This is a genomic window from Faecalibacterium prausnitzii (genome assembly GCF_003287495.1).
In the GTDB taxonomy this organism is placed as follows: domain Bacteria; phylum Bacillota; class Clostridia; order Oscillospirales; family Ruminococcaceae; genus Faecalibacterium; species Faecalibacterium prausnitzii_I.
Window position 1 is genome coordinate 169802 of sequence record NZ_PRLE01000001.1, and the last position, 56457, is coordinate 226258.

Below are 56457 nucleotides of genomic sequence, written 5' to 3' on the forward strand. Positions count from 1 at the left end.
ACGGTAAAGGTCTCAGCAACGCCGCCGTGCTTCTTTGCGATCACAGTGCCCTCAAAGGCCTGGATGCGCTCACGGTCGCCTTCCTTGATACGAACATCAACGCGGACGGTATCGCCAACGTTGAACTGGGGCTTCTCAGCCTTGATGCTGCCTTCAGAGATAATCTTCAGTGCGTCCATTTTTGAATCCTCCATTTGTTTTTAGACGTTCATACACGGCAAACCCGCCGTCAGAGGACCGCCCGTTTAATGATAACGTGTCATTAACCCCGCTGTGGTTTCTCAGCGGACACTAACGCCTAAATAGGATATCACAAAACGCGTGTAAAAGCAAGCGATTTGAACAAAAAATCCAAGAAAATTTTTACGCAAACGCTTTCTTGTCCGCTGTCAGGAATTTCGTGCGCAGGATGTTGGCGTTTGCCGCGGGCAGGCCGAATTTTTCTTCCAGGAACGCCACCAGCAGCGAGGGGTTGAGCGTCAGGTCCTGAGAAGCCGGCAGGCAGATGGGGAAATGCACCCACTCTCCTGCTTCGTGCAGCTCCAATGCCGGGACGTATTCTTTCAGCTCCACGGTCTTTGTCTTGCGCTTGCTCTTTTTCTCCACCGGCACGCTCTCCAGTGCATTGTACTGAGCCAGTACCGGAGCAGCATCCGCCGGGTAGCTGATCTCATAGCAGGCATAGGCAATGAGGTCCGCTTTCATCTGCATCGGCTCTACGTTGTAGACCTCGATGCCCGCAGGCATGATCGCGTTGAGTGCTTCTTTCCACTGGGCAAAATCCGGAGCCTCAGCCTCGGTCTTGACATCCACACACTCGCACTCACTCTCCTGCCCCAGCGACAGCGGGCAGGCAAAGGTCATGTAGATATGGGGGTTGAAGCCCAGCGTGTGCCACACGGGCAGGCCGCTCCGCTTGAGCACCCGCTGCATGACCCGCTGCATGTCCAGCAGCGAGATATAGGAGGCCTCATTCTTCTTTTTAAACGAGATTCTGACTGTAATCAAAGCAGGGACCTCCTAACAGATGATTGGCACCGCAGCCGCTGCAGGCACGGTTGCAGGGTTTGGTGGTCTGGGCAGCAAGAGCCTTGTTGTACTCCCGCACCAGGAAATCATGGGTAATGCCGTAGTCCATATGAGACCAGGGCGTCACCTCATCCAGCCCGATGGGACGCTGGCAGTAGAAGCGCGGGTCAACGCCCAGGTCTTCAAACACCTGCATCCAGGTATCGTACTTGAAGCACTCCTCCCAGCCGTCGAAGTAGCAGCCCCGCTTGTAAGCTTCCAGAATGACCGGAGCCAGACGGCGGTCACCCTTGGCAAACACGCCCTCGAGGAAGCTGGTGGTACTGTCGTGGTAGTTGACCTTGATCTTCCGGCTGTGCACGCTCTCCAGCAGATGCTTCTGCTTGGCTTGCAGGGTCTCAGCCGTGTCCATGGGCACAAACTGGAACGGCGTGTGGGGCTTGGGCACAAAACAGGCGCAGCTGATGGTCACCTGAACGCCGCGGCCCTTGGCATGGTCCATACTATAATAAAGGTCTACGACTTTCTGGGCCGTCTCGGCAATGCCCTCGATATCCTCCAGCGTCTCGGTAGGCAGGCCCATCATAAAGTAGAGCTTGACCGAAGAATAGCCGCCCTTGAATGCAATGCGGCAGGTCTTCTCGATCTCGTCCCAGGTAACATTTTTGTTGATGACATTGCGCAGGCGCTGGGTACCGGCCTCCGCCGCAAACGTCAGGCCGCTCTTGCGCACCTTGGTGGTCTTTTCAATAAGGCTCTCGGAGAAGTTGTCCACACGCAGAGACGGCAGCGAAAGACTGACATGCTCTTTGGGTGCCCACTCGTTCAAATCATCCAACAGCTCTTCCAGCTGGCCGTGGTCGGAAGTGGACAAGCTGGACAGACTGAGCTCTTCGTAGCCCGTGTTGGAGCAGAGCTCCTGGGCGGCCTTGTTCAGCAAATTGGCATCCCGCTGGCGCATGGGGCGGTACAAAAAGCCCGCCTGGCAGAAACGGCAGCCACGGACACAGCCGCGCAGCACCTCAATGCTGGCGCGGTCCTGGATGGCACCCACCATTGGGACGACGAAATTTGTCGGCGGCGTAAACTCGTTCAGATCCTTGATGATGGCCTTGGTGATTTTGGCCGGAATGCCCGACTCATTGGGCGTGATGGCTTCGATCCGACCGTCTTCCTGATAGGTAACATCGTAGAACGCCGGGATATACACGCCCGGAATTTTAGCAATTCGGAGCAGCAGCTCTTTTTTGGAGACGCCGCCCTCCTTTTTGGCTTTCTCAATTTCGGCGCAGATGCCGGGCAGCTGATTCTCACCCTCGCCCAGCTGAATAACGTCAAAGAAATCCGCAATGGGCTCCGCATTGCAGGCACAGGGGCCGCCTGCCACGATCAGCGGCCAGGATCCATCACGGTCTTTGGAATAAAACGGGATACCTGCCAGGTCCAGCATGGCCAGGATGTTGGTATAGGAAAGCTCGTATTGGAGGGTAAAGCCCACCGCGTCAAAATCCGTGAGCGGATCCTTGCTCTCCATGGTATACAGAGGCAGCTGCAGCCGCTCCATTTCCGCTTTCATATCCAGCCAGGGCATAAAAGCACGCTCGCACCACCAGTTTTCGTGGGAGTTGAGCAGCTCATACAGGATTTTCTCCCCCAGGAATGACATACCCACTTCATAGGTATCCGGGAAGCAGAACGCAAACCGCACATCCACGTTGTTTTTATCTTTATATACGCTGCCCGGCTCGCCACCGGTGTAACGGCCCGGCTTCTGCACCCGGCCCAGCGCTTCTTTCAGTTTTGGGTCAAACATCCATTTCCTCCATGACAGAATGATTTTCTATTGTTGTATTGTACCTTATTTGACCAAGGATTGCAAGAAAAGAAAGACACACAAACAAAAATCCCCGAAAACTGGCTTCACAAACCAACTTTCAGGGATTTCTTTTTGGAGCTACTGATCCGATTCGAACGGACGACCTGCTCATTACGAGCGTGCATCAATTCTGTGAATTATATCGCATTATCATCATTTATACAAATTCTTTGCGCCACCTTGTCGCCACCCGTTTCATTTCAGCGCCACCTCTTATTTCCGCTCTTCTTTCCCTTTCTTCCGCAGCACGTCCACCGCCTGAGTGATCGTCTCCGGAATGGGCACCCCCATCAGCCCGGCGTTCTCAATGATCGAGATTGCCTCGTTCGCCATAAAGCCGATGATGGCAGCATTCCGGATGAAGCTGGAACCCATCACCTTGTCCAGCTGGCAGGCTACCAGCACCACCAGCAGCGTCACACCTTTGCGGCAGAGCCCTTTCCAGCCCGCCAGGCTTTCCAGTGCTCCGCTCTCCGTCTTGGGGCTGGTGTGGAAGATGCCCGCCACCATCAGCCCGGTGATGTAGTCGATGGCCATAAAGGTCACAAGCGCCGCCAGCGCCGTGTCCCAGCCGCCAAAGGCGGTGGCAATGGCCCCGCCTACAATGCCAATGATCGTGCACACTTCATTTTTCATGGTTCTTTCCTCCTATAATGTCCATCTGCTCTTTTTCGGCCGGGTGTCCACATGCACCCAGCCTGTTTTCCGTTTGGGGTGGGCTTTGTCCTTGGGGTAGCGTCCAATACCGCCCCGTTCCGGCAGCAGCGTCTCGGCATAGTCCGCCACGGCAGCGATCGTCACACCCTCCACCCAGAAATCCGCAGCCCGGCCCAGCAGGTGCTGGCTGGTTTTGGAGCCGTTCACATCCGGGCGGGCGTTGTAGCTGCCGGTGCGGTATCCGCTGGTAATGTGCAGCGGCTTGCCAAAGTGCTCCCGGATGCGCTGCAATACCACCACCAGCTCCTCGTCGATCATGATTGGGTCGCTGCCGTCCTTGCAGGCAAACTCTCTTACCCTAAAGTTGGCGCTCAGTTTCTTCTCGCCGTCCTTGGCGAGAGAATACGTTTCGATTCCCATGTTTTTCACCTTCATTTTGAAATTTTGTCCAGCTTACTTCTCCGTAATTTAACCCCGAGAGAAAGTAATGCAAATCATCGGAATTGCTGTTGCTTGATTTAAGCTTATTCGATTCTCCAGCCCCCCTGATATACGAAAAAACCTAGTTGGATGGCGCAACTTATTCCATCAGGTGTCGTCGCTATCAGCCTACATTTACATACGCCTACGACATTAGTAGCAGTCAGTGTGCATGTCGTGGCATTTTGCGCACTAATGTCGACGTCATTTTGATCGCTTATGGTCCATTTAATCGATAGGTTTGTTGCATTGGATGGCGTAAAGACCGCCTTGATGATACATGTAGCACCCTTTTTACTTGCAATTTCCAGCTTCACGCCCGTCACAGGGATATAGCTCTGGTACACCAGCCTTGCTTTCCCGCCCACGCCAACGTATACTTTTTTGACTTTGCGGGCTTTGCCGCCTACTCCCACATACAGGGCTTTCACTTTGCGGGCTTTGCTGCCAACGCCCACCAATAAATTCTTTGCCATAGAACTACCTACCCTTGATAACAGGGCCCTCCATTTTGAATTTTCGCAAAGCTTAATTCGGTCTGGTGCTGTCAGCTTCGCTGACTGAGAGGTTGTCCCCCTCCCGATGCTTGTGCATCAAACCCACTTGTACCTCGGCTTCTCCTCGTGGAACAGCCTCCACCGCAGTGCGTCATCCACAAAGATGCAGAGAACGCTCAGCGCCGCCCACAGTAGGCTGAACGGCAGGCAGATTTGTCCCAGCAGGTTGCAGGGCAGGCCCGAGTAGTCCCAGATGCCGAGGTTCAGATATAAATTCAGGATGATCCCCGCCACCAGCTCCACGGCTGTCACCAGGGCGCTGCCGCAGAGCGCCTGCTTCCAGATGGGCATTTCCCAGGGCAGGTAGTTGTTTAAGCCCCCGATGAGCACAAAACACACCCCGCCCACAATGCCCATGGTCCAGTGGGTGCGGCCCCGCCAGAGCAGCTCCACACCCATATAGAGCATCCCGCCCAGCGCCGCTAAGATGGATAGTTTCACAAATTCCCGTTTCATCGATCCATTGCTCCATTTTAAATTTTTCGCGCAAGCCCTCCCTCTTTGCTAAGGGCTCGCCCTTTGGGTGAGCTGGCGAGCGTCAGCGAGACTGAGAGGTCTCCAGCTTCTTCGCAATGGCCTCCACCTGCTCTTTTGCCTTCTGCAGGATATCCGCCACCTCGGCTTTCAGGTCCTCCGGCAGCTCCACGCCATAGGAGATGCCTTTCAGCACCTCCAGGCTGTTTTCCCGCCTGATCCACTGCCGCAAAGCGTTGTTGTAGGTGGTCTGCTGGGTGATGGCGCTCTGCTTTGCCGTGTACAGCGTCACGATGTCGGCGGCAGAGTACAGCTTGCACTGCTTTCCGTCTGCGTGGTAGGGGTAGGCCGTGGCCCCCAGCATCACTGCGTTGAACACGCCGTCGATGTTGGATTGGTCGGGCACCTCCAGTGAGAAATGCTCCTGCCTGCCGTCGCCAAACAGCACGTCGATGCCGCTCGTAATGGCTGCTTCGCAGGCGTCGGAAGCCGCTTTTAGCTTCTCGGTGCGCATGGTCTCCATCTGTTCGGCCTCACTGGGCGGCATGGGCACTTCACCGTAGTCGTACACCGTGTAGGTGCTGTTTTCGATGCTGATGCCCCAGTATTTCTCACCTGGGGCCGCATTCTGGTTGTGCTCCTCCACCGTCTTGCTGATGGCGTCGTAGGTGGCAAAGTTCTCCCCCTCTTCCACCGGGGCAGTATAACCGGGTTGAATGATCTCCATATTCTATCCTCCTGACGAGGGCGACAGGGCCCTCCATTTTGAAATTCATAGAAACCCAAGCGGTCTGGTGCCGTTAACGGACATGCCAAGGGCTCTCCTGTCAGGAGAGCTGTCGCCGTAGGCGACTGAGAGGTCCTACCGGAACAGCGCTCTTACTCATACACCAGCAGCACCACGCCGCTGGTCAGGGCACTCCCTGCCCCGGGGTCACTGGTCCGGCTCTGGATGCTGTACCCGCCCACATTCGCTGCCGTGGTGGCGTTCTTGGCAAGATCTGCGCTCTTGGCATTGGTCGCGTTGGCCGCCGTGTCTGCCGACGCCGCGCTGGCTGCACGTGTGGCGCTGTCCGCCGTTCCCGCTGCCTCCGCTTTGCCCACCACACTTCCGTGGAAACTTCCATCTCTCCCAAACCAGCTCTTCACCGCACCGTTCAGTGCAAGAGAAAATCCGCTTGCCGCCCCCAGCAGGTTCCAGATCAGAGTCCCCCGCCCAGCTGCATCGGTCTGCAAATACACTTCCGCACCGTCTTCTTCCCCGCTCCACCCGATTTTTCTGGACGTCGCACTTTTTCCAATGGACGGGAATTTCAGCGGCCCGCTCAGGGTGCCCCCTGTCTTGTCAAACTTCTTTGCCAGCGCGTCCCCCGCCGCTTTGGCGTCCGCTGCCACATTTTCTTTTGTCAGCGTCTGGTCCGTGATCAGGCTGAACGCTCCCTCACTGCCCACGCTCATTGGCCCAAATGCCATTTTTAATCTCCTTTCCTCTTAAACTCCCCTTTCAAGGGGAGCTGGCGCAAAGCGCCTGAGAGGTCTTAACGAAATAGCGCTCTTACTCATACACAAACAAAAATTTGTTCGTCGTCAGGCTGCTTCCCGCCCCCGGGTCGCTGGTCTGCACCCCAAAGGTAAAGCCGTTCACGCTGGCCGCCGTGCCACCAGCACTTCCAGATCCTGCGTAGTTGTGGGTGTGGCTGCTGTTGGCCTTTCCGTTGAGCTTCGTGTCAATCTCGCTCTCGGTGTAGTAGCGGCTATCGTGGTTGTGGCTGGCTGCTGCAAAATCTCCGGTGTTTTTCACGGCGGCCGTCCCCAGCCCGTCTACCTGCTCCGCTTTGGTGGCCGGGTAAAGCAGCATCTTGTTGCCGCTTGCGTCCTTACAGGTCATCAGGACCTTTGCTTCTGTCGTCGCCAAAGAGCTCTCCTCCTTTCCGGCCTCTTAAAGGATCTGGAACCACAGGTCGCCCGCTTTCAGGCCCGTCGGTTCACTGGCCTGGGCGTAGATCACCGGCATGGCAATATTTACCCCCTTGCTGGTAACGGTCTGGGCCGTGCCGTTCACCTTGATGGTCTCGATCTTGTTCACCTGGGCCCCTGCCGCAATGCCGTTCAGCTTGTTCAGCAGGTCCGTGGTAAAGTCGTTAGTGGAGAGCACCTTGCTGCCGTCTTTCTTCACGTAGCTGTTCAGGGCATTCGTGATGTCCTCCGGGGTCGCCTTGCCGTTCAGGGCCGCAATGTATTCCGCCAGCTTAGCCGAGAGCGTCACCTCGGTGCCGTTATCGTCCAGCACCACATTGTCGGTGTTGGTCTTGAGCATCAGGTCTGTGATCACGCCCTCCACCAGTGCCCGCGCAATTGCATTTTTTACACTTGTTGCCATATCTCTACCCCTTTTCTGTTATAGGATCGTAAAATCGTATCGGTCCTGGCTGCTCTGGGTGCTGAGCTCTTCTTCCGGTTCGGTATCCGCTGCCGGGTCTACTGCCACCCAGAGCCGCGTGTTTCTGGGCGGTTCGCTGCCGTCAAAGGAAACGCCCACTTTCTCCCGCAGCTTTGCGTTCATCTCGTCCTCGGTGTAGTACTGGTCGTCGTTCACAAGGTCGCTGACCTTGGTGGGCACAAACAGGTCTACGCCCTTTCCGTCCTGGATGTTCTGCTCCGCGCCGTTCACACAGATTTTTTCCAGTACGTTCTCCTGGTATCCCGCGTCGTTTTCCAGCTGCCCCACCCGAGTGGGCACAGGGATGTCCACCGTCTTGTTCTCATCCGGCGTCAGGAGCTGACCGTTCACTTTCAGCCGTTCCAGCACATTGGCCTGCCCTCCGGCCTCTTCCAGCGCCCCGATCTGCTGTGTCAGTTCCCCAGTCACCTGATTAAATTTCTCCCCCAGCGCCCGCAGCTGGCTCAGTTTTGCTAAAATCACTTCATCTGCCATGGAACAGCGCCTCCATCATATCCTCAAACTCTTCGTCCGTCGCTGCCCGCGTCGAGATGCCGCCGCCGCTGTCCACGTCCATGCCATCGCCGATTTTCACAAGGCCCAGCTCTGTCCGTGTCGCCGGGCGGTTCACCGGCTCTTCTTTCCGCAGCAGCATCAGGATCACGTCAATGTTCGCCTCCGGCTGCCGCACCGCGTAGAACCGCACAAACCCGTCGTAGGTCTCCACCACGCTGGCCAGCCCCGCCGGGGTGGCCGCTTCAAAGTTTTCCAGCCCCGTCGTCGCCAGTGGGGTCAGCGTGGCCAGACACCCTGCCACCGGTACGTCGCAGCAGTAGCGGTTCGGCCCCACCGGGGCCTCCATCTGCTTCCAATCCGTCACCGGCAGGGTCAGCTCATAGCTCAGGGTGCCCACGCCAAACAGCGTCAGCACCAGGTCAATATCTGCTGTGGGCACCCGCATGGCAAACAGCCGCAGCGCTCCGTTCCGTGTCTCCACAGCGTTGGCCACACCCGCTGCCACCGCCGCCGCATAGCTTTCCAGCCCCGTGGCTGCAAAGGGCGAAAACTGGTCTGTCAGTTCTTCCACCGGGATGTCGCAGGAGTAGTGATAAGGCCCCCGGGCTGGGTCCAGCGGCTTCCAGTCTGCCTGCACCGCCGTCAGGTCGTAGGTTTTCAGGTATCCGCCGCTGTAGTCTTTCTTGGCGTTCGCAATGGCATCCTTGGCGCTCTCGCTGTACTTTTTGGCGGCATTCTCGCTGGCCGCACTTTTCTCAGCACTGACTGCGCTCTCTTCCGCACTGGCTTTGGCCCGCTGTGCCGCGTCCTTGCTCTCCGCCGCGCTGTCTGCCGCAGCGCCGGCACTGGCCGCGGCTGTTTCTTCGCTGGCCTTGGCCTCAGCAGCGCTCTTCCGGGCGTTCTTGGCATCTCCCCGGATGGTCTCCACAAACTTCTCGTACATGGATTGCGGGATGTCTTCCTCGCCCGTGGTCTCCAGTGTCTCGTAGCACTCGTATCTGGCCGGTTTCGTCATAGCCCGGTATCCGTCCCCGCCAATGGCCGAGAGCATCCACAGGCCCCTCTTTTCCGCCGTCCAGTTCTTGGTCACCGGGGCGCTGTTCTCATAGTCCAGTACCTGCGGTGTGGGCAGGGCCCCGCTCATCCGCTGCACATGCAGCGTCACAGCGCAGTCTTCCCACTCTTTCGGCAGCTCAAACCGCAGCCGGTCCACCTGCGCCGAGCCAATGCCGCCCAGGTACAGCGTCTCCGGGTTCGCCCGGAACGTCGAGCCGTTGTCCTGCAATTTTCGGATTTTGATTACCACTTCGCTCATATTTCTCTTCCTTAATTCCTGGCGCTCCCACAAATTTCTTCTTTCCCCCAGCCTATCACACTTCTCCCCACAAAAATACTGCGGACATTTGCAAAATCCCCTCTGGCAGCACAAAAGGGAGGCACCCCCGCCGGGTGCCTCCCTTTTCCTTGTGCATTTTAGAACTGGTTCAGAATGTCGTGGTGTCCAATGTCCAGCAGCAGGATCAGCGTCTCACCATCGTAAGACCAAATCACCCGCACATCCATGTTCACGCTGAACTCAAACAGGTCACTCGTGCCCTGAATGCGCTTTGTCCGCAGTGAGGGGTAAAGCGGGTCCTGCATCAGCAGCTCCAGCTTTTTCTTGAGCTGTGCCTGCTCCGCCGCGTTCAGCTTCTTCACGTTTTTCAAAAACCGTTTGGTATATGTGATCCTGTATGCCATCAACTCACACCATCCAGCATGTCAAACAGCGCATCCACAGAGTCAAATGTGGGCTGCTTCCCTGCTGCCACCCGGGCCTTTGCCTCGTCGATTTCTCCCCGCAGCTCCTCCAGATATTTCTTCGGGTACACTGCCACCGGGATGATCTGGATCACGCCGTCCTTTTCCACCACATCCAGTTTGTCACCCTCGGCAAGGCCCAGGTGCTTCACGATGTCTTTCGGAATCGTGATCTGTGATTTGGTCCTCAGTTCGGTCAGCATTCTCATCCACTCCTTTGCGCGTTTTTGAAAGTTGGATTTTCTCACTTTCGTACTTTCATTATACACGCTTCCCGTTCAAAATGCAACTGTTCACCGCAGCCCTGCCCACTCGTCTGTGGTCTTTTTGGCCTGTTCCTCCTTTTTCTTGGCCTGCTTCACCCACTGCTCAAAGGTCTTTCTCTCGTACAGCTTGCCGCCGCTGTCGTCTTCCAGTTTCAGCAGCATGGCCTCCATCTGTGCCCTGTCGTGGTCATTGCCTGCCAGGTACACCGGTTTCACCAGCTCTGTCACCTTGCTCTTTAAGCTGTCGGCTTCCTTGCCCGCAGTCATCAGGCGGTTGAGTTCGTCCTGTACGTCTTTCACCCGGCCAGAGTCCAGTGCGTCGGAAAGGTCATCGTACAGCCCGGCCCGGCCGCCTTTCAGTTGGGCGTTGGCTACGTCGGTGATGGCTCCGGTCACCAGGTCGATCACCTGCTCCCGCTTGGCTGCATCGGCCTTATCTGTCCGGTCAATGCCCAGCGTCTCGTACAGTCCCAACACCATGTCCCGGGTCAGCTGCTGCCGGGTGGCATCGTCTCCGGCCACCTGCGCCTTGGCCGCTCTCTGGATGGTGCCGTCGTACTTTTTCATCCGGGTCTTGAGCTGGCTGTAAATGGTTTTGTCGTCCTTGCCCATGGCTTCCAACTTGGCCCGGGCAGCTGCCGCTTCCTCTGTGTCGCCATTCCGGATGGCGTTATAGAGGCGGTCATACTGGCCGGTGGCACTGGCAGGCAGCCCGTTCAGGCTGAGCTTTTCCCCTGCTTTCAGCCTCTTGGCATCCTCCCAATACCCCATGATGGCCTGCCGCATTTTCTCGGCATTTCCCAGCGGCACACCCAGCAGCTCAAAGCCGTACTCGAGTACGTCCATGCCGGCTTTCATCAGTTTCTGGTGGTACTTTTCCAGCTCCACCTCATCCATCTCGCTGGTGTCCCGTTTCACCAGGGTGATAAACTTCGAGACTGCCGCAAAGGTATCATTCACGGCACTGATGTTGGTGGCGCTCACCACATCGTAATCGGTGCCGTTCAAAGCATTGCCCACCAGCGTGTACAGCTCAGAACCAAACAGGAAGTTGCCCGCAAAACTCTCCGTGTAGAGGTCCAAAAAGCGCTTGCCCATACTGGCTGCCGTCACGTCGCCGTTTTCGTCCCGCTCCCGGTCCCAACGGTGGAGCAGGAAGTCCGCGCCAATTTTCATCAGGGCAAACACAGCCGTCTGGGTCAGCTGGCTGGCCACGGCCCGGTTCAGCTGCTTGCCCGCCCGGTCCAGTTCAGCCTTATTCGCTGCGCTGGCTTCTGCCTTATACCGGGCCCGCTGGGCGTTGTAGTCGCCCACCGCATCGGCCAGGATGCCGTAGTTCTGGAACCGCTGGGTCGTAAACATGGTCAGCGTCTTTGTGATCTCGTTGTCACTGCGCTGGATGCCTGCCCGCTGCATGGTGGTGTAGTTAGGCTGTGTCTCCTCAATGACTCTCTGGTACATCTTATTGACCGCATCCCAATAGGCATCATTGCGGTTGACCTTGGCCGCAGGGCCCGCGCTTTCACGGCCCACAAAATCCTTTGCGTCCTGCTCAGAGTTTCCCGTCCTGCCAAGGGCTCCCCTGTCAGGGGAGCTGTCGCCGTAGGCGACTGAGAGGTTAAACTCCTCTGCATGGTGCTCCACATATCGCTTTGCGCCCTCCCACAGAGCCGCCACCGTGATCTCGTCCATGCCGTTGATCCAGCCCGTCAGGATCTTGGGCAGCTTGTCCATGGCATTCTGGGCCAGGCCCTTGTCCACACCAATGGAGGCCAGTTCTCCCACCTGGGAGCCCCGCATCCGGTAGCGCAGCAGCGCATCCCCGTGCTGGCTGATTTCTGCTTCCACCATCTTCAAACGATTATCGGTCCAGCCTGCTTTGCTCATCAGCTTGTTCATTGGGTCAATATTTTTGAAGAATGGCACCACCGTTGCCATGGTATCTGCCCCCAGCACTGCGCCTGCCGTGGGCAGAGAGGCTGCCTGTGCAATGGCCACGCCCGGGTTCAGCGTCAGGATGGCTCCGGCATAGTTGCCCCGCAGCTTGCCCAGCCCCCGGCCAACGCCGTCCATCCGCTTCCGCTGGGTCGATTGCAGGTCGGTGAGCAGATAGTCGATGTAATCCACGGCCTCCCGGCCCCAGTGCTCTTTGATGATCTTGTTTTTCAGGATGCCAACGCCCTGGGCCGTCTCCACCTCGCTGTTCAAGATTTTCTGCACGTCCCGGATCGGCGCTGCCAGACCCGCGTAGGCCGCCGTATCCCGCAGGGAGCGCTGCACCACATTGTTGCACTCTTCCAACAGGATGGGCTGGCTGCTCTTCACACGGTTTTTCAAGAAGCCGCGCCCCTCGATGGTGGCATCCAGCTTCAAGCCCTCGATCTGGGTTGCCAGCTGGGTCTTGTCCACCGCAATGGGGTAATAGTTCTTTACGGTGGCCCGCTGGTAGCCCAGCAGCTTCATGCTGGTCTCGTTGATGAGATTGGTGGTGTACCGCCCAAAGAAGTCTTCCATGTCCTTGCACCATGCCCGGTCGTAATCGGTCATAGCCTTTTCGACGGTCTGCACAATGGTGTCCGCCATCGGGGTTCCGTCGGCGTTCAGCAGGCTGCCCAGCTGCACAGTCTGACCTTTCTGGTAGGCTGCCTCAATGTCTCCCTTGTGGTAGGCTTTTGCGTCCGGCAGGGTCAGGCCGCCTGCCAGCAGGTGGTTCCGGCTGTCCGCATTTTTCAGGTGCATGTGCAGGCTGCACAGCTGGGCGTGGGTCAGGGGCACCGCGGTGCCCTTGGTGTCTTTCAGTCCCACGTCTACCAGCTCCGCGCCTGGGCCCGCAAACTGCTCCATGTTCTTCACGTTGGCTTTGCCCGTCACGTTGTCAAACAGGGCCGTTCCCTCCACCGTGATCTGGGTCTGCTTCCGCTGGCCCTCGTTCAGGATGTCCGCCAGCTGCTCCATCTGGCCGTCCTTGGTATAGCCGCCCAGCATCCGGAACACCCGCTTGGCTCCCAGCATGTCCAGGTTGTACAGCGTCAGCGCTTTCTGCAGGCGGGGGCTTCCCGGCTCGTTGCCCTTGGCTGCCAGCACCTCGTGGGCCGTTCTCTGGGCAAAAGCGTCCACTTCCTTGGCCTTTTCCAGGCTCAGGGTCTTGTTGGCCGTCCGGATCACATGCAGCGTGCTGGCCGTGATGGCTTTCAGCATCCGCATCTGGTCCACGGTCATGGGCAGGTATACCCGGTTTTCCGTCTCGTTGATCCGCTGCTGCAAACGGTCCTGCAAGGCCCGGGCCTTTTCGCTGTCTGGCAGGGCCCTGGCCTCGGCCATCTGTTTGTTCAGACGGTCCAGCTGTGCCTGCTTGGTCGCCGTCAGGTCCATTTCCAGTGTGTCGATCAGCTTCATCACACCGCTCTGCTCCCAGTCCACGCTCACACCACTGGCGCTGCCCTCGGTGCCCTGCGCCATCTTGATGCTGGTGCGCAGGGCTTCCAGACTCTGCACGGCCTTAAAGTTCATCACAGTCAGGTCGGCCAGCTTTGCCACCTCTGCCGCCTGCACGATGAGACTCTTCTGCACATACTTGCCCGGTGCAGGCCGCAGCACCATCTGGTTCAGCTGGGCCGCGTTCCGCTGGATGCTCCGCCGGAGCTCGTCTTTCTGGCGTCCCTCCCGGGCTTTCTGCACCCGCTTTTCCGCCAGTGCCTTGGCCACGGCAATGTCCTCATCCCGCTGCTGCCGTGCCACCTCAATAGCAATTGCATTCTGCTGGGCCTGTTGCTGCTGCCAGGCTTCTGCCTTGCGCTGGTTCTCCTGCTCCCATTCCAGGATGTCGTTTTCCTGGAAAATGAGCTGCCGCTCGGCCCGGTCTGCCCGGCGCTGTTCCCCTGCCACCTGCCGGGCCAGCTCCGCATTCTCCGCTTTCAGCTGTCGGCGCTCCAGGGCAATGTCGTCCAGCATCTGCCGCCGTTCCTCCCGCATCCGCTGCTTTTCGGCTTTCCATTCCCGGTCGTAGGTCTCCCGCAGCACTTCCAGCTTCTCGTTCAGGTCCCCGATGTTCGAGATGTCCACACCCAGCATGTCCAGGTTCTGGTCCAGCAGCCTCTCGGCTGCCCGGTTCTTCTGTTCCTGCCGGGCAAAGGCCTTTGCCTCGTCGCTCTGGGCAGCAGCCTTGCTGTTCTCGTACAGCCTCCGGTTAAACTCCCGGGTCTGCTCTCTCTGGACCCCTTTCAGGCTCTTGAGCACTTCGGCTGCTCGCTCCTCACTGCCTGCGGCCGCGGCAGCCACTTCCCGGTTGTGTTTCTGGATGCCATTGAAGATGGTCTGCACGTCGGTCATCTCATTCAGGTTCATCACCTCGCCCAGCATCCGGCCCGCCAGCTCCACCTTGGCGTCCTCATACTCGGCCACGTCGGCAAAGCGGCTCATCATCTTGGGCTTGATGGCATCATGCACGTTCATCAGCACTTCCAGCCACTCGGTGCTTTCCATGCTGGCTGCATTCGCCACGCCTGCATTCTTGGCCGCCGTGCGGAACAGTGCCGCTGCACCGTCTTTCATGCCGCCCACGCTCCGGGTGTCGTTCACGATGCTCTCATACTGTTCCACCGGGTTGCCATCCCGGTATCCGGCCTCTCGCCGCAGCTGCACCCCGTGGCTCCTGGCGTCTTTCACCGCCGCGCCCCAGGTGCCGTACCGCCGGGCAAGCTCTGCCTCCGCCTGTCCGCCCTTGGCCACGGTATAGCTCAGGTCATGCAGTTCCGGGTACTGGTCCCACAGCTCTGTGTTGCGGTAGGTCGCATGGTCCAGCACCTCTCCTGCCAGCACTTCGGCCATGCTCTGGGCCTTTTGCATGTCGGCCCCGTCGGCTTTCAGGTACTCCACCAAAGGCCGCAGCTCCTTGGCAAACTCGCTGGAATGCAATTTGCCTTTGGCCCCGCTTCCATTGATGATCCGCAGCGCCATCCCCTCCAGGCTGTCGTCCGAGATCCGCACGCCCCGGGTGATTCCAAAGAAGTCCATCAGGGTCTTGAGGGAGGCGTCCCGCTCTGCAATAGCCCGGCTGGCCTGCCGCTGGGTGTTCTTCCGGGCGTCCTTGTCGGCGCTCTCTGCCATCTGGAACCGGACGTTTGGCACCTTGTTCAGCAGCTCTGCCCGCTGGGCCTCGTCTCCGGCCTTGTACTGCTCCACGGCAATGCCGTGCCCTTTCAGGCTGTCCACCAGCGCCGCGCTGGCATTGTCCGGCAGGATCGCGGCTTTCACTTCTTCAAAGCCCACAGCCCGCTGGGGCTTTGCCTCAAAGTATCCGGTGGGGATGGCAGCCACGTCCTTGTACAGCTGCCGGATCAGCGCCGCCGTATCCTTGCTGATGCTGTAGCCCTCCTTGGCAAACGCCTTGCCAATGGCTGTGGTAGTCTGGCTGCCCTGCGCTGCCCGCAGCAGGATGTCGCCCAGGATTTCCCGTTCTTCAAAGCTGTTGCTCGTGTGGGACTCCGTCTCGCTGCGCAGCTTGCTGAGGATGGTCTCGATTTGGCCGTCTGCCTTTTCCAGCAGGGCTTTATACTCCTCCTCCGGCATCTGCTGCAAGCGTCCTTTGTCTGCCCGCACTTCGTCCAGGTTCTTATACTCCGCCGTGGCCGTGCTCATCAGGGTATTGGCCGAGAGTCCCCACGCGCCTTTTCCCCGGGCTTCCTCCTGGTTCATGGCTGCCACAAGGTTTTCCAGGGTGTAGGGGTTGTGCAGCTGGGCAAAACTGCGGCGGCTGCCCTGCTTGGTGTAGGGGTCCTTTCCGTTGTAGATACCCTTTTCTCCCAGAATCTTCTCCATTTTGGGCAGCAGCCAGGAGGCCACATCGGCGTCCGGTGCCTTTTCCCGCAGCTCCTGCTGCATGGCGTCAGTATCCTGCACCAGCTTGCCCGCAATTTCTTTGGTCGTTACATACTCGTATGCGTTTTCCAGCCGGGACCGCAGCATGGGCGCGATCAGCCGGGCCGCTTTGGCCTGTGCCTTTTCCTCGCTCCATCCCAGCTCTTCCATAGCCCAGGCCGTTTCTGCCTGCCGCACCTCGTCCAGCACCGCGTTGGCCCGGTCATGGTTCCCGCTCACCACGTCCGTCTCCACGATGTCCCGCAGCACGCTCTCCCCGCCAATAGCCTCCATGATCTTCTCATACCGCTTCTTCTGGCTCTCGGTAAACCGCACCTCCGGCTTTGTCACCACCTGGATGTCCTCACCCTTGTCAGCCAGATACGCTGCCTTAACGGCATCGTTCTGGGCTAGGCTCCCCGCCAGCTGCTTCGGGCTCTGGCTGGAGGCCTCCATGTTCAGCGTGCCGGTCAGCACACTGCCCCGGGCAAAGGCCCCCTTGGCGGTCTGGCGGCTCAACTGTGCAAGCTCCGTGTTCAGCTTCATGGCCTGGTCCGCATTCACCTTATACTCCACACTCGGTCTTGTCGGCGTCCAGGCATCTGAGCCATACACCCGGTTTGCACGGTTGGCCATAGGGTCAATACTGTCCGGGCCAAACACCAGCGAGATGGGGCCATACTGGCTGTGTCCCTCCTGGGCTTTCACCACCGCAATGGAGGGCGAGGGCATCCCACCCAGATCCAGCGCTTCCCGCAGGTTTTCCTCGGTCAGGTTGTGCACGGCAACCAGCTCTTTGGTCTCATTTACTTCCACCGGGCTGGCCAGCTGGAACCGGGTAGTTTTCTTCACAGGTTCATCTGTCCGGGCGTTTTCCACGCTTACGCTCTTGACATTTCCATCGGAATAGCGTAAACTAGCAATGGAACCATACTTGGTTATGCGTAACGGCAATTGGAGCCCATTGACAGCTAACCAAGTATTGGTTCTATTTTTATTGGGGTCGATGTAAAGGATTTCATCACGGTTCAAAAGGCCCTGCACATTTTTCTTTCCATAGGCGCTCGTCACCACAATGTTATCCATTTCCAGCCCGCCCCGGCTTGTCGGCAGCAGCTCCAGCGAAACATCCACAGGCTTCCCGGTCTGGTCATAGACTTCGCCAAACATATAGATACGGCTGGCATAGTCCGCATTTCGGCTTGTGTCAGAATGGAGCACAACAATAGGGCTTTCCAGAACCTGCGGCACCTGTTTGATGATTTCTCTTGTCATAATAGAGTCATCAATTCCGGCCCGGAAGTTTTCTGCACTGTGTTTCTGCAAAATTTTCCGGATCTTGCCGCTGTCCCAGTAAATATTCTGGTCCTTTACGCCAATGCTTTGTAACACTTTTGATGTCGAGCCCACAAGGATTTGCTTTGACCATACTTTTGCATTTACATCCAGTTCATCAATGGCTTTTTCAAATCCCTTGTCAATTTCAAACCGCGTCCCCAGTTTTTCCGCCGCGTCCTCGGTCTTGAGGGCTGCGGCGTTTTTATTTTCGGCAGCTTTTGCAGCACGCAGGTTGTCCATGGCCTTTTCGGCATGGGCAAAGTATTCTTCCTGCAATGCCCGCTTCTCGGCTTCTGCCAGGCGCCGGGCCTTTCGTGCTGCGGTATTCTCCGGGTCAATGCGCAGCACTTCCTTGGCTTTGGAGATGATGTTTTCCAGCATGGTCTTCACCTGCTGCATCACCTTGTGGATACTTCCGGCACGGCCTGCGTTCTTGTCCGCCTGCTCCCGCTGGAACTGAGCCCACCGCCGCACACTCTCCTCGCTGTCAAAGATGCCGCCCCAGGCATCCGCCACCAGCTCTTCCGCTGCCTGCTCATAGGTCAGGCTCTGGGCGGCATAATCGCCCATCTTGGCCCGGATCATCTCGTCTATGGTTTCATAGCCATTCTTCTGGGCCAGGTACAGCAGCGCATGGTCCTGCAAGGTCTTGGCACCCTCAGCGTCCAGTGCGTTATACCAGTGGTAGTCCTCGTGCAGCACGGTAGAAAAAACATCCTGCGCACTGTCGCCAAAGAAAATGCGGGCCGTCTCCGTGTCCACATAGGCCCGGACATTCGCATTCGGTGCCCCGTCCGGCCCATTCAGTACGCTTTTCAGCACCGCATCAGTGCCCGTACCCTGGGCGTTCAGGCGGATGATCTGGCTGGCCACAGCATCTTCCGGGCGCAGGGTGCCGCGGTAGTAGGTCACACCCTCGCCGCTGGTGCTCTGGGCTCCCAGGGCACCGCCCAGCTTCTTCATCTGCTGGGCCCGGGCTTCCTGCTCGCCTTTGCCGTAAAGGTAGGCCTGCTCCAGCACGTTCCGCCCGGTGCTCTTTTCCAGCACCATGTTCACATTCAGGCCCAGGGCATTCTCACTGCCCGCCAGCCGCAGCGCCTTGTCAAAGGTGTCCACGTCCTCCATCTGGCCCAAACGGTACATGCTGGAGGCTGCCGCTGCATAGGTGTCCGCGTTCAGCCCGCTGGGCATCTGCTTGCTCAGGTTCTCTGCTGCCTTTTCGCTCACCTGCCAGCTCCGCAGCTTCTGCTCCACCCGGTTCATCTTCTGGTTTTCCGTGGGCGCTTCCTGCAGCCCAATGGTCTCCCGCAGCTCTGTGTTCTCTTCCGTCGGCAGCAGGGCCCGCGCTTCTGCGCTTGCCGCAGCCTGGGCGGTCTGGTGCTGTTGCCCGTCCTGCCAAGGGCTCCCCTCAATAGGGGAGCTGTCAGCGCCAAGGCGCTGACTGAGAGGTTCTTCCCCACTCGCTGCCGTCTGGGTAGAACTTTCGTCAGCACCAAAGAGGTTCTTTTCCTCTCGCTGCTGGTCCGTCAAAGCAGTTTTATCCACACTTTCCCCGGCGTTCTCCACAGCCTGGTTCTGTGCCGCCTGCTGCTGTGCTGCAATGCTGCGCAGCATTCGCCGGGTGGCTGCTGCCGTTCCGGGCAGCTGCACCCCATAGGCCGCTTCAAAAGCCGCCCGGTTGGCTTCATTTCCCACCTCCGGGGTAAACAGCCCGATGGTCTTTCCCGTCAGGCTGTCGCTTGCCACCATCTGGGCAAACTGCCGCACCGCCGGATTATCACTCACTCTGCCCTCTGCCGCAGGGCCCACTACTTCACGATTCATTGCACCCATAGCGGTCTGCTCAGAGTTGTCCGACATGCCAAGGGCGTCCTCCCTCTGTCGCTCCGCGACATCTCCCTCCGGCCAGAGGGAGTCTGTCCTGTCAGGGGAGGTGTCACCATCGGTGACGGAGAGGTTCTGCCGGGCCAGCGCTCTATCAGAGGATCCCGCAGCCTCCCCCGGCTCCATCGTGCGCTCCAGCGCCTTGCGCTGCTGCCGGGCCGCCTGTTCCGCATTTGCCTGAGCAGCATAGTATTCCGCCTGCCCCACCAAACTGGAGTCGCCGCTGTTGTACTTGGCCAGCCCGGTGCCCACAGCACCGCCCAGCGCACCGGATGCACCGCCGGAAAGGCCGCTCTCCAATGCGTTCAGGAACGTCTCTTTGCTGAACATCGTCTTGGCGGCTTCCTCGTCGCCCAGTGCAGCATCAATAGCCTGGTCTGCATAGGTTTCCACAAAGGCCTGCATAGCGTTGTCCATGCCGCCGGAAATAGCATTGGCCACCGCCGGGTAATTCTTGGCCAGGGCCCCGTCCCCGGCAAGCCCGCGCACCCAGTCCGCGATCTGCCCAGCCACCGTATCCTTGGCATAGTCTGAGCCCATGGTCCGGGCTAGGTCTGCCGCACCCACGCTGTTGATGGCCCAGCCCGCTCCAAATTTAGCCAGGCCTCCGGCCAGTGCCTTGCCCGCACTCTGGCCGCTCTCCACGCTCTGGCCCATGGCCTCTGCGGCACCCTGTGCACTCAGCACGGGCAGCACCGCAGCCGGGTTCACGCCCGCCACAGCCAGGTTTTCTGCCGCGCTGGTGGCCACGCCCAACGCTGTCCGGCCCACCGGAGAAAGGCCGCTCTGTGCTGCTGCATTCAGCTGCTGGCCGCGGTGATAAAGCTGGTAGCCCAAACTCTTTCCCGGGTCCACGCTGTCCTGAGCTTCTGTCCCGGCAATGCGGGCTTTCATGCTGTCAATCTCTTCCCGCGTGAAGCCCTGCTGCAACAGGTCACCTGTGCTGTATTTCGGCTGGTATTCCATGTCGGTTTCCATCAGCCGCTCATACAGGTTTTTCTCTCGGGGGCTCTTGGCTACTTCCGCCTCCAGTGCTTTCCGGTTGGCCGCGCTCTGGGCAAGGTTCTTGCCCGCCTGCACCGCATATTCACCGGCCAGGAACGGCGCTGCTGCCACCGTATCTGCCACACCGCCAATGGTGTTGGCCGTCCGCCGCACGCCACGCTTCCAGGCAGGAATGGCATCCAGCGCCGCATTCATCTGCCGGGCCGTGTCGATTTGTTCCTGCGTCCAGCCGCCCTTGGTGATGAGGTCTTTGTCCGTGTAGACCCCGTGGGTGTTGTCCACACGGCGCACTGCATCGGCCAGGTTCTTATTGTCGCCCGTGTCCAGCCACTGGTTGATGGCATCAAACTCATCCGTCTGGCTGTGCTGGTCGTTGTACTGTTTCTGCTTCTGGACCATGCTCCCATAGATGCTGCCTGTACCCTCTGCCAAAGGCAGCAGGGCCCGCTCTTCTGCGTTCCCCACAGCCTGCGCGGTCTGGTGCTGTTGTCCGGCCTGCCAAGGGCTCCCCTGATAGGGGAGCTGGCGAGCGTCAGCGAGACTGAGAGGTTTTCCCCACTTTGCCGCCGGGCTCTGTCGGGCCATTGCCCCGCCTGTCCGGTAGCTGTCCAGGGCATCGGCATACAGAGGCGTCTTCTCCTGTTTCGGCGTGGTCTCAACGGTGGCAACACCCGCTTTCGGCGTAGTCGCCGTCGGTGTCTTGGTGCGCATGGCCCGCACTTTCTCTGCCGTCCAGCCGTCACTCTCCGTTGCTTTTGCGGGGTTGCTCTCCCGCATTGCCTTAACCTTTTCTGCTGTCCATGCCATTTAATTCACCCCCGCATTCTCCAGTGCCCGCGCGATCTCTGCATCCGAATAGCCATTCTGGTGCATGTTGTTCATGATGGCCCAGGCGCTATATCCTTTTTTGGCGTAATTTTTCGCCAGCATCGTGGCCAGATTATCCCGGTTGCTGTTCTTGGTGGTGGTCGTCGTACTCGGCAGCCCCCACTTGCTTCCCATGTTCAGGTTCGTCAAAGCGCCGGCACTTGGCGCGGTATAGGCACTCTTGCTTCCCGTTCCCTGCGGCAGCATCCCGGCCTCTTCCAAGATGCCGGCATAGATGGCCTTAGTGGGGTCATCGTCGCTCAGCGCCTGGTACTTGCCCAGTGCTGTCAGCACCTGGCTGTTGGTCCAGCCACTCCCGCTCTTGCTGCTGCCAGACGTACTGCGGGAGCTGCCGCTACTCCGTCCAGAGCCACTGCTCTTCCCACTGGCCGAGAGGGATTTACTCAGCAGCTGCTTGTTCATGTACTCCTCAAAGGCCCGGTTTGCAACCGTGTCATAGCTGTCGATGCTGTCCTGCGGCATTCCCAGAATGTCCAGGTAGCTGTACGCGCCCGCCTGGTCTCCGCTGCCCATCAGGCTGGAGGCCGCAGCCAGTCCCGAGAGCTGATCTTTCCATGTGATCGGCGTCTGTCCGGTGTAGCTGTCCAGGATCGCCGGGTCTACTTTGTAGGCTTCCAGCACGGCCTTGGCTGCATCGTCCGCGCCCTGCTGTTTCAGGCTCACCGCGTAGTTGATGGCCTGCGCCTGGGCCTGCTGCTGTTGGGCCGTATACCCTTTGTACCCGTCGTAGGCCGTCAGCGCCGCAGAGCCAATGTTCTTTACCCAGCCCCACAGGTTTTCCTTGTCGCTGGCGTATTCGTTCCGGGCCTGTTCGCTCTTGTTGGCCAGGTAATTCCGCCAGCTCTGGAAATTCGCCAGGTTCGCCCCGTAGGCTGCCCGGTTCAGCCCCTCCGTGGTGGCCATCCCGCTCAGGGCATTCAGCAGGCTGTTCTGCTTGTCCTGGTATTCGGCCAGCGCCTGGCTGCGCAGGCTTGGCAGTGCGTTGTCAATGCCTGCCAGTGCCTGCCGCTGATTCTGGGCGGCCACACTGTCTGCGTAGCTGGAGCCATACCCGCCTGCCAGGTTGACCGCATTGGCCTTGGCATTGTCTGCGGCCGCCTGGGCGCTCTGGGTGGCCCACTGGCGGTACTGCTGGTAGGCGTCCGCCGCGGTGTTCCAGTCAAAGCCGCTGCCCACCTGGCCGGTCACGGCATCCATTGCCTCTTTGTTCTGGTTCACATAGTCCGCCGGGCTGTTGGCCGCCCACTGTCTCTCAGCGTCCTCTGCCGCGTTCATTCTCCGTTTGCTGCTTCCAATCGCCATATTTTACATCCTCCTTACAGTATCCACGGCAGCAGCATGGCTGCACCCGCCAGCACGCTGCCCCAGAATCCCCGCTTGCTCGATCGCTCCTGCTGGTAGGCATTCACAGCGCTGTTGTATTCGTTCTGCGCATAGCTCAGGTCATTGTAGTACTTGTCCACGTTGGTCTGCCATTCCTGCCGCGCCAGCTCGTCCTGCTTCTGCAGCGTTCCCAGCTGGTTGCTCAGGTCGCTCTTCTTGGTGTTGTATTCGTTGTAGGCCTGGCTGTATAGGCTGTCCGCCACGCTTGCCAGCCCGTTCATGGTGTTCTGGTAGGCGGTCTGCCCGCTGCTGGTGCCCCAGCTGTTGCCGTAGCCGCCGCTGCGGGCCGCTGCCTGGGCCGTGGCGTCCTCGCTGGCCAGCTCCGCGCCCCGGGTGTAGCGGTTCTTGTACTGCTGGTAGGCGGCATCTTTCGTGTAGTCGTAGCTGAAACCTTTCTGGTTCATATCATTCAGCTTGCTCTGTACCCCGTCGATCTGGTTTTTGTACTGGCTCTCATAGTCCCCCGGCTTATTTGCCTCCAGCTGATCCAGGTTGTACCGGGCCTGCTCCACCCGGCTGCTGTATCTATTCGCCATTTTAATCTCCTTTCAACCCCATGGCCGTCAGCTTGTCCCGCATGGCATCCGAAAAATTACTCTCGTCCAGGTTCCGCAGCATGTACATGGTCTGATCCCGCAGCTGCATCAGGTAGTTGTTGATGGCCCGCCGGTCTTCCGGTGCCATGTTCTCGCTCAACTTCGGGAGACTGATCTCTCCCAGCCTTGTAATATCCGCCATATCCATCATCCTTTCTGGCGTCACACCGCAGGGCCCACACTCCTGCGGCCGCTTATACCCAAGCGGTCTGGTTCCGTGGCCCTATCTGCCAAGGGCCATCCTCCCTCTGTCGCTTGCAGCGCCATCTCCCTCCGGCCGGAGGGAGTCTTTCCTGTTAGGGGAGCTGTCTGCGCAGCAGACTGAGAGGTTACGCTCCCGCCACCCGGTTGCCCCGGCTGGCCGCAAAAGTAAATGCAATGCTCCGCACCGCGATCTGCCCGGTGCCGGAAATACGCAGCCGCAGGGTGTCGTGCCGGGCAGGCACAAAGGGCAGATTCACCCGCACCCAGCGGTTCAGCACCGCCGCGTCTCCCAGCGTCTCCCAGGCCCCGCCGTCATAGCTGGCCTGTACCCGTACTACGCTGTAGGCCAGCGCGTCCACCCGCAGCGTCACCCGGCTCACATACTTGTCGTCCGGGCCCGTCAGCCCAATGTCTCCTGTCGTGGCCGTAAAGTCCACTTTTTTCTCCACCGCTGCCTGGGCCTCGTCGGTCTCCCGGTCGCTCTCCCGGTCCGGTTCCGCAGCCCACAGCGCCTCCCCGTCCCACAGGTAAAGCTGCTGCCGGGTGGAGCACATTTCCCAGCCGGCCGTTTTCTGCCCGTCGCCGGTGTCCTCTTCATGCCACAGCTTCCGCTCCGTGTCGTACACTAGCAGCCGTGCCCGGGTCCCGGTGGCCTGCGGCACCCGGGTGTACAGGTAGTACCGCGCGTCCAGCGCTGCCCCTGCCGCATACCGTGCGTTCATCAGGCTCGTGCGGTCCAGCATAGTGGAAACGTTCACCGGCAGGCTCCCGTCCCAGGCCATCACGCCCTCGCAGCTCAGGTAGTACAGCGTTTCGTTGATCACGCTCAGGCTCCGGCTTGCTCCCTTTGCCACGCCCCGGCACTGGGTGCTCACCACCTGATAGTCCGCCGGGCGGCTGCCATAGATTTTGTGGATCGTGTTCTCTTTAAAAAACAGCACATATCCCATGCAGGTGGCCGCCCCGGTAAAGCCGCCCTCGCTGCCCACCGTCACCGCGTAGCTGTCGGAGGCTATGCCGTTGTAGCAGTACCAGTTGGTCGGGTCGCCCTGCTTGCAGCTGTAAATGATGTTCTCCTTGGAGTTGCAGCCCCATACCCGGTTTGCATTCTCGGTCACATATTCCAGTTCCGGCACCCGCCGCTGCGCTGCTGCGGCAGCCCCCTCAAAGGTCTTCGCCTCGCTGCCATCCAGGCTTGTCCACTTCGTCCTCTCCGCCGTGATGGCAAACGTCCCAAAGTAGGCCTTGCTCTCCTGCGCGGGCACACCTGTCACCACCACACTGTCCCCGTCCAGCTGCTCAATGTTCATCTCGCCGTTCACATTCCCGGCCAGGTACGTTTCCACCTTGTCCGGGATACCGCTCACGGTCATGGTGTCGCCTTTCTTAAACCCTGCGGCAGCCAGCCCCGGCATCGTCAGCCGTACATGATCCAGCTTGATCTCCACCCACTTCTCCATCTTGGCGTCGTACTGTTCCAGCACGCTCACATAGGCCCAGGGGGTGGCCTCATCGTTCACTTTCAAAAACAGCAGCCCGTCTTTTGGTTCTTCCGGCTCCTTGGCCCCGTACTCTTCCACCTCGTAGGTCTTGCCGCCTGCGTCGCAGGGGCTCACCTCCACCGTCCCCTCGCCCTGGGCCCAGCTGGCTCCCAGGTCTTCCAGTTTTCCGGTCTTGGTGTCAAAGCTCTTGGCGTCCGGCCAGATGAGGATTTGGGTGCCCATCCCCACCATGATCTTTGCCGTGTCTGTCACCGCATCGGTCAGCTCAAAATAGGGGGTCCCGGCGCTGCCGTCCACGTCGTCCTGCACATAGGTCAGGGTGGTCCCGGTGCAGGTCAGCCGCCCGTTCAGGTGATACATTCCGTTGCAGTTGGCCAGTGCTCCCAGCTTCCGCCGGGGGTTCCGGGTCTGTAACGCCGGGTATCCCTGGCTGGAAAAATTCATCTCCTCGGTAAACTCCGCCTCCCCGCAGGCATAGCTCTCGTTCAGCCCGCCAAAGGCCGTCAGGATGCTCCGCCCGCTTTGTAAGCTGTACAGGCTTGGCAGGTTCATCTCAGTACCTCCATTTCGTTGCCATCTTGGGCAGGTAGTGCTGGCGGCACCACACCGCAAAGCCCTGCTGTGCCGTGTTCGCCAGCTGCATCTCGTTGGCATACCGCTCTGTCTCGCCCAGGGCTGCATCCATCTGGGCGCACAGGTAGTGCGGGTAATAGTCGTCATAGGGCTCCGGGGCCAGCAGCTGGGCGTCCTGCCGCAGCAGCTCCTGCTCCGGGTCGTACAGCACATCTGCCCCAACGTCGTCAAAGTCTGTGGTGTTGCTCCGGCTCACCACTGCCCGCCGCAGTGCCGCGTCACTCTGCCGCAGCCATAAAATTTTCAGCTCCCGGTCAAAGCTGTTGTTTGGCCGCAGCGCGTCCGCCGTCTCTATCGCCTTTCCTGCTGTCATTTGATAGCCTCCCCTCTGTAACAGGGCCCTCTCTTTTTCGTTTGCTTATATCCAGGCATTCCGGTGCCGCTGCCCGGCCTGCCAAGGGCCATCCTCCCTCTGTCGCTTGCAGCGCCATCTCCCTCCGGCCGGAGGGAGTCTTTCCTGCCAGGGGAGCTGGCACGCGCAGCGTGACTGAGAGGTTCTTCCTTTTATGAAAACACCCCCGGCACAGCGTAGCGCCGCCGGGCCGGGGGTATCTGGTCTTCTTACTGCTGGGCTGCCGCAGCCTCTGCCTCCAGCTGCGCCATTTTCTGCGCGGCCATCGTGTCCTGCATCTGGCTGTGCTCCAGCACCTCAGCCACCTCGGGCGGCACATCCACGTCCACACCGCGCTGGATCTTGTAGTTTACGCCGTTCACGCCCACAAACACATCATCCTTGTAGCGGCCGTTGTCCTTAAACAGGTGGATGCGCACCGTCTTCTTTTTTGCTTCTGCCATATCTCATATCCTCCTGACGTTTTACCGCAGGGCCCACGCTCCTGCGTTTTTCTTGTGCTCAAACGGTCTGGTGCCGTTGCCCGGCCTGCCAAAGGCCATCCTCCCTCTGTCGCTTGCAGCGCCATCTCCCTCCGGCCGGAGGGAGTCTTTCCTGTTAGGGGAGGTGTCGCCGCAGGCGACGGAGAGGTCCTGCCGTGCCATTGCTCTATCGTGGAAGCAGTGAGAGGTTTTCAGTTTGCCGTCACGCTGCCGCTGAACTCGCCGCTCACGCTCTCAATGCGCACCATGTACTGCTCCACCAGGCGCTCAGCGGTCTGGGTTGCTTTCCAACCCACGGAGGCACGCTGGTTCAGCGGGTCATCACCATAGCCCAGCTGCTTCACGATGTGCTCAAGGCCGCCGCCCTCCAGCTCAGTGCGGCCGTAGGCGTGTGCCGCGATCACCAGGGTCGCAAACACGGCCAGGCCCGTCGGGCAGCCGTCGCCGGTCCATACCTTTGCCTCGCTGGACTCCACAAACCGGATGTTGCCGATCTTGCCGATCTCGCCCGTGTACATGGCCTCGGGGTCGGTGTACTTGTGCCAGTCCACCCACTTGGGGTCGTTCATCAGGTCATAGGCCACATAGGGATGCACAATGGCCACATAGCTGTCGCCAATGGGGTCGGCGTTCACGGCTTTCAGCATGGCTGCGGCACGCATGCACAGCTTTACGGTCAGCTGGCTGGTCTTGTCCAGGCCTGCACGGCTCACCACAGCGGTCTCCGCACCGTCCGCTGCCACCTTGGGTGCGTACAGCACATTGGTGCCGCCCACCAGAATATCACGGGTCACGCTGTCCAGGGTGCGGCCCGCCTGGCTGGCCAGAATCTTGGTCGCCTGCAGCACGTTGTTGTCCAGCGCCGTGGTCTTCAGCACGTCGGTAATGGGCACCCAGCCGCCGTACTGGTGCACCTCTGCGGTGATGGTGCTCACTTTCAGGGCCTGGCCGTTGGGGGTCACGCCCTCGGTCAGGGGCGTGGTGGCCTTAGGCAGGCTGTCGTATTTTCGAAATTCAATGGTCTTGCCGCCATTGGCCGGGATGGGGTACGGGTCGCCAAACTGGTTGTGCACCAGTGCAGGCTCTGCCTGGTCCAGCAGCCGCTTCTCGTAGTAGGTCTTCATCTCGGCGGTCAGGCCGCTGCTGCCCGTGGTGTTCTGCAGCTGGGTGCTTGCATCCGCAAACAGCTGCAGGTCGAACATCATGTTCTTCATTTTCATTTTGTCATCCTCCTGTAAAAGAATTAAAAAGTCACTACCTGGCCGCGCAGCGCTGCCCGTTCCAGCTGCTCCCGCTCTTTTCGGGTCAGAGCGTTCACGTCGGTGTGGGTCTGGGCCGCGCCGCCGGGGCGGGTGCCGTTTTCACCGGGCCGGGTGCCCCGCTGGCGGATGCGTTCGGTCACGCCGTCCTCCACCTGCTTGGCCGTCCGGCTCTCGTTCTGGGCCATGATCTGGTCAAAGTACACAGCCCGGTATGCGTTGGACATCGAGACACCCAGACGCATCAGATTTGCGATCTCCGGGTTTGCCAGCGTCTGCTCCAGGTCAAACTCCGGATACTGGGCTTTCAGCTGCTGGGCTTCCCGGTCCCACTCTGCATGGATACGGTCGATCTCCACCTGCCGCTGGGCCGCTTTCCGCTGGTCTTCCGCAAACTTTTCTGCGGCGGTCAGGCGTTTGTTCTCACTCTCCAGCTTGTCCATCTGCCGGGCGGTCGCTACGCTCACGCCCTTTTCCATGGCCAGCTTTTCAAAGTAGGCCTCGTCTTTCACCCGGCCGTTCTTCACGGCCTCGGTCAGCGCTTCCATGTCCTCCACGCCGTAGGCTTCGTGCAGCGCGTCCAGCAAGCCTCTCATCTGGGGGCTGTTTTCCAAAAGCTGTGCCGCCCGCTCCACCGCCTGCTGCATCAGCTCCTCGCTCTCGGCCTTGTATTCCCCCTGCATCAGCTCCCGGAACGCCTTTTTGTGCTCCTCCGGCGTCATCTGGGCCTTTTCTTTGCCCTCGCTGCCGTCACCCTCACCCGCAGGGCCATCACTCTCACGCCCTGCAGAACTTTCCTCGTCCTGCTCAGAGTTGTCCGTCTTGCCAAGGGTTCCCCCTTTGGGGGAGCTGTTGCCGTCAGGCGACTGAGAGGGCAAGCCCGCTCCTCGGGAGCCCGTCCGTTTCAGCACCCCACTGCACCGGGCAAGCCGCTCCTCCGCCGGACTCATGGCCGGTTCCACAATGCCGCTGCCGCCCTCGGCTCCGGCATCTCCGGTGCCGCCAGCGCTTCCACCGTCGCCACCGCCCTCTGCAAACAGCTGCAATTCCACCATTTTCTCCTGGCCATCCCTGCTCTTGTCCACAAAGTGCACATGATCCGGGTAGCGTTCCGCCAGCAGTGCCAGACCATTCTTGGCAAACTCCATGGCCGCCAGGTCGCTCTCGTGAATATCGCCCGTCAGCTTTACCGAGACACGGGGCCCCGTGGGCTCCCGGTAAGCGCAGCAGTCAGCCTCTTCACAGCCTGCCAACACATACACCAGTGTTTCCATCAGCATGGATGCCCCGGCACACACAATGTCCTGCCCGGCAGGGGCATAGCCTGCATGTCCGTACACTTCCAGCCGCCGCACCCGCGCCCCCGTGGGCAGGTCAAACTCCACATATTCCGCATAGATCATTCGCTCTTGCTCCTCTCTGTCGCAGGGCCCACAGCCTCACGACATATCAAACTTCTTCCGTCCTGCTCAGAGTCTTCCGTCCTGCCAAGGGCTCCCCTGATAGGGGAGCTGGCAATGCGTAGCGTTGACTGAGAGGTTTTCATCGGTTCGGGTTGTTCACATTCATGGCTCTTCTGGCTGCCTGGGTGGCCATGCTGTTGTCCGCACTGCCCACTGCTCCGCCCAGGCTGTTGGTGGTCGTCTTCTCGTCGGTAGTCCCGCCGCTTCCGCCGCCTGTACTGCCTGCGGCCTGGGCAGCCGCTCCGGCCGCATCGCTCATATTCGTCCCGTTCTGCATGTCAATGATGGCACTCAGCTTCTGCAGCTGCTCCATGGCCTGCTGCAACTGCTGGTAGAGCGTGCCGTTCTGCTGCACCCGCTCCCGCACTTTCTCAATGCCCTCAAAGTCCATCATGTCCAGCACCGCCAGCGCTGCATCCGCGTTGGCCGGGGCAAAAAGCCCCATCTGGTAGCACTCCTTGGCCGTCTCGTTCTGGGAAAGGCGGCTGAACGTGCTCTTCTTCGCTGCACATACCGTAATGTCAAATACCGGCTCATGGGCACCTAGCTCCACGCCGCCCACCATCTGGGGCGGGGTTGGCCGCAGCATCTGGCCGGAAAACTCCACATACTCCGTCCCGCCGTTTACCCCCGTAATGCGGTAAATGCGGCCCTCGTCGTAAAACTGCCGCATCAGATCCAGGATCAGGTAGCACTCTTTCACAAAAGCCCGGTACGCGCTTTTCAGCATGTCCCGGCTCAGTTTGCTGCCCGCCTCCTGTAACGCTGCAATGGCGGAAGCCGCCGTCAGGCCGCTGGTGGTTCCGCCCTGGCTCACGTCCCGGTTGCCGCTGATTTCTTTCAGCTCCGCCACCCGGGCGTCCCGGTAGCTGATGCAGTTGCCCGAGAGCACCGGCGTCTGCAGTGGTTTAAAGCTCTCCTCGTTCACCCGGCCCACCGTGTGCACAATGTCCTTGGAAAGATCGGCCAGTTCCTCCTCGTTCACGCCTGCTGTGTCGCTCACAAGGTAGCGGCTCTTGGCTGCGATCTTGATGTTCTCATCCATGGCCGCGTTCATCTCGTCGATGCTGGTGGCCGTGTCTTTCATCACGTCAATGTACCCAAACCCCGCCGGACTGTCCTCTTCCACAAACAGCGGGTCAAACACAAAGGGGTATTTGCCGTGGTCGTAGAAGCCCCGCTCCGCGTACTCCGGGTCGTTCTCGCTGGCGTACAGCACCACGCCGTTGCAGAACTTGCAGTAATGCAGCACCGTGCGCCCCTCGCCAACGGCCTTTTTGTAGTACCAGTCCACCACCACGCTCTTGTCGCTGGTGTCAATGCTCTCATCGTGGATGTATTTGGAAGTGGTCAGGCTCCCGCCCGTGTGCCCCTCCAGCTTGGGCCACTGGGCTGCCAGCTGGTCGTTGTTCGCCAGCGCCAGGCTGAACAGGTTCGGGCTGTCCTGGATGTCGGTCACACCCGGTTCCCAGTACAGCATCAAAAGGTCCATGCTCTTGATGGCAATGTCCCCCACGCCGCCCCGCAGCGCCGGGTCCCAAAAGACCCCCTTGACACCGGTGCCCTGCTTGAGCTTGCGCCACCAGGTGTCACTGTAGACCTCCTCATAGTCCGCCTGTTCCAGCAAAACCGGGAAGATTTTGGAGAGCACCTTGGCTGTCTCCTCGTCGTCCCGCGCCCGGGGCAGGATGTTGGGCTCCGGGTAGTTGTCCATGGCGTCGGCGTGTTTGTTCGCAATGGAGTTGAACAGCCAGCCGGAAGCGGGCTTCGGCTTGCCCTCCATCATGTTGTTCTTGTAGCTGCGCCAGTGCTGCATCCGGAACCACTGTTCGTTCTCGATGATCCTCTGGTCCAGCGCCGCCTTTCCCACCTTGTATTTCTCCAAAAGCTGCTGCGCCTTGGCCACCTCATCGGTGCCAATGGCCTGCCGCTCCGTCATCAAAACCTCTTCAAATTCCAATTTCAACCCTCCTGCCCTCTGTCGCAGGGCCTACGCTCTTACGACTGTTAGCACCCAAGCGGTCTGGTGCCGTGTTCCGGCCTGCCAAGGGCCATCCTCCCTCTGTCGCTTGCAGCGCCATCTCCCTCCGGCCGGAGGGAGTTTTTCCTGCCAGGGGAGCTGGCACGCGCAGCGTGACTGAGAGGTTACACTCTCATAAACTTCGCCGGGCTCTGGTCCAGCGGGTCGTCCCGCAGCGGCTCCGGCTTTGCCGTCTTCCGTGGGCTGAGGGGGTTTTCCATCAGCACATAACGGCACTCGTCGTAAATGTGGTCTTCCTGGGTGGTGTCAATGTCTTCCACATTGCTCTCGCTGTATACCAGGTTCGGGATGGTCCGGATGAAATGCTTGCAGGTGTCAAACACCTGGAACATCGGCCGCCCGTCCTCCCCAAAGGCGAAACGGTAGTGGAACTGCATCTTGCCCGCAAGCCGGGTGTGGTCGCCGGGCATCCAGTGCAAAAAGTTGGGGCTTTTCTCCTGCATGTCCGCAATGCTCTCCCCGCGGCTCTCGTCAAAGATTGCCGGGTCCGCCACGCCCAGGATCACCCGTCCTTTCAGCATCGGGTCGTTCTGTTCCGCTTCCCGGATCCGCCGGGCCTGCTCCACCGGGTCAATGCGCAGGCCCTCGTTGGGTGTGCCCGTGCAGCCGTAGAGCTCCTTGATCCGGTACAGCCGCCCCTCTTCGTCGGCCGCATACCATCCAACGGAAAAGGGCTTCGAGAATCCAAAGTCGTACCCGCGCCATATCTTCCAGTGTGCCGGGATCCGGAACGGCCGGATCACATGGGTCCACCGCTGGTCGTCGTAGTGGGCCGGGTCGTTCCGCCATTCGGTGAACACCTGCCCACTAAAGCTGTCCCAGTTGCCGTATAGCAGCGCCTGCCTTTCCGCTTCCGGCAGGCTGGCCAGCGTCCCGATGTACCCCGGGTCGTTTTCCATCAGCGCCGGGTTGTCAAATACCGTTGACGGAATAAAAATGCGGGTCCGCCGCCGGGTGATCTCTTTTCCGTCCGGGGTCTTTACGTTCACCAGCTGCACCATCCGGGTGCCCGGTGGGGCCGGGCTGATGAACCGCGCCTTGACCCAGCCGTGGCCCACTCCGCCGGGGTTTGCCGTGGCCCGCATGTATACCCGGGTGCCCGGGCCGTTGGGGCGGTTGCGGCTCATCACATAGCTGTATTCGTCCCAGGTGAAATGGGTCAGCTCGTCCACCCCGATAAAATCAAAGGCTTTGCCCTGGTAGTTGTACTTGTCCTGTGCATGGTGCAGGCTGCCAAAATAGATTTTTGCCCCGCTGGGGAATGTCCAGCAGTGGGCGCTGCCGTTGTACCGCGCTTTCGGGAAAACAGGTTTGTAGTACCGCATGGTCTTGTCAATGAGCTCAGAGAGTTGCGGGTAGGTCTTGCGCAGGATCAGTGCCCGGTAATGCGGGGTGTTTACCTGCCGCAGTGCCTCGATCACCAGCGCGTCGCTCTTTCCGCCGCCCGCTGCCCCGCCGTATAACGCTTCGTCCTCGGTGCGGGACATAAAGACCAGCTGCCGCGGCTGTGGGCTCCAAATGATCTGCCTGTTTTTCATATTGCTCACCTACCCTCTGTCGCAAGGCCCGGCCTTTTTTGTCAGTTTGTAACCATGCTGTCTGGTGCTGTTGCCCGGCCTGCCAAGGGCTCCCCTATTAGGGGAGCTGGCGCGTCAGCGCCTGAGAGGTCCTGCCGGACCAGTGCTCTAAACTTCCACCACGATTTCCTTTTCGTCGGCATCTTTTTCCGCCCCAATCTCCACCATCGGTGGGCTGTTTTTCTCGCCAAGGCCATTGTCCCCGGGCAGCATAGCTGCGGCCCGCTCGGCCACGGTCATCAGCACCTTGGTCATGTTGGCCGCGTCCTTGTCGGTCATGGTTCGCCCCTCGTACCGTTCCAGCTGCCGGGCCAGCAGCTTTTCCTCGTCGGGGTCCAGCTGGCGGTCATAGCTGCCCTGGCTGGCATATACCACCAGCCCCACCTCGGCTGCGTCCGCCAGGGCCTCGTCCTCGCTTTTCAGCAGGGTTCCAATGGAAAAATCCCGGGCCCTGGCCGCCTCATCCAGCCTTGCGTGCAGCTTCTGGCTCACCTGTGCTGCCCGCCGGTTTTCTTCCACCCGGCTCTGCAGATAGCTCACCTGGGCCCGGGTGCCAAGGCTGGCCCGCAGTGCGATCTCCCGCGCCGCTGCCCGCCGCTCCTCGGCCCATGCGTCGCCCCGCTTGGCCTCTTCGGCTACCCAGGTGCGAATGGTGCTCTCCGGTACGCCGTACCGCCGCGCCACCGCACAGATGGAGTTTGTGGTCAGCATGGCCATTACCACCTCGGCCCGGAACTTGGGCGGGTACTTTCTGCCCCGCTGCCGTCCCTGCACCGTGTTTTTGCAGTACGCCCGTTTCTTCTCGGCCATCGCCACACCTCCCCTCTGTCGCAAGGCCCTCTCTTTTGCGTCTGCTTGCACCCATGCGGTCTGGTGCCGCAGGCGACTGAGAGGTTTTCTTTCCCTCAGCCTATCACAAACCTCAGCGCAAAAATACTGCGTACTTTTTGGCAGCATAAAAAGGCCGGGTGCTCATTCATCCAGCCTCTATTCGCCGCAGCAAAATTTACAGCAGCCCACGCCGGGCAGCCGCAATGGCTACAGTGCTCAACGCCTCCAGCTCCTTGCGGTAGTAGGTCGTCCGGCAGACGTACAACTCCGGGATCACCCGCTCCTCCGGCTGGTCTTCCAGATACCGCAGCCGCAAAAGCCTGGCACATACCGGGTCTGCCTGGTCGTAGTAGGCCAGCGTCTCCTCCACCACCTCGCGCCAGGCTTCTGGGGTCGCTTCGCAGGCCCCGCGGCCATACCGCCGCAGCGCCTTTCGTACCGTCTTCTTCTGCCCTCTGGTCACCTGCTCACCTCCGGCTATTTAACGTGCGCGTTTCTCGCGCAAAATTCTGGTATCCTGTCTGTCAGGTGCGAACTTTCGCACCATCACCACATAGCAGCGCAGATCATCGGCATCCCAGCCGTCTTTCGGCTCTGCCGGGCCCTCTGGCTCCGGCACCACACAGCGCACAAATTTCCACCCCGGGTATTTCTGCTCCCACCAATAGGCGCTGTCCCGGCACTCGGTGCAGCCCACGCGCAGCTGCTTGCGGCTCCATCGGGTATCGTTGGGCACCTGCTCCTCCGGCTGGATCAGGTTTCGGCTCTCGTACCAGCACAGGACGCTGTGCTTGCAAAAGTAGGTGATGAGATCATCCAGCCGGTTCTGCAGGTTCAGGCGGTCGGCGTTGGCCGTGCCCAGCGGCTCATAGCTTCCGTCCGGCTGCCGCAGCGCCCACTTGTCCTCCAGCATCTGCCGGAACTGGGCATTCTGCCGCATGGTCAGCCCAGCACACTCCACCAGAATGTGGTGGTGGAACCGCCCCGCCTTTCGCCCGCAGGCCGTCAGCCCCATGAACCGGATATCCGCCTTTTTCACGTCAAACGTCTTGCACGCGGCCAGCACCACCCGCCGCATCCAGTTGCGCAGATCTTTCTTGGCCTGCTCCCAGTCCTCCGGGAGATATCCGTCCTCGTAGGTCAGCGTCACGTTGAACCCCAGCACCGTAAAATTGGCATTGGCCTTTTGCACCCGGTAGCGCCGCGCGTGCTCCGCGTTCCGGCGGCGCTGGCGCTCTGTGCTGGGCCTGCCTTTCTTCCGGCGCTTGGCTGCGTGTTCCTCCGGGGTGATGGCATACAGGTCCACCTCCATGTACTCTTTCCCGCATAGAGTCCGCTTCTCTCTGGTGTAGGTTCTTCGCATCCCGGTACCCTCCTGCTGGCGTGTCGTTGCTGGCGTTCTTTCTTTATCCCGGTTCCCACCGTCATAGAAATAACGGGTATACTAGCTCCCCCAAGCGCCCGCCCGGACGCTTTTTATAAATAGGTACTTATGAAATGTAACGGATACGGTGGACGTATTCGGTCCATCGTATCCGTTGCCTTTCATAATAAGATCACGGTTCTGCCGGCTTTCCCATGGCACTCCACTGCCCATAGGAGAGTTCCCGCTTGCCCTGCTTTTTGGCCTTTCGGTTGTAAACCAGCAGGTCATGCACGTCCCACTGTAAAGCCGTTGGGTGAGAAATTCCCCGCAGCGGCTCCGCTTTCCGGTGCACGGCAGCCTTTCGCTTTGGCTGCAATTCCCGCATCTCGCTCACCCGTGTCATCCGGGCCACCCCCAGTCTGTCGTTTACTCCGCCCTTGTTGTAGCAGGAGTAGATGCTGGTCTCGCTGCCAAACAGCCCGCTCTCCACCAGCTCCCAGGCCGTGCCGCGGCCCAGCAGCTTGTCCCGTGCATCATAGCAGCTGTAAATGTACATGCTCCGCAGCGCTTTCTGCGGCGTGGTCATTACAAAGGTCTTCACTACTTTTTCCCGCTCAATGCGGTATTTCCGGGGCTTCTTGCACTCCCGGTTCTTGCGGTAGCTGGTCGATAGAACCCCCGCATCCCGGAACAGCCCCAGCCCCACCAGCTTTGCCGCGTCCCCTTTGGCCACCAGTGCCCCGCTCTTAGCATCGTAAATGCTGTAGATGTATCTGCACCCCATGGTCAAACCCTCCTGCGGAACGCTTCGCCCACGGCTGCGTCCCGCACGGCAGCCATTTTCCGGTCCATGGCAGAGGCGTCAAATACATTCAGCACCTTGGCGCAGCTCTTCCGGCCCGTCGCCGCCAGAGCTGCCCGCTTCAAAAATTCCACTTCCTGTGCATGGTAGTGTTGGCGCTGGGCGGCCAGCTCCTTGCTGTCCTCCACGTCCTCCACCACAATGTCGTCGGTTTTCAGGGCATCGCAGGCACATTTCCGCATCCGCTCCATGGCCACGTCAATGCCATCTTCCTTGCCCCAGGTGTTCATCTGGTCGTAGTTGTGGCGCATCTCGTCATATAAGCGGTTCAAGCGGTCCGGGCCAAATCCCAGCACTTCCATGCAGGCCCTGGCGTGCAGCTGCCAGGCCATGGTCGCGGCCCGGTCCCCCACGATCTTGAGCTGCTGCTCCCTGCGGTTCCGTGCCGCCCGCAATGCAGGCACCCGGAATTCCCGCGGCACACTTTCCGGCAGTGCCTCTGCCCGCATCCGCCGGGCTTTTTCAGTAGAGGGCATCCCCCGCTCGTTGGGCTGCATCATAACGGCCATGCTTTGCTCGGCCAGCATCCGCTGGCGGTTGTTCACCCGGTTCAGCCGTTCCCGGCCAATGCCAAACAGCTCATGCAGGGCAATGGTGATGCACCACCCCGTCAGCTCTGCCACACTGGTCCGGGTCACATCCAGCTCGTCTTCCAGGCTCATTTTCTTCTTCATTTGCTTCTCCTTACCAACCGTAAAATGTCCGGCTCAGTTTTTCAAACTGCTCCAGCGTCACATTCTTGTCCCGGCTCGCCTGTACCATCAGGTCATGGGCAGGGGTCTCCAGGCGGTCCCGGGCCTTTTCCTGCTTCCAGTCCAGCTCTTTGATCCGCCGGTCAAGCTCGCTCTCGTACTCTTCAAACGTCATTCCGGTATCGTTCCTCCTCTCCCACCAGCCCCAGCAGCTGCGCCCGGCACCGGGTCAGGCGGCAGTACAGCAGGTTGATGCCGTCCATCCGCAGCTCGCCGGGCAGCTTGTCCAGCACCACCTTGCTCTCCAGCACCGCGTTCTGGATGTCCAGTCCCTTTTCCATCAGCTCGATCCACAGCTCCGTTTCCTCCGGGGTCATTCCCGTCCGGGCCTGATTTTTAGCTTCGTCCATGTCGTTCTCCTACGCGTCTTTTTGATTGGTCCAGTAGTCCGGCTCCTCCATGCGGGCATGGCTGCGGTTGATCTTGCCGTACCGCTGGCGCCGCCGGGCTGCTATTTTTCCTCTACTCTTGGCTCCCCTGATAGGGGAGCTCCGCAAGGCGCTGGCGTCAGCCAGACCAAAGCGGTGAGAGGTTTCATCCCAGCGGCAGTACAGATACAGCCCCAAGCCAAACAACCCGCAGAGCAGCAGCCCGCTCATGGCCGGGGCTCGGGCAGCTGCCTTGCCAATGTCCAGGCCCATCCAGTGCACCAGCATCCAGTTGGCCGCAGCTTCCAGTACATCCAGCAGCCAGCACCCGGCCGCTGCCCCTGCGATCATCCCGCCCAGCACCGCCAGCCGCATTTTTGCCCGCTTTCTCATAATTACTCCTTTACTCTTGGCTCCCCTGATGGGGGAGCTATCGAACCGCGCCGCCAAAGGCGGACGGTGAGATTGAGAGGTTTTCCTTGCGGTTCTCTCTTTCTTATGTTAAACTTGTGGTGATAGGCCGTCTCAACCTGTCACTCTAAGGCTCGTCCGTGTTCCAGCACGGGCGGGCTTTTCTTTTTCCCTCCGGGTTTTGCGTGCATCTTTCTGCTCCGGCGGATGGTCCTCTAACTCTTTCTGCCATGCCAGTGCAGCATTCTTGTCAATGCGCCACAGCCGCGGCCCCTCCTTGTGGGCAGGCAGCTGGCCGCTGCGGCACATCTTCTGCACTGTCTTCTGGTCAATGCCCATCAGGGCGCTGTACTCTTTTGGGGTCAGGAATGCCGGCAGCTGCCGTGCGTCCCAGATTTTAGCTTTCTTCATGAGCGTCCTCCTGTTTTTGTCAGTATAGCGTTCTCCAAAAGTGTCTTCAACACGTCAATATTTGTCCGGTTGCGCCTTAATTTCCTTAAATTTCCCTTGTGTTCCCTTGCGTACCTTTAATTTGCGGCTTTGTCCATCAAACTTTCACAAATCCGCCTTTGAAGTGGGCAAGATTTGTTTCTCCCAAAACAGATAGTCCAGTGGGTGATAGCCAAGCGCTGCCTGCAAAGCCCGCATTTCTTTCAGCGTAAACTCTGCTTTTCCGTTCAGCTTCTGGCCAAGCTCCCGCTCCGGCATCCCGATCTCCTTTGCCATCTTCCGGATCGTCCACTTCTGAATCACCATCTGGTGCCACAGGTTCGCAAACCTCTTTCGCGTCATCTTCTCACCTCCTTACGTCCCCTGCTGCGGGTCGCCCAGAACCTGCCGTATGATTTCCCGCAGCTTTTCAGCTGTCTTTCTTTTGAACTCTGCTCGGTCTTTTTCCGGTATCACATCTGCGCCATACCAGCAGGCCAGCAGCCGCCGTACTTCACTTAAAACATCACAGTATTCTTTGTCCTTGAGCTTTTCCTGTATGAGCCTCTCTTTTTCCGTCATTTTTTCGCCTCTTTACGGGTTAAAGAGTTTGCGGTTCTGTGTGGTGAAAAAGGTACTCCATCCTTAATCCCGGAAAAAGAGTATTGCGCACCTTTTCAGCCTCCGGGTAAGTAAAATCGGTTTCGCCATTGACTTTGTTACGCGCCGTCTTTTCCGAGCAGCCAATCGTCTGCATAATATCTTTGATAGTCAGACCGTTGCGTTGCATTTCAGCTTTCAAATTGTCCATTTAATAATCTCCTTTCTTATATTTTTATTTTACCATAAACGGTAATTTATATTTTGATTTTACATCCACATTTGGTAAAAGTCAACCCCGTATTGAATATTTTTATACAATTCGGTAATTTATTATTGACTCTGGATTTTTTCTCCTTTATAATGAAACCAACACTTGAGAAAGGAGTATCTTACCATGTGGCTTGATAATCTCAACAGGTTAAAAAAAAGCAGTGGTATGACAATTGAGCAGTTATCCATTGCATCTGGCGTTCCAAAAGGCACTTTAAATAAGCTTTTTGCAGGCCAAACAAAAGACCCTCAGTTGTCCACTGTCTCCGCTCTCGTTCATTGTATGGGCTATACACTTGATGATTTATCTGATACTACCGTAAGCGGTAAAACTCACCTTACCCCTCAGCAGTCTGCCCTCCTCTCCTCGTTCGATCAGCTCAATGATGAGGGTCAGGGCAAAGCAGTGGAGTATGTAGAAGACCTTGTTGCAACCGGACGCTATAAAAAATCTTGTGAGCCTGGCCTGGGCCAGAAAGAAGCATAAAAAATAACCGCTCTAGTACATCCAAAGCGGTTAAGTTGTATAAGGAGAAAACCATGTCCAGTTCATCCTACCTCGGTCATGGTGCCAAATATTGGGCTGACCGATATTTTGAGTTACAAGCACAAACTCATCTCCCAGATGATTATAGTGCTATCGAATGGCGTGACAAATATTTAAATCTTGAAAAGAGTTTCTCTTTATATCAGTCTCAAATTGCTGATTTGCGCACTGAAGTAGCTAACCTGCGTGAAAAGAGTTTTTTAAAAGCTGAGCCTGACTTGTATAAAGGACATACCGCAGAGTACTGGTTTTCAGAAACCCAGAAAATTTATAAATTTTATAATCAAATTCTTAATGAGCTTGAACAGAAAAACGGCAAGTATGATGATCTTCTAGACCAGCTTAACAGCTTAGAGAATCAAATAGCTGCAGCAACTTACGAGGGCCATGATATTGTTTATTGGTATAACTGTGCCGAAAGAAATCGTATTGACGTCGATTCCCTACGGCCTGCTCTAAAAAGGCTTAACGATGCTTCCATTCTTGATGGTCATGATATAGATTATTGGCACCAGCTCGCACTCACACATGCCCACGACATTTCTATTCTGAAAGAAGAAAACGATTCATTCCATAAAAGAAGCTATACTTCCCACAAAAAGAAAAATTTCAATTTTCATTTTCGCTCTATTCTAATTGTTTCTTCGCTGTTGCTTTCCTCTTTCTTCTTAGGATTATTTCTTGGTGAGGGTTATTTTGTTCCAAATTTCATTCCGAATTCTCCATATATCGAGGAGCTTAAAAAGCAGTCAAGTGAACCCATTATGTCATCCTCAAGCAATCATTGGACTGCAGACAAGGTTAAACGTATCCGCGAATCAATACCTAAATAGTCTCTAAGTGTGTAAACCAAAAGGCTCCTGTGTATCGCTACACAAGAGCCCCAATTCAAGATATTTATTTTAAAATTCAAGAAACACTAGCTGTGGCGTTGACTAAACCCGGGGCATTCGCGTATAATATCTATATGATACAGACCCCGCCGCGCCTCTCACCGAAGCGTACCATGGCGGGGTCGTTTTTTGTGTATGAACACAGAAAACCCCGGCAGCCTGTACGATAAGCTGCCGGGGCCTCCGTGCGTAGTTGATACTTTGGTAGTCAAGGAGAAGCAAATCATGGAAAACTCGCCTGCTGACACTGGTATTATACCATATCAGCTCGCCGCAGACTGAAAGGAGCTGAAATTTTTATGGCACGCAATAAGAAAAACGCCGATGGTCGTTACCGTTACCGGGTCTATCTTGGCAAAAACGAAGACGGCAGCAAAAAATTCAAGTCGTTCTACGGCTCCACTGAGCGGGAAGCCAAGGCCGCTGCGGCTGCCTATCGTACCGCCATCGGGCAGGGCCTCGATCCAGAGCAGTCCAAGGCCACACTGGGCGATCTATACGCAAATCTCATTGCTGTCAAAAAAGCTAAAGGCGTTAGCCAGAAAAGCCTTGACCGTTATGAAGATCAGTGCAACAACTGGGGCGAGTTGAAAGATAACCCCGCCGGGGAACTCAAGGCCGCCGACTTTCAGCGTGTTCTCAATACGCTGGCAGACTGGCATGATGGCAAGCCTCCCCTGTCTCACTATACGCTGTCCAATCTGCGCTCCAGTGCCAAGGCCGTCTATGATCTGGCCATTCCGGAAGTCGTTCTCTATAATCCGCTCATTAAGACTACAACGCCCGCAGGGGCCCCTCCAGAGCCCCGTGAGCCCATTTCAGAAGAGCAGCAGCGCTGGATTCGGGAAACGCCTCACGCTGCACAACGGGCCGCTATGCTTCTGCTTTACTCAGGTCTGCGCCGTGGGGAGGCCACCGCCCTCACCTGGGCCGACGTGGACCTCAAGGATGCTACCATCACAGTCAGCAAGGGCTATGACTTCCCGGATAAAAAATCCAAGAACCCCAAAACACCTGCGGGTGTCCGGGTGGTCAGCATCCCCAAAATTTTGGTAGACTACCTAAAGACCCAGAAAGATGGCTGCATGTATGTGCTGCACAGCTCCAAGGGTGAGCGCATGACAGAGCAGGGCTGGAAACGAATGTGGGAGAGCTACATGCGGGATCTGAACGTCAAGTACGGCTATGATGGCCAACAGAACAAGAATCGTCCCGGTGGTCTGCCCATGGCCATCGAGACATTCACCCCTCACCAGCTCCGCCACACGTTCTGCACCCTCATGTATTTTGCCGGTGTGGACGTCCTCACTGCCCGCGACCAGATGGGCCACAAGGACATCAGCGTCACGCTGGGCATCTACACCGCCCTTGATAAAAAATTCAAGAAAAAGAAGATCAACCGCCTGGACGCCTACCTCAAAAAGGCCACCTAAAAATTTTTCAAGCTGTTCCCCAGCTTTTTTCTTTCGGCTTTTTGAGCCACCTGTTGAGCCACCTCTTGAAGATTTTTAAGGAAATTTAAGGGTAATTAAGGCTTAACTGTCCATTTCGCCGTCCTGTCCCTGATAAATAAAAATCCCCGAAAACTGGCTTCACAAACCAACTTTCAGGGATTTCTTTTTGGAGCTACTGATCCGATTCGAACGGACGACCTGCTCATTACGAGTGAGCTGCTCTACCGGCTGAGCCACAGTAGCATCTTGAAGTGCTGCAACATGTGGTATTCTATCATAAAAGCCGGGAGCTGTCAAGATTTCCGGGGGAAGTTTCTTGAAAATCCCGCTGCAGAAGCAGATTGGTCAGCTGGCAGACTGCAAAGCTGCAACCCACAAGAAGCAGCACAGCGCAATCCGGCGGAAGCCGCCGCATCAGGATGACCCGGGCAGGCAGCGTGCTGAACACTTCTGCCTCCTGTTCCGGCAAAAGCAGGGTGAAAATGGCCAGCGACAGCGGCAGATGCAGCGCCCGGGTGGTATACAGCGGCCGGAGGGTCATTTCGGGCGGGCAGATCGTCCGCACCTGCATCAGGACAGAAAGCCCCTGTACACTCAATGCCGCACAGCAGAGGGTGCTGGCCCAATAGCCCGTGCGGGAAGCAAGATCGCACCCGGAACAGACTTCCAGAAGCATCGCGCAGGCCGTGCTCACGGCAGGCGGAAGCAGCGCTCCCGCTCCGGCAGCCAGCATCCGGAAGAAGAGCACAAAGCCGCAGAGTTTCAGGTAGGTCAGCGTGGACTGCGCCAGAATGCTATCCAGGCGCAGCCGCGGCATTTCCTGCTGTTTCGGGCGCGGCGATAGCCTTTTTTCGTTTCGGTTTGTCCTGCTCAGTCGGGAAAGCAGAGCCGCACAGAGGTAATTGGCCGTGATCTGTGCCAGAAACAGCAAAACGCCCACCTCTGTGCTGCCCAGCAGGGTCTGTCCCACCGTCAGGATGACAAAGGACGGTCCGGAACAGACGCAGGCCGGGAGAAGCCGGTCCGCTTCTTCCGGTGTCATCTGACCGGAGCGCACCGCCTCGGCAGAAGCGTTAGCGGCAGGGGCAAAGCCGCCCAGAAATCCCACCAGCAGCACCCGGGCCGCGCAGGGAGCATCCACTCCCACCAGCCATGCCACCGGCCGAAATGGCAGGGCCAGCACATCCCCCAGAGGGCACTGGATGAGCAGTGCCGACACCACAAGAAACGGATACAGCGAGAGCAGCAGCGGACCGCTGCAGAGGGTCAATCCCTCCCGCAATGCCTGCGCGCAGGCTTCTGGTGCCGCAAACGGGAGTGCCCCGATCAGAACAGCCAGCATCAGGGATACCAGCCCGGAAAAGTTCTTGGTTTGATTCATACGCACACCCTCCGCTTCCATATATATGTAGCACCGGGTGCAGCTTTGCACAGCGGCAGGGAGGGAGCGGATGTGGCCAGGAAGCGCAGACAGCACATCTCCCCTACCGGATGGTTCCAGCGGTTGTTCCGCCAGCCACCGGCCAATTTTTATGGCCGCACCTCCGTTTACCTCAGCGGAAGCATCTTAGAAATTGAACATTTCCGGCGCATCCGTTCTTACGACGAGGGAGAGCTCTGCCTGGAACTTGGCAAAGGGCTGCTGACCATTTACGGCAGTCAACTCAAAATTACAGCCCTTTCCACCCAGCGCATCACTCTGCGGGGTGAAATTCTCCGCACGGAATTTTCCCGGGATGCCACTTCCCGATAACACCCACTGATAGGAGGCCGGGCCATGGACCCTTTGCAGCTCTGGGCCGGTGTTCGCTTCGCGGCCCAAAACGGTAACACCGGTGGTTTGCTGACCGCCGCGGCACAGAATGGGCTCCATCTCTCTGCAATTACTGCCCAGCCCGGCGGGTTTTGTGCCCGGTGCGCCGCATGGCGTTACCCAGAGCTTTCCCGGCTGGCCCGCAGGTACCGGGTCCGGCTCCGCGTTCAGAAAAGGGACGGGCTGTTTTTCCGGCTGCGGCCTCTGCTGCGCCGCCGGGGGCTTTGGGCCGGGCTGTTTTTGTTTCTCCCTCTGTTGCTCTGGCTGCAAGGCGCGGTCTGGGCCACGGACTTCACCACCCTGACCCCCGGCCAGCGAGCCCGGGCAGAAGTCATCCTGCGCCAACAGGCTCTTTCCGCCGGGGAGTTCGTCTCCGAGGAAAAACTGACTGCCGGTGAATATGCCCTGCTGCAGAGCGGCGAGTTTTCGTGGGTAAGCCTGAATTTTTCCAAAGGGCGGCTGATCGTGGAGGCCGCTGCCGCTAAGCCCGTGCCAGATATCGCATCCGGGACGCTCCATGGCATTACCGCCCGGGTGGCGGGTACTGTGCTGGAAACCAACCTCACCAGCGGCACCATGCTGGTGACTCCCGGGCAGGCCGTGGAAGCCGGACAGGGACTTATTGGAACGGCCCGCATGGAGCGGGATGGAACTTTGATCTTTCAGCCTGCGGCCGGTCGGGTGCTGGCCCAGTTTGAGTGGGAATTTTCCGAGACACTCCCCGCTACCGTGGCCGCGGACCAGCTCACCGGGAGCAAATCGCACCAGTACCAGCTCCACTTTGCCGGGAAGTCCCTTGCTCTTCCCCCATGGAGCTCCCACCAGGAAAACGCCCGCGCCATCACCCGGCATCTCCATCCGGCATTTTGGGGGCTGGCACTCCCCTGCTCCGTGGAGGAAACGGTATTCTACCATACCCAAAACGAAACACTTTCCTACACGGGAGACCAGCTGCTCGCCTTAGCCCGGCTGCACAGCCGTCAGGTGCTATACGCTGCCTACCCGGACGAGGTTCTCCTCACCCGGAAAGAAGATTTTTCCGCAGAGGACGACCAGTTCCATTACCGGGTCTGCTACACCATAGCGGCCGACATTTGCCAGGAAAACACGAAAACGGCAGAGGACTGAAACTTCCTCTGCCGTTTTCATCGATCTCATTGTTGTTTTAATTCTCTGCGTTCTCAGATGCAGGCGCTGCTTTCTCCACCGCCTTTTTGACCAGCTTGTTCAGGTCAAACTCATACTTGGTGTGGCAGAAGTGGCAGACTACCTTGCAGTGGGGATCCTCATCCCGGAGTTTTTCCAGTTCCTTGCGGCCCAGGCTGAGCAGCATCTGCTCGGTGCGCTCCCGGCTGCAATCACACTGGTACCGCACTTCCCGCTCATCCAACACGCTGGGGTTGAAACCCGCCATGGCGAGGTTCATCATGTCCTCCGGGGTCTTGCCCGCGTGGAGCATCTCAGTCACGGAGGGCATGGCGGCAATGTTCTGCTCCAGCTGGGTGATCTCGGCATCGGTGGCACCCGGCAGCAGTTGCAGCAGATAGCCGCCCGCGCAGGAGATGGACAGATCCTTATCTACCAGCACGCCCAGTGCACAGACGGTGGGCACCTGCTCACTGTAGGCGTAGTAGCTGGTGATATCCTCCGCGATCTCGCCCGAGACCAGCGGCACCTGGCCGACGGTGGGCTCTTTCTGCAGGCGGTTGTCCCGGATGACGGTGAGCACACCGTCCTTGCCGACAGCCCCGCCCACATCCAGATGGCCATTGGCCTTGGCAGGCAGCTCCACCAGCGGGTGGTCGATGCAGCCCTTGACATTGCCGGTGCCATCCGTACAAGCAATGACGACGCCTGCCGGGCCGTTGCCAGAAACGCGCAGGGTGATGGTGTCCCGGTCATCCTTGAGCATGGAGCCCATCAGGCTGGCACCCGTCAGCAGGCGGCCCAGGGCAGCACTGCAGGTGGCGCTCGTGGTGTGAAGTTGTTCTGCTTTACAGACAATATCCGTCGAATCTACGCCACAAAAAACGATTCCGCCGTTTTCTGACAGGCCTCGGATCAGTTTTCCCATTTTTTAGTCTTCCTCCAATTGCGTATGCTGTTTGACCGCGCAGAAGAAATAGCGCTCGCTCTTCTCGGTCAGCGGGCCGAACGTTTCACCGTCGCAGACGCTCTCCAGCACAAAACCGTGCTTCTCCAGTGCCGTGCGGATGGTGTCCAGATCGTAGGTGTACTCACTGAACGCCTCATGGAAATGTTCTCCCGTCTCCCGGTAGTCGATATCCACGCTGATCTCCACCCGACGGTCGGCCGCGTTGTAGTGGTTTTTCCAGACACAGCAGGCGTCCTCCTCCTCAAAGGTGAACGTGTTCTCCCCCAGCACGTTTTTGTGCTTGTAGGGAGTGTTCATATCAAAGAGGAAGACGCCGCCTTTCTCCATAAAGAAGCCCGCGTTGGCAATGGCCGTGTCGAGGTCCGGGATGTGATTGAACGTATCAAAGGTGGAGACCGCTCCCCGGATGGTACCGTACAGGTCCAGCTTGAGCAGGTCCTGCCGCAGGAGCAGCAGCTTGCCGGACAGACCCAGCTGTTCCGCCTTATCCCGGACAACGCAGAGCATCTCCTCGGACTGGTCAATGCCGATCATATCATACCCGGCCTGGGTCAGCATCAGGGTCAGCTCCCCCGTGCCGCAGCCAAGGTCAGCCAGAATGCCGTCCCGGATGCCGTGGGCGTTCAGCTCGTTCTGGATGTGCTCATACAGAGCGTCGTAGTCCGCCGCCCCGTTGAATTCATCGTAAAAGTATGCAAATTCGTTGTATGCCATCTTATTCGGCGTCCTCGTCCGCAAACTCTGCCTCTATGGCTTTGTTGAGAATGGCCTGCAGCTCCGGGATGCCGTAGCCGTTTTCGCCGCTGGTCAGCACCACTTTCTGGCAGCCATAGGGGCGGCAGGTGTTCTCAAACTCCTCCAGCGTCTTGGTCAGCTGGCTCTTTTTGAGTTTATCCGCCTTGGTCAGCGCCACCACATAGGGGATCTGATGGTAGTGCAGGTACTTGAGCATCTGGAAATCATCGGCGCTGGGGGCATGGCGGCAATCCAGCAGCTGCACCAGCAGGGTGTGGTGGCGCTGGGCCTCAAAGTAGCTGTTGATGAGGTCATCCCATCGTTCACGGTCCGCATTGCTTACTTTGGCGTAGCCGTAGCCGGGCAGATCCACAAAATAGCAGCTGTCCACCTCATAAAAGTTGATGGTAGCCGTTTTGCCCGGCGTGGCCGAAACGCGGGCCAGGTTTTTGCGGCTGCACAGCTTGTTGATGAGGCTGGATTTGCCCACGTTGGAGCGGCCGGAGAAACTGATCTCCGGGCGGTCACTGTCGGGCAGCTGGCTGGAAATACCATAGCTGGCCATAAAATCCGCTTTGTTGTAATTCATAAAAGCTTCCCTTTCCTCTCAGCAGACGGCACCGGTCTTGGGCTTTTCTGCAGTCTGGGACATGGCGGCGGCATCGGCAGCCTTCGTGCTCTTCTTGGTACGGGGGTGGGTGGCCGCCGCTTTCGGCTTGAGCAGCGCCGCGTTCAGCACCTGAGAAAGGTTGGACATGGGCAGGAACTCGAGGTTCTTCTTGACCTCATCGTCCACCTCATACAGGTCGGAGACGTTGTCCTTGGGGATGAGGACCGTCTTCATCCCCTCGCGGTAAGCGGCCATGCTCTTTTCCCGCAGGCCGCCGATGGGCAGCACATTGCCGTGGAGGGTGATCTCGCCCGTCATGGCCACATCGCCCCGCACCGGGATGCCGGACAGGCAGGAGATGAGGGCCGTGGTCAGGGTGACACCCGCCGAGGGGCCGTCCTTGGGCACAGCGCCCTCCGGGGCATGGATGTGCAGGTCGCACTTCTTGAGCCGTTCCGGGTCAATCCCATACTCTGCCGCATGGACACGGGCATAGGTAATGGCCAGCTGAGCACTCTCTTTCATCACGTCGCCCAGAGAGCCCGTCACGGTGATCTTGCCGGAACCGTTGTCGATGACCTGCACCTCAATGGGCAGGGTCTCGCCGCCGATGCTGGTCCAGGCCAGGCCGTTGGCAATGCCGATGGCATTGGTTCGGTTGAGGAAGTCCGGCTTGACGATGCGGGGTCCCAGCAGCTTTTCCAGCGTGGCACCGGTCACAGAGACCGTCTCCGCCTCGCCGGAAGCGATCTGGCGGGCACACTTGCGCAGGACACTGGTGATGGTGCGCTCCAGGTTGCGGACACCCGCTTCCCGGGTATAGCCATCGATGATACCGTACAGGGCGCTCTGGGAGAACGTGACTTTGCCGCTCAGGCCACAGGCCTCCAGCTGCTTGGGCACCAGATGTTTTTTCGCAATGTTGTATTTTTCCACCCGAGTATAGCTGGGCAGCTCGATGACGTCCATACGGTCGCGCAGCGGGCCGGGGATGGCGCTCAGGTCGTTGGCCGTGGTGATGAAGAGCACATGGCTCAGGTCAAACGGCATATCAATGAAATGATCGTTGAACGTGCTGTTCTGCTCCGGGTCCAGTGCCTCCAGCAGCGCGGCGGCCGGGTCACCCCGGAAATCGCCCGCCAGCTTGTCGATCTCATCCAGCAGCATCAGCGGGTTGGAGCTCTTGGCCGTGATCATAGCCGTGATGATCTTGCCCGGCATCGCGCCGATGTAGGTGCGCCGATGGCCGCGGATCTCAGCCTCATCCCGCACACCGCCCAGGCTCAGGCGGACATACTTGCGGTTCAGGCTCTCGGCAATGGAGCGGGCAATGCTGGTCTTGCCAACACCCGGAGGGCCGACGAGGCAGATGATCTGGCCCTTGACATCCGGGGCCAGCTTGCGGACAGCCAGCACTTCCAGAATGCGGTCCTTGACCTTTTTCAGGCCATAGTGGTCGCGGTCCAGGATGCGCTGTGCTTTGGCAATGTCGAGGTCATCCTCCGTGAACGTATTCCAGGGCAGGTCCAGGCAGGTATCCAGATAGGTACGGATGACCGTGCCCTCCTGGTTGCTGCTCTGCATCTTGGCCAGGCGGTCCACTTCTTTGAGGAGCTTCTTCTCCCGCTCCTCATCCAGGTGCAGGGCCGTGATCTTGCGGCGGTACTCCTCCGCCTCGGCGGTGGTGTCGTCGTCCTCGCCCAGCTCCTCGCTGATCATGTGCAGCTGCTCGTGCAGGTAGTAGTCGCGCTGGTTTTTGTCCATTGCTTCGTCCACTTTCTGGGCGATCTCTTTGTCGATCTCCAGCATCCGGCGCTCCCGGTGCATCTTTTCAATCAGCAGCTTCAGGCGGCCCAGCAGCGTGCCCTCGTCCAGAATGGCCTGTTTGTCCTCAAAACGGAACAACAGGTTGGCCGGGATGTACTCGGACAGGAAGACAGGATCCGTGCTGGTGGTGATGGTAAACACCACGTCCTTGCCGATGTGCGGGTTGAGGGCCAGCAGCTCGTCAAAACTCTTTTTGACGTTGCGGACCAGCACATCCACTTCGGGCTGCTCCTCCGGCTTTGCCTGCTTGACCGGGGCGGAACGGACCGTGGACAGCAGGAAGCTGCCGTCCGTATCCAGCTGGGTCAGCTTTGCGCGGTATTTGCCCTCCACCAGGATGCGGACAAGGTCGTCCGACACCCGCATCACCTGCTTGATCTCGGCTACAACGCCGTAAGTGCACAGGTCGGCGGCATTGGGGTCTTCCACTTTCATCTCTTTCTGCGCAATGAGGAAGACATCGGAGTTATTGCTCACGGCCCATTCCACCGCCGCAATGCTCTTGTCGCGGCCCACCTCAAAGTGAAGCAGGTTGTTGGGGAAGACCACAAGCCCCCGCAGGGCAATGGCCGGAAGATGGAGGACATTGCGCTCCACCTTGACAGTTACTTTTTCAGACATATTGCAAAACCTCCCAACTGCCCGGGCAGATGCGCGTCATCGTGAGGGCAGTTTTCTTGTTGGGTAACACTTGTAGATCGTATTATAGCGGAAAGCGGCTCCGCTTGCAACCGGGGCGCGCTCAACCGCGCTTTTCGCGGGTGTTGTAGCCCAGGCGGCCCAGGGCGGGCAGCAGGGCCCGCAGGGTGATGGATGTGAGCGAGCCCATGATGAGGCCGAATACCAGCATGACGGGTGCGTAATAGAGCGACATGGCCGAGGAGAGGATGACACTGGCCCCCAGCAGCTGGCCGACATTATGGGCCAGCGCACCGCAGACCGAGAGGATGAACCAGGTGGGCTGCACCGGGAAATGGTAGTACAGCACCCACATCACCAGCAGCGAGAATAACCCGCCGCACAGGGAGAGGAAACCCGCCGTCCACCCGGAGACCAGAAAGACGAACAGCGCCTTGAGCAGGTCCAGCACCAGTGCCTGCTTTCCTCCCATGAAAAACAGCGCATACATCACCACAATATTCGCCAGGCCCAGCTTCATGCCAGGCATCAGCCCGGGGATGACCAGCGTGCCCTCCACAAAAGAGAGGGCCATGGCCAGTGCAAACAGCAGGCCGGAAAGGGCGATCTCATGCGTTTTGCTGCCGCGTTTCGGGTTCATCGGCACATTCCTCCGTCCATCATTCGTTCTCCCCTGCCTGCACCTGCTCGTACTGTTCCTGCTCTTCCATGGCAGCTTCCCAGGCGGCAAACAGCTCCTCCTGATGGAACCGCAGATCCGAGAGCTCGTCACTCTTTTCCCGAAGCAGCTGCGGGTCGTTGTACACCTCCGGGGAATTGATCTCGTTGTCCAGCTCCACTTCCCGGGCACCGCAGGCCTCCATCTCGTCCTCGCAGGCCTTGATCTTGGCCCGCAGCTCGGCGCGGCGGCGGCGCTGTTCCTTGCCGTAGCCAAGCTTTGCGGGCTCCGAGGATTTTTCCGCGACCGGCGCGGGATCGGAGCGGCCCATCAGGGCATCATAACTCGGGTAGAGCGTCGCCTTGCCGTCTTCCAGATACAGGATCGGGCAGGCCAGGCTGTTCATCAGGTGGCGGTCATGCGTGACCATGAGCAGCGTGCCGGTGTAGGCCATCAGGGCCTCGGTCAGGTTCTCACGGGTGTAGATGTCCAAATGGTTGGTGGGCTCGTCCAGAAACAGCAGGTTCGGCCGCTCCAGCACGATCTCCGCAAAGCGCAGGCGGGCAAGCTCGCCGCCGGAAAGCGCCTCACAGGGCTTAAAGACCGTCTCCCCCCGGAAGCCCAGCTTTGCCAGATGGCTGCGGACTTCCAGCTCCGTCATCCGGGGGTACTTGTTCCAGATGACGTCAATGACACGGCCCGCGCCCAGACGGTTCTGCTGCTGGGCAAAGATGCTGGGCCGGGCACCAGTGCCCAGCCGCACCATGCCGCCGGAGGGACGGCGCTTGCCGTCCAGCACCTGCATCATGGTGGATTTGCCCGCACCGTTGGGACCCGCGATGATGAGCCGCTCTCCACGGTGGACCGTGTAAGTAAACGGCTCCAGCAGTGTCCGCTCCCCGATCCGGATGGTCAGGTTTTTCATCAGCACCAGCTCATTCCAGGGCTCCACATCATATTCAAAGCGGAATTTGAGCTGGTTGGTCTCATCTTGGGGGGCCTCGGTAATTTCCAGCTTTTCCAGCTGTTTGCGGCGGCTCTGGGCCATTTTCGTGGTGGAAGCCCGAACGAGGTTGCGGTCCACATAATCCTGAAGCTTTTCAGCCAGTGCCACATCCGCATCGTGCTGCTTCTGGCGCAGGGCATCCGCCGCTTCTTTCTGGGGCAGGTAGGCCGAGAAGTTTCCCTTATAGGTCGTCATGGTCTGGAACGAAACTTCCCAGATCTTGGTACAGATGTGGTCCAGGAAATAGCGGTCATGGCTGACCACCAGCACCGCGCCGGAATAGCTCTTGAGGTAGTTTTCCAGCCATTCCATGGTGGCAAAATCCAGGTGGTTGGTGGGCTCGTCCAGAATCAGGACATCCGGCTTTTCCAGCAGCAATTTTGCCAGCCGCAGGCGGGTCAGCTCGCCGCCCGACAGGACACCGACGTTCTTTTCCCAGGTATCCTGCGCAAAGCCCATGCCGGACAGTACCTTTTTGATGTTGACATCCATATTGTAGCCATCGGCTGCGTCAATGATGTTCTGCAGCGCATCGTGCTGCTCCAGCAGCGAGGTATCCTCGGGGCTGGCGGCCATCTTGCGCTCCAGGATCTGCATTTTTGCCATGGCGTCCAGCACATGGGCGAACGAAGAACGCATCTCGCCGTAGATATCCAGCGTGACATCGAGCTTTGCATTCTGTTCCAGGTAGCCAAGCGTCACACCGTGGGTCACGCTGAACTCGCCCTCATAATCCGTATATTCCCCGGTCAGGATCTTGAGCAGAGTGGTCTTGCCCGCGCCGTTCTGGCCCACAATGCCAATGCGGTCTTCCCGCTCGACACTGGCCGTCACATCGTGCAGGACGATCTTCTCGCCAAAGCTCTTGCCCAGTTTTTCCAGATGAATCAGCATAGTTTTCTCAATTCCATTCTCTTACGGCTGGTGGCGGCGGTGCTTCTGGCCCAGATTGGCCAGCTCTTCCGGCTCCATCACCAGCGGGTACAGCTCTTCCAACGTTTCGATCTCATAGGTGGGGCAGACTTTGCCCGGGTTCTCGTTGTGGCTGGGGTTGAACCAGCAGGTATCCAGCCCGGCATTGATGCCGCCCTGGATATCACTGGAGAGGCTGTCGCCCACCATCAGCACATGTTCGCGGTTCTCCACGCCCAAAGAGCGGAGGGCCGCGTCAAAGATCTTGCGGTTGGGCTTCTCGCTGTCCAGCTTCTCGGAGACGAAAACGTCCTCCAGAAGCGGTGCAATGCCCGACTCCGCCACACGGCGGCTCTGCACCTTGTCAAAGCCGTTGGTCACAATGGCCAGCGTGGCCACCTCGGAAAGCTCGCTCAGCACTTCCAGCACATTGGGGCTCATCAGGTCCGGATGGGTGGAAAGGCGCTCCAGATAATAGCGGTTCATCTCCACGCCGTTGCCGGCAGCGTTGACCGCTTTCAGAAAGCGGGTAAAGCGCTCACTCATCAGCTTTTCGCGGCGGATCTGGCCCTTTTCCAGCTGTTTCCAGAGCTCTTCGTTGATGGTGCGGTAGGTCTGCACCGTCTCGGCATCCGGCTCAATGCCGTAATTGACCAGTGTTTCCGCCAGAGCCTTGCTCTCGGCGGCGTCAAAGTTCAAAAGTGTATTGTCCGCGTCAAACAGGACGCAATAATATTTTGCCATTGTGTTCCCCTCTCTCATTGGATAACAGCGAGAAGCCAGCCCCGCCAAACAGAGCTGGCTTCCCGATATTTTGTTTTTATTCCTGGATCATTTCGTAGTCCTGCCCGTCGGTCTGCTCCGGTGTGTTTCCGGTGCAGCGGGCTGTGCCGCCGCAGGGCTCTGAGAAGCATTTCTGCATCTGCTCTTCGGTGGCAGCGTTTTCCACATTGATCCAGTCGGTCCCGTAGTAATCCACATCACCATCGGTGACATCTTCGGCCCCCGGGACACCACGCACCCGCATGGTTTCGGCTGCAGGCACTGCCATGGTGCATTCCTCCTCTCCGCCCAGCCTATGCGGCCCGGGGCGAAAAGGTTTCCACGCCGTTATTCAGCGGTGCTCTGTGCTTCTTTGCTGGCAGAAGCCTCTGTGTTGGAAGAAGCGCTGGGCGCCACATCATTTTCGGAAGAAGAAGTACTCTCACTTTTGGAAGAGCTGGAAGTTTCGCTCTTTGCCTCAGAGCTGGAAGCGGTTTCCGATTTGGACTCTGCCTTCGACTCACTGGCCGAAGTGCTGTGGCTCTCGTTGGTGGAAGCACTGGAGCTCTCCGCGTGGGACGAGCTGGCTGCCTCGCTGGTGCTGGAGGCGCTGGAAGACGAGCTGCCAGACGAAGCACTGGAGCTCGAACTGCTGGATGTACTCCCGGAGGAGCTCCCGGACTGGGAACCGGACTCCGAGGTGACGCCGCTGCCAATGGAGACCGCCAGGCTGTTGCTGTTGACGGTAGAGCCATTGTAGACGATGGCGGCGTGGATCTTATAAGATGTGTTCAACATGGAGGCATCGACCTTGACGGTGATACTGGTCATACCGGCAGCCGCCTTGATCTCCGCGCCGTTGGCGTACCAGTGCAGGTTCTCCGCGCTGGCGTACTTGCCGTTCAGGCTTGCTTTAAAGGTATAGGCGCTGCCCAGCGTGGCGTGTCCCTCGCTGGTGATGCGGACAGACGCCGCGCCAAAGATGGCAGTGACATCCAGGTTCTGCTTGAAGTTGGTATCCGTGCGGGTCTTGCTGGTGACACCATCGCTCCACTTGACAAAGACATGGCCCTCGGCAGGGACAGCCGTCACGGTAATGGACTTGCCGGGGTCATTCACCTTATAGCTCACCGAGTTGTTGCCGGTGCTGTCCCCGGTGGTCAGGGTGCCGCCGCCGCTCTTTTCCACCTGGTAGCGGGCTTCAAACTTGGCCTCGGTGGAAGTGCTCTCGCTGCCGGAGGAGCTTGCGGACTCACTGGTGGATTCACTGACGGACTCGCTCACGCTGACTGCCTCCGAGCTGGGAGCCGCCACCGCAGAGCTGGGATTGGAGACATACTCCAGCGTGCGGGTGGGGATGTTATTGGTATCCGGACGGCGGTCCTCGGTCTGATAAGCATGGGTGCGCAGGTAAGTCAGCGCCGCTTTCAGGCCTGCACTCTTGAGGTGGATGTCACCGTCGGTGTAGTAATCCGGGTTCCCATAGCCGTTCTCGCCCTTGAGCGTCTCAGCCGTGTTGAGGAACTTGAGGCCCAGCTGCTCGCACATGTTCAGCAGTGCCATGTTGAAGTCGTCGATCTTGGCCTGATCCATGTGGGGGTAGGAAGAATGATTCTCCGGGATGGGCGGCACGGTGTTGACAATGATGTCCGTATAAGGATAAGCCGCCTGAACGGCCTGCACCAGCGCGGTGTAGTTGCTGATGAAATCCTGCACCTCCATGCCGGTATCGTTGGTGCCAAAGGTCATCACCACGCGGCGGGGCTTCATCTTAGCCACGGCCTGTGCAATGGTATAGTGGTTGTTATCGCCCTTAAAGGTCACGATGCCCTCGTTCAGGGCCACCTGCGTGCCGATGCCCTCCCGGGCGCAGAACTGCTGCAGGGAGATGAGGCCGTTGTTGTAGAGGCGGACCGTATTGGAATCGCCCAGGAAGAGGGTGCTGTCCTGATACTCGCTGCCTGCATCAGCCGTTTCGGTCAGCAGGGCGCTGGACGCGTTGTTGATTTGATAATGGCCTGCCAGGTCCCCGTCCGTCTTGGTCGGGTCTACAGACTGCGGCTCCGAGGCCGCAGGCTCATTGGCCGCGGGCGTTTTTCCCCGCTTGAGGAGCGCCGTGGTAATTCCTGCTGTCAGCAAGGCCGCCAGCACGCAGATCACGCAGACCAGAACCGCCTGCTTCTGCATCGGGGTCATGGAGCGTTTTTCCGGTTGTGTATTTCGACTCATGTTCTTTCACCATTTCGCTTTCAAACTTACTCGGCCATGTGCAGGATCTGGTCTGCCAGATCCGCGCAGTCCTTGGCCAGAATGACCGGGTGGAACGGCTCCAGCTCTTCCCGGCTGCCATAGCCGTACAAAGCACCTGCCGCATCCAGCCCGCAGTCCGCTGCACCGCGCATGTCATCGTTGCGGTCACCGACCATCAGCACCCGCTTGCCCTGCATCATGGGCTGGGCGAGCACATAACGGACAACGGCGGTCTTGGTATCCCGGCTCTCGTCCATGGAAGCGCCGCCGATAAAATCAAAATACTCTGCCAGGCCCTGCTCTTCCAGAATGGGGGTCACGACCCGCGTCGGCTTGGACGTCGCCGTGCAGAGGACGAGCCCGGCCTCTTTCAGGCGGCGGAGCATCTCCGGCACGCCCGGGAAGACGGCACACTCGTGGCTGCCTTTTTCATGGTAGCTTGCACGGTAGCGCTCTGCCGCCTCTTCAATTTTTGCCTTGTCGCTGAAGTGCTCGCCAAAGCTCTTGCGGAGCGGCGGGCCCAGATAGCGGCGGAGGTTGACATTCGTGGTATCCACGCCCATGGTGTGGAAGACTTCTTTTAATGTATGGAGAATGCCAGGAGCGGAATCAATGAGCGTTCCGTCCACGTCAAACAGGATGGCATTGTATTTCAGCAAGGTTTATTCCCCTTTCATTTGATATACACGCTATATAGTATAACACAGATTTCGCTCCTCAGCAATTCCAACAAATCGTTTTTCTGAATTTTATACATTATTCTATGCATCTCTGCCCGGTGCGGCCTGCCGAAGCGCAAAAATGCCCGCCCGGGCCAGCAGGTCACGGACAGGCATTTTCCATTCTTTTATTCCTGAGCGCTTGTGGCGGAACCGCTCTCCCCGGTAGAGGGATAATAGAGGTTGTTGGAGATGAATTCCAGCTTATCCTTGAGCATCATTTCCAGGTTGGCCACAGCGTGCACCATATTGGTGGCCGAATCGTTGACTTCCAGCAGTTTGCAGAGGTCCAGCTCTTCCATGCCCATGGCGGTCTTCATCTTCTGGCTCTCGGCGCAGAGGATGTGGCTGAGGGCGGATTCCTGCAGGGCGATGCTCTCCAGCAGGTCGATCACCGCCTGATCCAGCGAGACGCGGGGCAGCGCGGGACAATTGAGGGTGCCGGGGCAATCCGTGGTATTTGCCATAGAGGGGGTCATCCTTTCCGGTCTGAAATTGCGCACCTGTGCGCACCCCATTCTATGTGCCTGCCGCTCCCGGTGCCACCCGCGGCGCCATTTTACTGCGGGTTCTCCCCTGCGGCCCTGGCCTCTACTTTTTCAATGGTATCCCGATAGCCGCCGGAACCATACTGGATGCAGCGGTTGATCCGGCTGATGGTGGCGGTGCTGATCTCCACGGCTTTGACGATCTGGTCATAGGTGCTGCCGCCCAGCAGGAGCTTTGCAGCTTCCAGCCGCTGGGCCATATCTGAGATTTCTTTGACCGTACAGAGGTCTTCAAAAAAGTTATAGCACTCTTCCCGCGTCTCCAGGCTGAGGATGGCATCAAAGAGCGCGTCGGTGGTTTTGTTTCTGCGGTTATTTTTTTCAGCCATAGTGGGTCTCCTTTGCGGCACTGCTGATGTTCTTTTTTTGTTGCATTATCACTTTAGCACTTGAAAGTGTAAAAGTCAAGTGTTCCACGCGAGATTCCCCCTATTCAGCTTTTTTCACCTTACAAAGGGCCAAGTTTTATTCATCTCACATCTGAAAGAAAATCGCCTAAAAATTCTTAATTGAAACTT

General features: G+C 58.7%; 56 protein-coding genes and 1 tRNA gene (1 of these 57 running past the window's edge). 5 read left to right on the plus strand and 52 right to left on the minus strand.

Going from position 1 to position 56457, the window contains the following annotated elements; translation table 11 throughout:
- From rplS to C4N22_RS01025, 38 genes are all read right to left on the minus strand, one after another.
- Positions 1 to 179: the 5' portion of a 50S ribosomal protein L19 gene (gene rplS / locus C4N22_RS00840; protein WP_022257134.1), read on the minus strand. It extends 163 nt beyond the left edge of the window; only the first 179 of its 342 coding nucleotides appear in the window; the start codon lies at positions 177 to 179; its stop codon lies off the left edge, out of view.
- 184 nt (positions 180 to 363) lie between these two features.
- On the minus strand, positions 364 to 1008 hold the full coding sequence (locus C4N22_RS00845; RefSeq protein WP_112147627.1) for a TIGR03936 family radical SAM-associated protein: 645 nt from the start codon (positions 1006 to 1008) through the stop codon (positions 364 to 366).
- A complete protein-coding gene (locus C4N22_RS00850; protein ID WP_112147628.1) occupies positions 983 to 2842 on the minus strand; it encodes a TIGR03960 family B12-binding radical SAM protein in 1860 nt (619 codons plus the stop codon). The genes C4N22_RS00845 and C4N22_RS00850 overlap by 26 nt, the downstream gene beginning before the upstream one ends.
- Positions 2843 to 3118: 276 nt before the next feature.
- A complete protein-coding gene (locus C4N22_RS00855) occupies positions 3119 to 3541 on the minus strand; it encodes a phage holin family protein (protein ID WP_112147629.1) in 423 nt (140 codons plus the stop codon).
- Between the two features lie 12 nt (positions 3542 to 3553).
- Positions 3554 to 3982 carry a YcbK family protein gene (locus C4N22_RS00860; RefSeq protein WP_112148001.1) on the minus strand — a complete coding sequence of 143 codons (429 nt, stop codon included), beginning with the start codon at positions 3980 to 3982 and terminating at the stop codon, positions 3554 to 3556.
- Positions 3983 to 4086: 104 nt separating this feature from the next.
- Positions 4087 to 4518, minus strand: a complete 432-nt coding sequence (locus C4N22_RS00865) for a hypothetical protein (protein WP_112147630.1) — start codon at positions 4516 to 4518, stop codon at positions 4087 to 4089.
- Positions 4519 to 4635: 117 nt separating this feature from the next.
- Positions 4636 to 5055, minus strand: a complete 420-nt coding sequence (locus tag C4N22_RS00870) for a putative ABC transporter permease (protein WP_112147631.1) — start codon at positions 5053 to 5055, stop codon at positions 4636 to 4638.
- An 82-nt stretch (positions 5056 to 5137) separates the two neighbouring features.
- The gene (locus tag C4N22_RS00875) at positions 5138 to 5800 is read right to left on the minus strand and encodes a hypothetical protein (protein WP_112147632.1); all 663 of its coding nucleotides are present in this window, start codon (positions 5798 to 5800) and stop codon (positions 5138 to 5140) included.
- A 152-nt stretch (positions 5801 to 5952) separates the two neighbouring features.
- Complete coding sequence (locus tag C4N22_RS00880; RefSeq protein WP_146746498.1) at positions 5953 to 6546, minus strand: hypothetical protein; 594 nt, start codon at positions 6544 to 6546, stop codon at positions 5953 to 5955.
- Positions 6547 to 6628: 82 nt separating this feature from the next.
- Entirely contained in the window at positions 6629 to 6988 is a 360-nt protein-coding gene (locus C4N22_RS00885; RefSeq protein WP_112147634.1) for a hypothetical protein, read from the minus strand.
- Positions 6989 to 7012: 24 nt separating this feature from the next.
- Positions 7013 to 7453 carry a hypothetical protein gene (locus C4N22_RS00890; RefSeq protein ID WP_112147635.1) on the minus strand — a complete coding sequence of 147 codons (441 nt, stop codon included), beginning with the start codon at positions 7451 to 7453 and terminating at the stop codon, positions 7013 to 7015.
- 18 nt (positions 7454 to 7471) lie between these two features.
- On the minus strand, positions 7472 to 8008 hold the full coding sequence (locus C4N22_RS00895; protein ID WP_112147636.1) for a hypothetical protein: 537 nt from the start codon (positions 8006 to 8008) through the stop codon (positions 7472 to 7474).
- Positions 7998 to 9344 (minus strand): hypothetical protein, encoded by a 1347-nt coding sequence (locus C4N22_RS00900; protein ID WP_112147637.1) that lies wholly within the window; start codon positions 9342 to 9344, stop codon positions 7998 to 8000. The genes C4N22_RS00895 and C4N22_RS00900 overlap by 11 nt, the downstream gene beginning before the upstream one ends.
- A 158-nt stretch (positions 9345 to 9502) precedes the next feature.
- Positions 9503 to 9769 (minus strand): type II toxin-antitoxin system RelE/ParE family toxin, encoded by a 267-nt coding sequence (locus C4N22_RS00905; RefSeq protein WP_112147638.1) that lies wholly within the window; start codon positions 9767 to 9769, stop codon positions 9503 to 9505.
- Positions 9769 to 10032 (minus strand): AbrB/MazE/SpoVT family DNA-binding domain-containing protein, encoded by a 264-nt coding sequence (locus tag C4N22_RS00910; protein WP_112147639.1) that lies wholly within the window; start codon positions 10030 to 10032, stop codon positions 9769 to 9771. The genes C4N22_RS00905 and C4N22_RS00910 overlap by 1 nt, the downstream gene beginning before the upstream one ends.
- A gap of 90 nt (positions 10033 to 10122) precedes the next feature.
- On the minus strand, positions 10123 to 20985 hold the full coding sequence (locus tag C4N22_RS00915; RefSeq protein ID WP_112147640.1) for a hypothetical protein: 10863 nt from the start codon (positions 20983 to 20985) through the stop codon (positions 10123 to 10125).
- Positions 20986 to 22368, minus strand: a complete 1383-nt coding sequence (locus tag C4N22_RS00920) for a hypothetical protein (protein ID WP_112147641.1) — start codon at positions 22366 to 22368, stop codon at positions 20986 to 20988. It abuts the gene before it with no gap.
- Between the two features lie 14 nt (positions 22369 to 22382).
- On the minus strand, positions 22383 to 22985 hold the full coding sequence (locus C4N22_RS00925) for a hypothetical protein (RefSeq protein WP_112147642.1): 603 nt from the start codon (positions 22983 to 22985) through the stop codon (positions 22383 to 22385).
- Position 22986: 1 nt separating this feature from the next.
- Entirely contained in the window at positions 22987 to 23187 is a 201-nt protein-coding gene (locus C4N22_RS00930) for a hypothetical protein (protein WP_112148002.1), read from the minus strand.
- A 187-nt stretch (positions 23188 to 23374) separates the two neighbouring features.
- Positions 23375 to 25303, minus strand: a complete 1929-nt coding sequence (locus C4N22_RS00935) for a hypothetical protein (RefSeq protein ID WP_112147643.1) — start codon at positions 25301 to 25303, stop codon at positions 23375 to 23377.
- A gap of 1 nt (position 25304) precedes the next feature.
- Complete coding sequence (locus C4N22_RS00940) at positions 25305 to 25697, minus strand: hypothetical protein (protein WP_112147644.1); 393 nt, start codon at positions 25695 to 25697, stop codon at positions 25305 to 25307.
- Positions 25698 to 25945: 248 nt separating this feature from the next.
- Entirely contained in the window at positions 25946 to 26179 is a 234-nt protein-coding gene (locus C4N22_RS00945; protein WP_112147645.1) for a hypothetical protein, read from the minus strand.
- 230 nt (positions 26180 to 26409) lie between these two features.
- Complete coding sequence (locus C4N22_RS00950; RefSeq protein WP_112147646.1) at positions 26410 to 27438, minus strand: N4-gp56 family major capsid protein; 1029 nt, start codon at positions 27436 to 27438, stop codon at positions 26410 to 26412.
- Between the two features lie 23 nt (positions 27439 to 27461).
- Entirely contained in the window at positions 27462 to 28880 is a 1419-nt protein-coding gene (locus tag C4N22_RS00955; RefSeq protein ID WP_112147647.1) for a ribosomal-processing cysteine protease Prp, read from the minus strand.
- Between the two features lie 139 nt (positions 28881 to 29019).
- Complete coding sequence (locus tag C4N22_RS00960) at positions 29020 to 30900, minus strand: hypothetical protein (protein WP_242980911.1); 1881 nt, start codon at positions 30898 to 30900, stop codon at positions 29020 to 29022.
- Positions 30901 to 31085: 185 nt separating this feature from the next.
- A complete protein-coding gene (locus C4N22_RS00965; protein WP_112147648.1) occupies positions 31086 to 32519 on the minus strand; it encodes a phage terminase large subunit in 1434 nt (477 codons plus the stop codon).
- Between the two features lie 147 nt (positions 32520 to 32666).
- On the minus strand, positions 32667 to 33368 hold the full coding sequence (locus tag C4N22_RS00970; RefSeq protein WP_181567144.1) for a transposase: 702 nt from the start codon (positions 33366 to 33368) through the stop codon (positions 32667 to 32669).
- Between the two features lie 196 nt (positions 33369 to 33564).
- Complete coding sequence (locus C4N22_RS00975) at positions 33565 to 33852, minus strand: SqdX protein (protein WP_112147650.1); 288 nt, start codon at positions 33850 to 33852, stop codon at positions 33565 to 33567.
- An 18-nt stretch (positions 33853 to 33870) separates the two neighbouring features.
- Entirely contained in the window at positions 33871 to 34752 is an 882-nt protein-coding gene (locus C4N22_RS00980; RefSeq protein WP_146746499.1) for a hypothetical protein, read from the minus strand.
- A gap of 193 nt (positions 34753 to 34945) precedes the next feature.
- Entirely contained in the window at positions 34946 to 35539 is a 594-nt protein-coding gene (locus C4N22_RS00985; protein WP_112147652.1) for a hypothetical protein, read from the minus strand.
- 2 nt (positions 35540 to 35541) lie between these two features.
- Positions 35542 to 36291 carry a hypothetical protein gene (locus tag C4N22_RS00990; RefSeq protein WP_112147653.1) on the minus strand — a complete coding sequence of 250 codons (750 nt, stop codon included), beginning with the start codon at positions 36289 to 36291 and terminating at the stop codon, positions 35542 to 35544.
- Positions 36292 to 36301: 10 nt separating this feature from the next.
- Positions 36302 to 36484 carry a hypothetical protein gene (locus C4N22_RS00995; protein ID WP_112147654.1) on the minus strand — a complete coding sequence of 61 codons (183 nt, stop codon included), beginning with the start codon at positions 36482 to 36484 and terminating at the stop codon, positions 36302 to 36304.
- The gene (locus C4N22_RS01000; protein ID WP_112147655.1) at positions 36474 to 36719 is read right to left on the minus strand and encodes a hypothetical protein; all 246 of its coding nucleotides are present in this window, start codon (positions 36717 to 36719) and stop codon (positions 36474 to 36476) included. The genes C4N22_RS00995 and C4N22_RS01000 overlap by 11 nt, the downstream gene beginning before the upstream one ends.
- Before the next feature lie 9 nt (positions 36720 to 36728).
- Positions 36729 to 37130: a hypothetical protein gene (locus C4N22_RS01005; RefSeq protein ID WP_112147656.1), complete on the minus strand. Its 402-nt coding sequence runs from the start codon at positions 37128 to 37130 to the stop codon at positions 36729 to 36731.
- Between the two features lie 132 nt (positions 37131 to 37262).
- On the minus strand, positions 37263 to 37559 hold the full coding sequence (locus tag C4N22_RS01010; RefSeq protein ID WP_112147657.1) for a helix-turn-helix domain-containing protein: 297 nt from the start codon (positions 37557 to 37559) through the stop codon (positions 37263 to 37265).
- A gap of 144 nt (positions 37560 to 37703) precedes the next feature.
- Positions 37704 to 37940, minus strand: coding sequence for a helix-turn-helix domain-containing protein (locus tag C4N22_RS01015; protein ID WP_112147658.1), 237 nt, complete (start codon positions 37938 to 37940; stop codon positions 37704 to 37706).
- Positions 37941 to 37952: 12 nt separating this feature from the next.
- On the minus strand, positions 37953 to 38159 hold the full coding sequence (locus tag C4N22_RS01020; protein ID WP_112147659.1) for a hypothetical protein: 207 nt from the start codon (positions 38157 to 38159) through the stop codon (positions 37953 to 37955).
- A 19-nt stretch (positions 38160 to 38178) separates the two neighbouring features.
- Entirely contained in the window at positions 38179 to 38388 is a 210-nt protein-coding gene (locus tag C4N22_RS01025) for an XRE family transcriptional regulator (protein ID WP_112147660.1), read from the minus strand.
- A 186-nt stretch (positions 38389 to 38574) separates the two neighbouring features.
- Between C4N22_RS01025 and C4N22_RS01030 the strand changes: the two genes are divergently transcribed.
- From C4N22_RS01030 to C4N22_RS01040, 3 genes are all read left to right on the plus strand, one after another.
- Positions 38575 to 38937 carry a helix-turn-helix domain-containing protein gene (locus C4N22_RS01030; RefSeq protein ID WP_112147661.1) on the plus strand — a complete coding sequence of 121 codons (363 nt, stop codon included), beginning with the start codon at positions 38575 to 38577 and terminating at the stop codon, positions 38935 to 38937.
- A 53-nt stretch (positions 38938 to 38990) separates the two neighbouring features.
- Positions 38991 to 39830: a hypothetical protein gene (locus C4N22_RS01035; protein WP_112147662.1), complete on the plus strand. Its 840-nt coding sequence runs from the start codon at positions 38991 to 38993 to the stop codon at positions 39828 to 39830.
- A gap of 359 nt (positions 39831 to 40189) precedes the next feature.
- Entirely contained in the window at positions 40190 to 41323 is a 1134-nt protein-coding gene (locus C4N22_RS01040) for a tyrosine-type recombinase/integrase (RefSeq protein ID WP_112147663.1), read from the plus strand.
- 188 nt (positions 41324 to 41511) lie between these two features.
- Here C4N22_RS01040 and C4N22_RS01045 read toward each other — a convergent pair.
- Positions 41512 to 41587, minus strand: a tRNA-Thr gene (locus tag C4N22_RS01045).
- 31 nt (positions 41588 to 41618) lie between these two features.
- Entirely contained in the window at positions 41619 to 42725 is a 1107-nt protein-coding gene (locus tag C4N22_RS01050; protein ID WP_112147664.1) for a hypothetical protein, read from the minus strand.
- A gap of 72 nt (positions 42726 to 42797) precedes the next feature.
- Between C4N22_RS01050 and C4N22_RS01055 the strand changes: the two genes are divergently transcribed.
- Positions 42798 to 43097 carry a YabP/YqfC family sporulation protein gene (locus C4N22_RS01055; protein WP_112147666.1) on the plus strand — a complete coding sequence of 100 codons (300 nt, stop codon included), beginning with the start codon at positions 42798 to 42800 and terminating at the stop codon, positions 43095 to 43097.
- Positions 43098 to 43121: 24 nt separating this feature from the next.
- On the plus strand, positions 43122 to 44285 hold the full coding sequence (locus C4N22_RS01060) for a sporulation protein YqfD (RefSeq protein ID WP_112147668.1): 1164 nt from the start codon (positions 43122 to 43124) through the stop codon (positions 44283 to 44285).
- A gap of 37 nt (positions 44286 to 44322) precedes the next feature.
- Here the strand turns inward: C4N22_RS01060 and hslO are convergent, their stop codons facing one another.
- The 12 genes from hslO to C4N22_RS01120 form a co-directional block, all read right to left on the minus strand.
- Positions 44323 to 45231 carry an Hsp33 family molecular chaperone HslO gene (gene hslO, locus C4N22_RS01065; RefSeq protein ID WP_112147669.1) on the minus strand — a complete coding sequence of 303 codons (909 nt, stop codon included), beginning with the start codon at positions 45229 to 45231 and terminating at the stop codon, positions 44323 to 44325.
- A 3-nt stretch (positions 45232 to 45234) separates the two neighbouring features.
- Entirely contained in the window at positions 45235 to 45987 is a 753-nt protein-coding gene (locus C4N22_RS01070; protein WP_022257127.1) for a class I SAM-dependent DNA methyltransferase, read from the minus strand.
- Between the two features lies 1 nt (position 45988).
- Positions 45989 to 46597 carry a ribosome biogenesis GTP-binding protein YihA/YsxC gene (yihA, locus tag C4N22_RS01075; protein ID WP_022257126.1) on the minus strand — a complete coding sequence of 203 codons (609 nt, stop codon included), beginning with the start codon at positions 46595 to 46597 and terminating at the stop codon, positions 45989 to 45991.
- 18 nt (positions 46598 to 46615) lie between these two features.
- Positions 46616 to 49066: an endopeptidase La gene (lon, locus tag C4N22_RS01080; RefSeq protein ID WP_112147671.1), complete on the minus strand. Its 2451-nt coding sequence runs from the start codon at positions 49064 to 49066 to the stop codon at positions 46616 to 46618.
- Positions 49067 to 49187: 121 nt separating this feature from the next.
- A complete protein-coding gene (locus tag C4N22_RS01085) occupies positions 49188 to 49724 on the minus strand; it encodes a Gx transporter family protein (RefSeq protein WP_112147672.1) in 537 nt (178 codons plus the stop codon).
- 19 nt (positions 49725 to 49743) lie between these two features.
- Entirely contained in the window at positions 49744 to 51642 is a 1899-nt protein-coding gene (locus tag C4N22_RS01090; protein WP_112147674.1) for an ABC-F family ATP-binding cassette domain-containing protein, read from the minus strand.
- Positions 51643 to 51663: 21 nt separating this feature from the next.
- Positions 51664 to 52404, minus strand: coding sequence for a YjjG family noncanonical pyrimidine nucleotidase (locus C4N22_RS01095; protein ID WP_022257121.1), 741 nt, complete (start codon positions 52402 to 52404; stop codon positions 51664 to 51666).
- Positions 52405 to 52480: 76 nt separating this feature from the next.
- Positions 52481 to 52711 carry a hypothetical protein gene (locus C4N22_RS01100; RefSeq protein ID WP_022257120.1) on the minus strand — a complete coding sequence of 77 codons (231 nt, stop codon included), beginning with the start codon at positions 52709 to 52711 and terminating at the stop codon, positions 52481 to 52483.
- A 59-nt stretch (positions 52712 to 52770) separates the two neighbouring features.
- On the minus strand, positions 52771 to 54651 hold the full coding sequence (locus tag C4N22_RS01105) for an SGNH/GDSL hydrolase family protein (RefSeq protein WP_112147675.1): 1881 nt from the start codon (positions 54649 to 54651) through the stop codon (positions 52771 to 52773).
- A gap of 26 nt (positions 54652 to 54677) precedes the next feature.
- Positions 54678 to 55331 carry an HAD-IA family hydrolase gene (locus tag C4N22_RS01110; RefSeq protein ID WP_112147677.1) on the minus strand — a complete coding sequence of 218 codons (654 nt, stop codon included), beginning with the start codon at positions 55329 to 55331 and terminating at the stop codon, positions 54678 to 54680.
- A 188-nt stretch (positions 55332 to 55519) separates the two neighbouring features.
- Positions 55520 to 55858, minus strand: coding sequence for a hypothetical protein (locus C4N22_RS01115; protein ID WP_022257117.1), 339 nt, complete (start codon positions 55856 to 55858; stop codon positions 55520 to 55522).
- 92 nt (positions 55859 to 55950) lie between these two features.
- On the minus strand, positions 55951 to 56268 hold the full coding sequence (locus tag C4N22_RS01120) for a YerC/YecD family TrpR-related protein (RefSeq protein WP_022257116.1): 318 nt from the start codon (positions 56266 to 56268) through the stop codon (positions 55951 to 55953).
- Positions 56269 to 56457 lie beyond the last annotated feature (189 nt).

Excerpts from the sequence above, each read along its gene's own strand:
- hslO (WP_112147669.1), bottom strand. The coding sequence starts at position 45,231 with ATGGGAAAACTGATCCGAGGCCTGTCAGAAAACGGCGGAATCGTTTTT.
- C4N22_RS01030 (WP_112147661.1), top strand. The coding sequence starts at position 38,575 with ATGTGGCTTGATAATCTCAACAGGTTAAAAAAAAGCAGTGGTATGACA.
- C4N22_RS01085 (WP_112147672.1), bottom strand. The coding sequence starts at position 49,724 with ATGAACCCGAAACGCGGCAGCAAAACGCATGAGATCGCCCTTTCCGGC.
- C4N22_RS00925 (WP_112147642.1), bottom strand. The coding sequence starts at position 22,985 with ATGGCGAATAGATACAGCAGCCGGGTGGAGCAGGCCCGGTACAACCTG.
- C4N22_RS00955 (WP_112147647.1), bottom strand. The coding sequence starts at position 28,880 with ATGATCTATGCGGAATATGTGGAGTTTGACCTGCCCACGGGGGCGCGG.
- C4N22_RS00920 (WP_112147641.1), bottom strand. The coding sequence starts at position 22,368 with ATGGCGATTGGAAGCAGCAAACGGAGAATGAACGCGGCAGAGGACGCT.
- C4N22_RS00880 (WP_146746498.1), bottom strand. The coding sequence starts at position 6,546 with ATGGCATTTGGGCCAATGAGCGTGGGCAGTGAGGGAGCGTTCAGCCTG.
- C4N22_RS01025 (WP_112147660.1), bottom strand. The coding sequence starts at position 38,388 with ATGGACAATTTGAAAGCTGAAATGCAACGCAACGGTCTGACTATCAAA.
- C4N22_RS01005 (WP_112147656.1), bottom strand. The coding sequence starts at position 37,130 with ATGAGAAAGCGGGCAAAAATGCGGCTGGCGGTGCTGGGCGGGATGATC.
- C4N22_RS00990 (WP_112147653.1), bottom strand. The coding sequence starts at position 36,291 with ATGAAGAAGAAAATGAGCCTGGAAGACGAGCTGGATGTGACCCGGACC.
- C4N22_RS01090 (WP_112147674.1), bottom strand. The coding sequence starts at position 51,642 with ATGCTGATTCATCTGGAAAAACTGGGCAAGAGCTTTGGCGAGAAGATC.
- C4N22_RS00910 (WP_112147639.1), bottom strand. The coding sequence starts at position 10,032 with ATGCTGACCGAACTGAGGACCAAATCACAGATCACGATTCCGAAAGAC.
- C4N22_RS00850 (WP_112147628.1), bottom strand. The coding sequence starts at position 2,842 with ATGTTTGACCCAAAACTGAAAGAAGCGCTGGGCCGGGTGCAGAAGCCG.
- C4N22_RS01070 (WP_022257127.1), bottom strand. The coding sequence starts at position 45,987 with ATGGCATACAACGAATTTGCATACTTTTACGATGAATTCAACGGGGCG.
- C4N22_RS01020 (WP_112147659.1), bottom strand. The coding sequence starts at position 38,159 with ATGACGGAAAAAGAGAGGCTCATACAGGAAAAGCTCAAGGACAAAGAA.
- C4N22_RS01035 (WP_112147662.1), top strand. The coding sequence starts at position 38,991 with ATGTCCAGTTCATCCTACCTCGGTCATGGTGCCAAATATTGGGCTGAC.
- C4N22_RS00855 (WP_112147629.1), bottom strand. The coding sequence starts at position 3,541 with ATGAAAAATGAAGTGTGCACGATCATTGGCATTGTAGGCGGGGCCATT.
- C4N22_RS00905 (WP_112147638.1), bottom strand. The coding sequence starts at position 9,769 with ATGGCATACAGGATCACATATACCAAACGGTTTTTGAAAAACGTGAAG.
- C4N22_RS00875 (WP_112147632.1), bottom strand. The coding sequence starts at position 5,800 with ATGGAGATCATTCAACCCGGTTATACTGCCCCGGTGGAAGAGGGGGAG.
- C4N22_RS00945 (WP_112147645.1), bottom strand. The coding sequence starts at position 26,179 with ATGGCAGAAGCAAAAAAGAAGACGGTGCGCATCCACCTGTTTAAGGAC.
- C4N22_RS01040 (WP_112147663.1), top strand. The coding sequence starts at position 40,190 with ATGGCACGCAATAAGAAAAACGCCGATGGTCGTTACCGTTACCGGGTC.
- C4N22_RS01060 (WP_112147668.1), top strand. The coding sequence starts at position 43,122 with ATGGACCCTTTGCAGCTCTGGGCCGGTGTTCGCTTCGCGGCCCAAAAC.
- C4N22_RS01095 (WP_022257121.1), bottom strand. The coding sequence starts at position 52,404 with ATGGCAAAATATTATTGCGTCCTGTTTGACGCGGACAATACACTTTTG.
- C4N22_RS00895 (WP_112147636.1), bottom strand. The coding sequence starts at position 8,008 with ATGGCAGATGAAGTGATTTTAGCAAAACTGAGCCAGCTGCGGGCGCTG.
- C4N22_RS00915 (WP_112147640.1), bottom strand. The coding sequence starts at position 20,985 with ATGGCATGGACAGCAGAAAAGGTTAAGGCAATGCGGGAGAGCAACCCC.
- C4N22_RS01120 (WP_022257116.1), bottom strand. The coding sequence starts at position 56,268 with ATGGCTGAAAAAAATAACCGCAGAAACAAAACCACCGACGCGCTCTTT.
- C4N22_RS01105 (WP_112147675.1), bottom strand. The coding sequence starts at position 54,651 with ATGAGTCGAAATACACAACCGGAAAAACGCTCCATGACCCCGATGCAG.
- C4N22_RS00870 (WP_112147631.1), bottom strand. The coding sequence starts at position 5,055 with ATGAAACGGGAATTTGTGAAACTATCCATCTTAGCGGCGCTGGGCGGG.
- C4N22_RS01050 (WP_112147664.1), bottom strand. The coding sequence starts at position 42,725 with ATGAATCAAACCAAGAACTTTTCCGGGCTGGTATCCCTGATGCTGGCT.
- C4N22_RS00970 (WP_181567144.1), bottom strand. The coding sequence starts at position 33,368 with ATGGCCGAGAAGAAACGGGCGTACTGCAAAAACACGGTGCAGGGACGG.
- C4N22_RS00985 (WP_112147652.1), bottom strand. The coding sequence starts at position 35,539 with ATGGGGTGCAGATACATCTACAGCATTTACGATGCTAAGAGCGGGGCA.
- C4N22_RS00995 (WP_112147654.1), bottom strand. The coding sequence starts at position 36,484 with ATGACGTTTGAAGAGTACGAGAGCGAGCTTGACCGGCGGATCAAAGAG.
- C4N22_RS00930 (WP_112148002.1), bottom strand. The coding sequence starts at position 23,187 with ATGGCGGATATTACAAGGCTGGGAGAGATCAGTCTCCCGAAGTTGAGC.
- C4N22_RS01100 (WP_022257120.1), bottom strand. The coding sequence starts at position 52,711 with ATGGCAGTGCCTGCAGCCGAAACCATGCGGGTGCGTGGTGTCCCGGGG.
- C4N22_RS00950 (WP_112147646.1), bottom strand. The coding sequence starts at position 27,438 with ATGAAAATGAAGAACATGATGTTCGACCTGCAGCTGTTTGCGGATGCA.
- lon (WP_112147671.1), bottom strand. The coding sequence starts at position 49,066 with ATGTCTGAAAAAGTAACTGTCAAGGTGGAGCGCAATGTCCTCCATCTT.
- C4N22_RS00980 (WP_146746499.1), bottom strand. The coding sequence starts at position 34,752 with ATGCGAAGAACCTACACCAGAGAGAAGCGGACTCTATGCGGGAAAGAG.
- C4N22_RS01000 (WP_112147655.1), bottom strand. The coding sequence starts at position 36,719 with ATGGACGAAGCTAAAAATCAGGCCCGGACGGGAATGACCCCGGAGGAA.
- yihA (WP_022257126.1), bottom strand. The coding sequence starts at position 46,597 with ATGAATTACAACAAAGCGGATTTTATGGCCAGCTATGGTATTTCCAGC.
- C4N22_RS00935 (WP_112147643.1), bottom strand. The coding sequence starts at position 25,303 with ATGAACCTGCCAAGCCTGTACAGCTTACAAAGCGGGCGGAGCATCCTG.
- C4N22_RS01015 (WP_112147658.1), bottom strand. The coding sequence starts at position 37,940 with ATGACGCGAAAGAGGTTTGCGAACCTGTGGCACCAGATGGTGATTCAG.
- C4N22_RS00965 (WP_112147648.1), bottom strand. The coding sequence starts at position 32,519 with ATGAAAAACAGGCAGATCATTTGGAGCCCACAGCCGCGGCAGCTGGTC.
- C4N22_RS00900 (WP_112147637.1), bottom strand. The coding sequence starts at position 9,344 with ATGAGCGAAGTGGTAATCAAAATCCGAAAATTGCAGGACAACGGCTCG.
- C4N22_RS00865 (WP_112147630.1), bottom strand. The coding sequence starts at position 4,518 with ATGGCAAAGAATTTATTGGTGGGCGTTGGCAGCAAAGCCCGCAAAGTG.
- C4N22_RS01010 (WP_112147657.1), bottom strand. The coding sequence starts at position 37,559 with ATGAAGAAAGCTAAAATCTGGGACGCACGGCAGCTGCCGGCATTCCTG.
- C4N22_RS00890 (WP_112147635.1), bottom strand. The coding sequence starts at position 7,453 with ATGGCAACAAGTGTAAAAAATGCAATTGCGCGGGCACTGGTGGAGGGC.
- C4N22_RS00940 (WP_112147644.1), bottom strand. The coding sequence starts at position 25,697 with ATGACAGCAGGAAAGGCGATAGAGACGGCGGACGCGCTGCGGCCAAAC.
- C4N22_RS01115 (WP_022257117.1), bottom strand. The coding sequence starts at position 55,858 with ATGGCAAATACCACGGATTGCCCCGGCACCCTCAATTGTCCCGCGCTG.
- C4N22_RS00860 (WP_112148001.1), bottom strand. The coding sequence starts at position 3,982 with ATGGGAATCGAAACGTATTCTCTCGCCAAGGACGGCGAGAAGAAACTG.